Source organism: Ruminococcus sp. D54t1_190329_F1 (genome assembly GCF_015551645.1).
GTDB classification, from domain to species: domain Bacteria; phylum Bacillota; class Clostridia; order Lachnospirales; family Lachnospiraceae; genus Blautia_A; species Blautia_A faecis.
Genome location: NZ_JADNDC010000004.1, coordinates 57,672 through 115,342 on the forward strand (window position 1 = coordinate 57,672; position 57,671 = coordinate 115,342).

At 43.1% G+C, this 57,671-nt stretch carries 50 protein-coding genes (2 of these 50 cut by a window edge); 7 read left to right on the top strand and 43 right to left on the bottom strand.

Annotated elements, in window-relative coordinates; translation table 11 throughout:
* The 17 genes from I2D69_RS02520 to I2D69_RS02600 all read right to left on the bottom strand — a co-directional run.
* Window positions 1-1,321 carry the start of a leucine-rich repeat protein gene (locus I2D69_RS02520; RefSeq protein ID WP_195379340.1) on the bottom strand. 2,393 nt of this gene lie to the left of the window's left edge, so the window shows 1,321 of its 3,714 coding nt (coding positions 1-1,321); its start codon is at window positions 1,319-1,321; the stop codon falls past the left edge of the window.
* Window positions 1,318-1,977 carry a hypothetical protein gene (locus I2D69_RS02525; RefSeq protein WP_173770577.1) on the bottom strand — a complete coding sequence of 220 codons (660 nt, stop codon included), beginning with the start codon at window positions 1,975-1,977 and terminating at the stop codon, window positions 1,318-1,320. The genes I2D69_RS02520 and I2D69_RS02525 overlap by 4 nt, the downstream gene beginning before the upstream one ends.
* A 419-nt stretch (window positions 1,978-2,396) precedes the next feature.
* Window positions 2,397-3,326, bottom strand: coding sequence for a cysteine synthase A (gene cysK, locus I2D69_RS02530; protein ID WP_173770576.1), 930 nt, complete (start codon window positions 3,324-3,326; stop codon window positions 2,397-2,399).
* 445 nt (window positions 3,327-3,771) lie between these two features.
* On the bottom strand, window positions 3,772-3,993 hold the full coding sequence (locus I2D69_RS02535; protein ID WP_173718011.1) for a hypothetical protein: 222 nt from the start codon (window positions 3,991-3,993) through the stop codon (window positions 3,772-3,774).
* A gap of 202 nt (window positions 3,994-4,195) precedes the next feature.
* The gene (locus I2D69_RS02540; RefSeq protein ID WP_173718010.1) at window positions 4,196-4,936 is read right to left on the bottom strand and encodes a LytTR family DNA-binding domain-containing protein; all 741 of its coding nucleotides are present in this window, start codon (window positions 4,934-4,936) and stop codon (window positions 4,196-4,198) included.
* A 104-nt stretch (window positions 4,937-5,040) separates the two neighbouring features.
* Entirely contained in the window at window positions 5,041-5,577 is a 537-nt protein-coding gene (locus I2D69_RS02545) for a hypothetical protein (RefSeq protein ID WP_173718009.1), read from the bottom strand.
* Between the two features lie 12 nt (window positions 5,578-5,589).
* Window positions 5,590-6,813, bottom strand: coding sequence for a M28 family metallopeptidase (locus I2D69_RS02550; RefSeq protein WP_173716770.1), 1,224 nt, complete (start codon window positions 6,811-6,813; stop codon window positions 5,590-5,592).
* Window positions 6,814-7,106: 293 nt separating this feature from the next.
* Window positions 7,107-7,331 carry a hypothetical protein gene (locus I2D69_RS02555; RefSeq protein WP_173716769.1) on the bottom strand — a complete coding sequence of 75 codons (225 nt, stop codon included), beginning with the start codon at window positions 7,329-7,331 and terminating at the stop codon, window positions 7,107-7,109.
* Between the two features lie 325 nt (window positions 7,332-7,656).
* Entirely contained in the window at window positions 7,657-8,487 is an 831-nt protein-coding gene (locus tag I2D69_RS02560; RefSeq protein WP_148461355.1) for an energy-coupling factor transporter transmembrane component T, read from the bottom strand.
* Window positions 8,477-10,201: an ABC transporter ATP-binding protein gene (locus I2D69_RS02565; protein ID WP_195379341.1), complete on the bottom strand. Its 1,725-nt coding sequence runs from the start codon at window positions 10,199-10,201 to the stop codon at window positions 8,477-8,479. Before I2D69_RS02565 ends, I2D69_RS02560 begins: the two co-directional genes overlap by 11 nt.
* 290 nt (window positions 10,202-10,491) lie before the next feature.
* Window positions 10,492-11,043: an ECF-type riboflavin transporter substrate-binding protein gene (locus tag I2D69_RS02570; protein WP_148461353.1), complete on the bottom strand. Its 552-nt coding sequence runs from the start codon at window positions 11,041-11,043 to the stop codon at window positions 10,492-10,494.
* 157 nt (window positions 11,044-11,200) lie between these two features.
* On the bottom strand, window positions 11,201-11,659 hold the full coding sequence (locus I2D69_RS02575) for a YhcH/YjgK/YiaL family protein (RefSeq protein WP_195379342.1): 459 nt from the start codon (window positions 11,657-11,659) through the stop codon (window positions 11,201-11,203).
* 21 nt (window positions 11,660-11,680) lie between these two features.
* Window positions 11,681-15,286 carry a glycosyl hydrolase gene (locus tag I2D69_RS02580; protein WP_243243750.1) on the bottom strand — a complete coding sequence of 1,202 codons (3,606 nt, stop codon included), beginning with the start codon at window positions 15,284-15,286 and terminating at the stop codon, window positions 11,681-11,683.
* Window positions 15,287-15,649: 363 nt separating this feature from the next.
* A complete protein-coding gene (locus I2D69_RS02585; RefSeq protein WP_173717181.1) occupies window positions 15,650-16,936 on the bottom strand; it encodes a TRAP transporter large permease in 1,287 nt (428 codons plus the stop codon).
* Window positions 16,933-17,427 carry a TRAP transporter small permease gene (locus I2D69_RS02590; RefSeq protein WP_173735351.1) on the bottom strand — a complete coding sequence of 165 codons (495 nt, stop codon included), beginning with the start codon at window positions 17,425-17,427 and terminating at the stop codon, window positions 16,933-16,935. The genes I2D69_RS02585 and I2D69_RS02590 overlap by 4 nt, the downstream gene beginning before the upstream one ends.
* Before the next feature lie 234 nt (window positions 17,428-17,661).
* Window positions 17,662-18,711, bottom strand: a complete 1,050-nt coding sequence (locus I2D69_RS02595) for a sialic acid TRAP transporter substrate-binding protein SiaP (protein WP_195379343.1) — start codon at window positions 18,709-18,711, stop codon at window positions 17,662-17,664.
* Between the two features lie 193 nt (window positions 18,712-18,904).
* A complete protein-coding gene (locus tag I2D69_RS02600; RefSeq protein WP_195379344.1) occupies window positions 18,905-19,837 on the bottom strand; it encodes a dihydrodipicolinate synthase family protein in 933 nt (310 codons plus the stop codon).
* A gap of 354 nt (window positions 19,838-20,191) precedes the next feature.
* On the opposite strand from I2D69_RS02600, the gene I2D69_RS02605 reads away from it, so the two are divergent.
* Entirely contained in the window at window positions 20,192-21,097 is a 906-nt protein-coding gene (locus I2D69_RS02605; protein WP_195379345.1) for an AraC family transcriptional regulator, read from the top strand.
* 187 nt (window positions 21,098-21,284) lie between these two features.
* Here I2D69_RS02605 and I2D69_RS02610 read toward each other — a convergent pair whose 3' ends face one another.
* The 7 genes from I2D69_RS02610 to I2D69_RS02640 all read right to left on the bottom strand — a co-directional run bounded on the left by I2D69_RS02610 (window position 21,285) and on the right by I2D69_RS02640 (window position 31,575).
* Entirely contained in the window at window positions 21,285-23,360 is a 2,076-nt protein-coding gene (locus tag I2D69_RS02610) for an aryl-sulfate sulfotransferase (RefSeq protein WP_195379346.1), read from the bottom strand.
* Between the two features lie 105 nt (window positions 23,361-23,465).
* Window positions 23,466-25,586 carry an aryl-sulfate sulfotransferase gene (locus I2D69_RS02615; RefSeq protein WP_195379347.1) on the bottom strand — a complete coding sequence of 707 codons (2,121 nt, stop codon included), beginning with the start codon at window positions 25,584-25,586 and terminating at the stop codon, window positions 23,466-23,468.
* A gap of 110 nt (window positions 25,587-25,696) precedes the next feature.
* Window positions 25,697-26,485: a DUF4352 domain-containing protein gene (locus I2D69_RS02620; protein ID WP_173718001.1), complete on the bottom strand. Its 789-nt coding sequence runs from the start codon at window positions 26,483-26,485 to the stop codon at window positions 25,697-25,699.
* Window positions 26,486-26,743: 258 nt separating this feature from the next.
* On the bottom strand, window positions 26,744-28,657 hold the full coding sequence (locus tag I2D69_RS02625) for an aryl-sulfate sulfotransferase (RefSeq protein WP_195379348.1): 1,914 nt from the start codon (window positions 28,655-28,657) through the stop codon (window positions 26,744-26,746).
* Window positions 28,658-28,815: 158 nt separating this feature from the next.
* Window positions 28,816-30,102, bottom strand: coding sequence for a HAMP domain-containing sensor histidine kinase (locus I2D69_RS02630; protein WP_195379349.1), 1,287 nt, complete (start codon window positions 30,100-30,102; stop codon window positions 28,816-28,818).
* Entirely contained in the window at window positions 30,092-30,778 is a 687-nt protein-coding gene (locus I2D69_RS02635) for a response regulator transcription factor (protein WP_148461343.1), read from the bottom strand. The genes I2D69_RS02630 and I2D69_RS02635 overlap by 11 nt, the downstream gene beginning before the upstream one ends.
* Before the next feature lie 281 nt (window positions 30,779-31,059).
* Complete coding sequence (locus I2D69_RS02640; protein WP_195379350.1) at window positions 31,060-31,575, bottom strand: cysteine hydrolase; 516 nt, start codon at window positions 31,573-31,575, stop codon at window positions 31,060-31,062.
* Window positions 31,576-31,852: 277 nt separating this feature from the next.
* On the opposite strand from I2D69_RS02640, the gene I2D69_RS02645 reads away from it, so the two are divergent.
* Both I2D69_RS02645 and I2D69_RS19945 read left to right on the top strand, forming a co-directional pair.
* A complete protein-coding gene (locus I2D69_RS02645) occupies window positions 31,853-34,309 on the top strand; it encodes an HD domain-containing phosphohydrolase (protein ID WP_227198765.1) in 2,457 nt (818 codons plus the stop codon).
* Window positions 34,258-34,680 carry a hypothetical protein gene (locus tag I2D69_RS19945; protein ID WP_227198766.1) on the top strand — a complete coding sequence of 141 codons (423 nt, stop codon included), beginning with the start codon at window positions 34,258-34,260 and terminating at the stop codon, window positions 34,678-34,680. Before I2D69_RS02645 ends, I2D69_RS19945 begins: the two co-directional genes overlap by 52 nt.
* A 74-nt stretch (window positions 34,681-34,754) precedes the next feature.
* Here I2D69_RS19945 and I2D69_RS02650 read toward each other — a convergent pair whose 3' ends face one another.
* From I2D69_RS02650 to I2D69_RS20670, 5 genes are all read right to left on the bottom strand, one after another.
* The gene (locus I2D69_RS02650) at window positions 34,755-36,386 is read right to left on the bottom strand and encodes an FMN-binding protein (protein ID WP_195379351.1); all 1,632 of its coding nucleotides are present in this window, start codon (window positions 36,384-36,386) and stop codon (window positions 34,755-34,757) included.
* A gap of 35 nt (window positions 36,387-36,421) precedes the next feature.
* Entirely contained in the window at window positions 36,422-37,807 is a 1,386-nt protein-coding gene (locus I2D69_RS02655; RefSeq protein ID WP_148463087.1) for an ATP-binding protein, read from the bottom strand.
* Window positions 37,808-37,989: 182 nt separating this feature from the next.
* Window positions 37,990-38,160 carry a hypothetical protein gene (locus I2D69_RS02660; RefSeq protein ID WP_195379352.1) on the bottom strand — a complete coding sequence of 57 codons (171 nt, stop codon included), beginning with the start codon at window positions 38,158-38,160 and terminating at the stop codon, window positions 37,990-37,992.
* Between the two features lie 153 nt (window positions 38,161-38,313).
* The gene (locus tag I2D69_RS20665) at window positions 38,314-38,475 is read right to left on the bottom strand and encodes an NADAR domain-containing protein (protein WP_347708375.1); all 162 of its coding nucleotides are present in this window, start codon (window positions 38,473-38,475) and stop codon (window positions 38,314-38,316) included.
* 8 nt (window positions 38,476-38,483) lie between these two features.
* Window positions 38,484-38,792: an NADAR family protein gene (locus tag I2D69_RS20670; protein WP_330656203.1), complete on the bottom strand. Its 309-nt coding sequence runs from the start codon at window positions 38,790-38,792 to the stop codon at window positions 38,484-38,486.
* A gap of 274 nt (window positions 38,793-39,066) precedes the next feature.
* Between I2D69_RS20670 and I2D69_RS02670 the strand changes: the two genes are divergently transcribed.
* Together I2D69_RS02670 and I2D69_RS02675 are read left to right on the top strand one after the other, a co-directional pair.
* Entirely contained in the window at window positions 39,067-39,474 is a 408-nt protein-coding gene (locus I2D69_RS02670; RefSeq protein ID WP_330382766.1) for a type II toxin-antitoxin system RelE/ParE family toxin, read from the top strand.
* A 5-nt stretch (window positions 39,475-39,479) separates the two neighbouring features.
* Window positions 39,480-39,791, top strand: coding sequence for a helix-turn-helix domain-containing protein (locus tag I2D69_RS02675; RefSeq protein ID WP_195379353.1), 312 nt, complete (start codon window positions 39,480-39,482; stop codon window positions 39,789-39,791).
* Window positions 39,792-39,999: 208 nt separating this feature from the next.
* Here I2D69_RS02675 and I2D69_RS02680 read toward each other — a convergent pair whose 3' ends face one another.
* The 8 genes from I2D69_RS02680 to I2D69_RS02715 all read right to left on the bottom strand — a co-directional run bounded on the left by I2D69_RS02680 (window position 40,000) and on the right by I2D69_RS02715 (window position 49,649).
* Window positions 40,000-41,100 (bottom strand): glycoside hydrolase family 172 protein, encoded by a 1,101-nt coding sequence (locus tag I2D69_RS02680; RefSeq protein ID WP_330656202.1) that lies wholly within the window; start codon window positions 41,098-41,100, stop codon window positions 40,000-40,002.
* A 328-nt stretch (window positions 41,101-41,428) separates the two neighbouring features.
* Complete coding sequence (locus tag I2D69_RS02685; RefSeq protein ID WP_195379355.1) at window positions 41,429-42,361, bottom strand: BadF/BadG/BcrA/BcrD ATPase family protein; 933 nt, start codon at window positions 42,359-42,361, stop codon at window positions 41,429-41,431.
* Between the two features lie 14 nt (window positions 42,362-42,375).
* Entirely contained in the window at window positions 42,376-43,935 is a 1,560-nt protein-coding gene (locus I2D69_RS02690; protein WP_195379356.1) for an ADP-ribosylglycohydrolase family protein, read from the bottom strand.
* Window positions 43,936-43,955: 20 nt separating this feature from the next.
* Window positions 43,956-44,681, bottom strand: coding sequence for a response regulator (locus tag I2D69_RS02695; RefSeq protein WP_195379357.1), 726 nt, complete (start codon window positions 44,679-44,681; stop codon window positions 43,956-43,958).
* Complete coding sequence (locus tag I2D69_RS02700; protein WP_195379358.1) at window positions 44,678-46,558, bottom strand: histidine kinase; 1,881 nt, start codon at window positions 46,556-46,558, stop codon at window positions 44,678-44,680. Before I2D69_RS02700 ends, I2D69_RS02695 begins: the two co-directional genes overlap by 4 nt.
* A 20-nt stretch (window positions 46,559-46,578) precedes the next feature.
* Window positions 46,579-47,373 carry a carbohydrate ABC transporter permease gene (locus I2D69_RS02705; RefSeq protein ID WP_173717990.1) on the bottom strand — a complete coding sequence of 265 codons (795 nt, stop codon included), beginning with the start codon at window positions 47,371-47,373 and terminating at the stop codon, window positions 46,579-46,581.
* 3 nt (window positions 47,374-47,376) lie between these two features.
* Window positions 47,377-48,273, bottom strand: a complete 897-nt coding sequence (locus tag I2D69_RS02710; protein ID WP_173717989.1) for a sugar ABC transporter permease — start codon at window positions 48,271-48,273, stop codon at window positions 47,377-47,379.
* A gap of 65 nt (window positions 48,274-48,338) precedes the next feature.
* Entirely contained in the window at window positions 48,339-49,649 is a 1,311-nt protein-coding gene (locus I2D69_RS02715; RefSeq protein WP_173717988.1) for an ABC transporter substrate-binding protein, read from the bottom strand.
* A 355-nt stretch (window positions 49,650-50,004) separates the two neighbouring features.
* Between I2D69_RS02715 and I2D69_RS02720 the strand changes: the two genes are divergently transcribed.
* Both I2D69_RS02720 and I2D69_RS02725 read left to right on the top strand, forming a co-directional pair.
* Window positions 50,005-50,322: an addiction module toxin RelE gene (locus tag I2D69_RS02720; RefSeq protein ID WP_173717987.1), complete on the top strand. Its 318-nt coding sequence runs from the start codon at window positions 50,005-50,007 to the stop codon at window positions 50,320-50,322.
* A 35-nt stretch (window positions 50,323-50,357) separates the two neighbouring features.
* The gene (locus tag I2D69_RS02725; protein ID WP_173717986.1) at window positions 50,358-50,669 is read left to right on the top strand and encodes a helix-turn-helix domain-containing protein; all 312 of its coding nucleotides are present in this window, start codon (window positions 50,358-50,360) and stop codon (window positions 50,667-50,669) included.
* A gap of 149 nt (window positions 50,670-50,818) precedes the next feature.
* On the opposite strand, the gene I2D69_RS02730 is transcribed toward I2D69_RS02725, so the two are convergent.
* From I2D69_RS02730 to I2D69_RS02755, 6 genes are all read right to left on the bottom strand, one after another.
* The gene (locus I2D69_RS02730) at window positions 50,819-52,474 is read right to left on the bottom strand and encodes a ribulokinase (protein WP_148463101.1); all 1,656 of its coding nucleotides are present in this window, start codon (window positions 52,472-52,474) and stop codon (window positions 50,819-50,821) included.
* A 25-nt stretch (window positions 52,475-52,499) separates the two neighbouring features.
* Window positions 52,500-53,441, bottom strand: coding sequence for a transketolase family protein (locus I2D69_RS02735; protein ID WP_148463102.1), 942 nt, complete (start codon window positions 53,439-53,441; stop codon window positions 52,500-52,502).
* A 4-nt stretch (window positions 53,442-53,445) separates the two neighbouring features.
* Window positions 53,446-54,285: a transketolase gene (locus I2D69_RS02740; RefSeq protein WP_148463103.1), complete on the bottom strand. Its 840-nt coding sequence runs from the start codon at window positions 54,283-54,285 to the stop codon at window positions 53,446-53,448.
* Between the two features lie 30 nt (window positions 54,286-54,315).
* Window positions 54,316-55,302 carry an ABC transporter permease gene (locus tag I2D69_RS02745; RefSeq protein WP_148463104.1) on the bottom strand — a complete coding sequence of 329 codons (987 nt, stop codon included), beginning with the start codon at window positions 55,300-55,302 and terminating at the stop codon, window positions 54,316-54,318.
* Window positions 55,295-56,794: a sugar ABC transporter ATP-binding protein gene (locus I2D69_RS02750; protein WP_148463105.1), complete on the bottom strand. Its 1,500-nt coding sequence runs from the start codon at window positions 56,792-56,794 to the stop codon at window positions 55,295-55,297. The genes I2D69_RS02745 and I2D69_RS02750 overlap by 8 nt, the downstream gene beginning before the upstream one ends.
* A gap of 97 nt (window positions 56,795-56,891) precedes the next feature.
* Window positions 56,892-57,671 carry the 3' portion of a substrate-binding domain-containing protein gene (locus tag I2D69_RS02755; RefSeq protein WP_148463106.1) on the bottom strand. Its footprint extends 186 nt past the window's final position, so only the last 780 of its 966 coding nucleotides appear in the window; its start codon lies off the right edge, out of view — the gene reads right to left on this strand; the stop codon is at window positions 56,892-56,894.

Genomic DNA, 57,671 nt, shown 5'->3' on the forward strand with positions numbered 1-57,671 from the left:
TATAGTACATTTTGAAGGACTCGATTGAGGGTTCTCCTTCATTATAAGTAACTGCGGCAGTTCTTGTTTCTGTTGTACCATCTGCCTGTGTGCAGAGTGCTTTGATCTTATAGGTCTCATAATTGGAAGGATTTTCCAGTGTAAGGACGGCAGACCATAAGCCGGCCTTTGATACCTGGACTGTCTGCTGTTCTTTCTCATTCACAAGCAGGGTAACAGTTCCACCGGCATTTGCCATACCGGAAACATTTACGGTTGGCTTTGATACAACATCTGGTGCATCTATGGTGAACAGATTAATACTTTCATTCAGTACACCGATGATTTCCTGGCTGGAGTTTCTGTTCTTTTTGTAGTTCAAAATAGCGTAGCTGCGTGCTGCCGACTGACTCTGTGCTTTGATACTGAAACGGATAATTCCAGAGGTACCGCTCACAGGAATGGTCAGTGTCCTGTCCTTTAAATTATAGTTCTGGCATAACTCCCCATCCACCTTTAATGTGGATTCGTCAAGCTCTCCGTTGGAAGGAAGAACCAGCTTCACATTCAGGTCGCTTACTGCGGATTTCCATGTGTCTTTTATGTTATAGCGTACTGTCATGGCCACATATCCATTGGCTGTGGCACTTCCGAAGTCTCCGTAATAGCTGGTGTCTGAACGATCCAGGACGGTTTCGGCGCTGTCCGTATAAGTTCCTATTTGCTCAAATGGAATATTATTTTCAATGGCATATATGGTTGCCATAGAATAATAACTGCAATGTATCGTCAGCTGTGGGCAGTTTTCGAATACAGCTTTCCTGATATCAGTAGTGGAATCTGGAATGTAAATATCCTTTAAACCTGCGCAGTCGGCAAATGCATAATCTCTTATCGTCTTGGTATTGGAAGGAAGCGTTACTTCTGTGAGACCGGTTGCTCCTGCGAATGCGTATGCACCGATTTCGGTCAGGCTTGATGGCAACGTTACACTGGTTAGTGTGGTTAAGCTTGCAAAGCTATGCGGCGCGATTACCTTTACTCCTTCCGGAATCTCTATCTCGGTCAGTTTCGGACAGCCGGAAAATACATTTCCATATTCATAGCTGTTCGATCCGTTTCCACTGGGGCTGTTTACCCAGTTCACCGGATAATTGGCACTGACAAGATTGCTGCAGCCTCCAAAGACTTTATAGCCCAATGTGGTGATGCTGTCTGGCAGATGTATGCTGGTGATACTGGTACAGTTTTCAAATGCATAGGCGTATATGGTGGTAAGACCATCGGGAAGCTCCACACTTTCCAGCACTGTATTTCCCTGGAATGCTCTCGCTCCGATCACCTGACCGCATAACCACCTATGGTAGACGGAACCTGAACGCTGGTGGCACTTCCGGAATATCTGGTAATACGCGCATAACTGTTATTTACAATTACATAGGAAAAATCACCTTCTGTCATCTCTGCCGATTCAGAAAGAGCCTCTTCCAATTCATTTGTCTCTCCAGTTTCCTCTACGTTTTCTTCCACGTCGCCCGAAACAAAAGCTGCAGCATCTCGCTTTACCGCCTCATCTCCCGCTTCTGCTCCATCCATTTCCGCAGATTCCCATCCACCAGAACCATTTGCTGAAGATTCAACTGTTTCTGATTCTCCAGACCAGAATCCATCCTCGTCAGTAACCGTTTCCTCCGATGTGGTCGCTGAATTACTCTCTTCCAACGTATACGCTTCCGATATGCCGGTTGTCGCATCGGCTTTCGTGTTGGTTTCTGTATTAGATTCCGTGTTAGTTTCCGCGTTGGTTTCTGTGTTGGTTTCCGTGTTAGTTTCCGCGTCGCCTTCATTCAAACTCTGGTTTTCAATAGAATCTTCTGCGAAGAAGTCCGCTGCAGCTGAAGTCCCAATTTCTTCTGCCGCATAAATCGGAATGCTTTGTGCACACATTGCAACACTCAGCGAAATTGCAAGTATCCGGCTGATTGCCTTCCTTTTCATAATTCTTTTCTCTCCCTTAAATTCATTTGTAACTGGTCAGAATCAAATGCCGAAATACAAAGCATTTTGAAAATTAGCACTGAACAATTACATTTATTTTTGATAATTGACTAAATCCATTTTAGCATAGCTATTTTCCCCTTACAATCACAAACGGCGCCGGAAAAGTTAGTTGTCGTTTTTATGTATAAGCATGCAATTTTTATGTACATTCTCGAGTTCAATCCGACCGATAATTGTACTATCAATGCTGACGGTACAGTTGCTAACCAAATAAAATAATAGCGTAATATTACGCAAAAAAGCCTCACCGCTCTGATAACAACTCTGTATAAGCGATATCAGATAGTGAGGCTTCTTATTTGGTAAACTATAACTGCGCAATGCCTTCACAGTTACCGTATGTTTACAATGTATCTTTATTCAGTGAACAGTGGTGTAGAATAGTATCTGTCACCAGTATCCGGAAGAAGGGCTACGATCACTTTGCCCTTGTTCTCAGGTTTCTTCGCATACTCGATTGCAGCGCTTAATGCAGCACCGGAAGAGATTCCAACCAGGATTCCTTCTTTGTGTGCAAGAAGCTTCGCTGTGGCAAATGCCTCATCAGCCTCTGCTTTATAAATCTCATCATAAACTTTGGTATTCAGAACATCCGGAACAAATCCGGCACCGATTCCCTGGATCTTATGCGGACCTGCTTTTCCCTCAGATAATACCGGGGAGGTAGAAGGCTCAAGTGCTACAATTTTCACATTCGGGTTCTGCTCTTTCAGATATTCACCTGTTCCGGTAAGGGTTCCGCCTGTACCAACACCTGCGATGAAGATATCAACCTTTCCCTCAGTGTCCTTCCAGATCTCCGGACCTGTAGTCGCCTTGTGCACTGCCGGGTTCGCCGGGTTCACAAACTGTCCTGGGATGAAGCTGTTCGGAATCTCCTCTGCCAGTTCGTTGGCCCTGGCAATGGCACCTTTCATTCCCTTGGTTCCATCGGTAAGAACAAGCTCTGCGCCGTATGCTTTCAGAATGTTTCGACGCTCAACACTCATGGTCTCTGGCATGGTGAGGATGATTCTGTATCCCTTAGCTGCTGCGATAGATGCCAGACCGATTCCGGTATTTCCAGAAGTTGGCTCAATGATTACGGAACCTTCCTTCAGGATTCCCTTCTGCTCTGCATCCTCGATCATAGCCTTGGCAATTCTGTCCTTAACGCTTCCTGCCGGGTTAAAGTATTCCAGCTTCACAAGAACAGTAGCTTCCAGTCCAAGCTCCTTCTCAATATTAGTAACCTCTACAAGTGGGGTGTTTCCGATCAATCCAAGTGTTCCCTTATAGTATGCCATATCCATTCCTTTCCCGGCGCCTGCGGCCGCTTTACATTTATTTGAGGTGATGTCGCCGTATGGCGGCCCGCCTGTTATGTCTGTATCTGCCCCCAGTAACTGCCAGCTTGCTTCTTCGGCAATAATTGTCGATATTCCGTATTGATTTACTGGGTTATTTATTCGTTAAATGGATATTACCACTATTAACCCACTATGTCAATAGGTTTTTGGGATTTTATATAAGAAAATAGATTGGAGCGTTACTGTTCACTGGTAACATTCCGCGAGGTGTTTTTTGTGAACAAAGTTCACAGTAACATTAGAGCCGTCGCGTAGCGACGCTTGTACGATTTCTATACACTACAAAATCTCCACAATATACAAGAAAAGTACACCCAGTACTAATTAACACGTTGTGTTGTTTCGTGTTTTTAGCTGAATGTACCTTATTTTAAATAAATTATCACTCCTCTTCCTCAGCAACTTCACAGACCATCTCATATGCATCTTCCAGCGCGTCCAGAGCCTCAGTCAGTGTATCGACTTTCCTTACATCTGCGCCATCATCCTCATACTCCTGGATCAAATATGAAAACTGGTCTTTCAGTTCCTCCATGTAATCTACAACCTGCTGTAATTTCTCTTCTTTTTCCAGTACTGCTGATAAATTAATAATTTTTCCCATAGTATGATGTCCTCCGCTTTCAAAAAAATGTTTTCTAAAGGTTTTTCATATTTTCCAAATCATAACATGTCCGAAACGTTCTCTCAATATTTCGTTTCAAGTTTCGCCTGCAGATTATAACGTATATTTTACAGAAAACCTTTTTTCAAACACGCTATAAAGTTTTTTCCTTTTATAATTATAACGTAGTCTGTAAATTCTTTTACAGGATTCCGCCCCGCATGCGCCGTCTCGTACTTCGCCAGCTATAATTTGCAAAAGCATCCTGGATTTCCTTTCGCTTAAGACGACTAATGGGGATTTCTGTCTTATCCGACAGCTTCAGAATATCCGTAGGCATAGCCACGATTTCCCTCATGGAAACCAGCGCCCACCGGATCGGACGGCAAAACTCATTGGCTGGCAGAACCTTTTCCAGATCTGCCATAGACATGGAAGCATCTATCACGCCTTTTTTCGTGTGAATTTTCGCTCGTTTTCCATCTGCTTCTGCATACAGAATATCGGAAATGTAAATGCTCTCCTCCAGCCGTCCCACTTTCACGTTCACAGTCCGCAGGGAGTAGACACTGTCAAAAAAGCGATTCAGAATGTGAAACAGCTTCTCTTTTCTCACTGGCTTCACCATGTAATGAAGCGCCTCAATATCAAAGGCCTCTGCTGCAAACTCCGTACTGGTGCTCCCGAACACGATCTGCACCCGGCTGTTTCTTGAAATCAGCTTCTTCGCCGTCTCCATACCGTTCATCCCACTCATAAAAATATCCATAAAAACCAGTGAATAAACGGATGTATCTGAGGATAAAAATGCCTCCCCGGAAGAAAATTCTTCTATTTTCACATATAGGTTATTTTTGTCTGTGTATTCCGAAAGCAGCTGGGTGATATTCTCCCTGTCTTCCGCAAGGTCATCACAAACCGCTATTTTTATCTCCTGGTTCATGTGTAATTCCTCCCATAGAATCTGTCTGAGGTCTGTTTCTGAATCTGCCATCCCTCATATTTCTGCATAATAAATGCCGCATTCTCCGGGTAAAAATCTGTCTTTTATGATTCGCTCAGTTTTTGAAACATTTCCAGATATTCCTGCTCTACTTCAACAAACGGCCGCACTGTATAATCCAGCTCAAAGTGCAGCTTCGGTGCATCCCCCGGTTGTTTCTCTTCCAGAAGAACCTCTAAATCATACCAGAGAAGATCATCATCGATTTCTTTCAGACGCTGCGCTTCTTCATCAGTCAGACTGCTTCCCAGAAATTCCTTATAAATCACCTGAAGCAGCTGCTCTTCCACCTCACGGTATCTGGGCATCTCCTGCTTCAGCGGACGGGGCACATCTGACATATAGCACTCGCTGGCATCATGCAAAAGACAAGCCAGCGCCTGACGATTGGAATACCCTCGCCCAAGAGCCTCCTTCGCACAGCAAATACAATGCTCCCCAACAGACCAGAAAGAACTTACATGTCCATTTCCCCTACAGGTCAGCGACAACGCATGTGCAATATCCTGAATATCGATCTTCTCCGCCTCCGGATGAACCGGATTGAAATGGTTTCTTGTGTATGTGGTTATGTAACTCATAGGATGCCTCCCCTACTGCTCTTTTCTTTTTCTTGCAAGATACTCATCCAGTTCTTTCTTGATTTTCTCCGGAATCTCCCTTGCAACCGGACACACTGCTGCATTTGCAAAACGTTCTGTAAACTTCACCAGAAAATCAATATCCCCCTGTAGCTGCTCCATGGACATAACCTCCTTCACATCATAGCGGCAATGAATTGGTGCCACATTGGAGCTGGCAATTCTGGCAAAAGAGAGTGCTGGAATTCCGCTGTCTGCAAAAGGTGTAGAATCACTGGAATACACTCCGGTCTTTGCCTCAATTGGAAAACCGATTTCTGCTGCCATATAAGATATATAATGTGCCAGCTTGTCCTCTGCGGAAACACAGGAGATAAATTTACCCATATAAGTTCCAATCATATCCAGATTAATGTTCAGCACTATTTTGTCCAGTTCCTCTTTATGCTCCTTCACATATGCTTTAGAGCCCAGAAGCCCTCTCTCCTCACTTCCGCAGAATACGAAACGAAGACTATAGTTCAGTTCTTTTCCCTTCAGCTGTTCCATAATTCCAAGCAAACCTGCGCAGCCACTCATGTTGTCATAAGCGCCGTGGGATAAAGAAGTGGAATCGTAATGGGCACTAAGCACAATAAACTCGTCCCGTCTGCCAGGAAGCTCTGCAATTACATTGTGGGACTCTCCGTCGTACTCTTTCTGGGAAACCTCCAGACGAATGTTCTTCACCTTATTTTTCACCAGTTCTACTGCCTGGCTGGAATGGATCATGGCGCAAAGAACTTTCCGTTCTTCCCCTACAACGGCTTCGCGCAGATCGCGCTGGTCAATATCTGTATTTGGATAATACATATTTCCGTACTGGAAAATAATTCCCTTTGCTCCTGCTTTTATCAGATCCTGGTAAACAAAAAATCCAACTCCCTGAGTGTCCATCAGTACAATTTTATCTTTTGCACCTGCTATGGAAACAGGATCCGTTCCCGGCATATAATAAAGCTCTCCCTCTACGCTGCCGCTGCCACAGCAGTTAAACGCCTTACAGGTGATTTCCTTCCCATCTGCAAACAAATGCGCAGATTCAATCTCTCCCATAGCAACCCGAAAAGCCTCCAGCCTCGCTGGCACTCCTAGCGCCTCGCACTGCGCTTTCAGAAATTCAGCAACCTGCAGTTCCTCCTTCGTGCCACTGGCGTGGACGAAATCGGTGGATTCGAAAATATTGGATAAATTCATGATGGTTTTCTCCTTTGTGAATTGAAGATAAAATCTCCGGCTCTCAGAGTGTCCCTGAGAACCGGAGGTTTGTTTTTATAAATTTCACTTAAGTTTATAACATTTTACGTATTAATACCTTTCATCGTGATTTGTTTCCCTTACTTAAATTTAGTTTTCGGTTACATTTGCTCTTTTTTCAAACAGATAACCCATTCCACGACCTCCAATCTCGCCCATCATCTCTCTTGCCTCGTCCACGGGCACATTCATCTTTATTAGTAAAGTCCATAAAATCTTCTTGTAAATTTCTTTTATCGCTTCCGGCGCATTGCTGTAAATAGAGTTGATTTGCTGGATACATCCTTGATATCTTCAGGCTGAACATTCGCAAACAATGGAATATTCGTATAATTTCTCAAAAACTGGCTGACAAGTGTATCGTTTTTGAAAATCTCACAACTGTTCACATCTCTTGTATGCAGCTCCGGATGGTAAGCAGTGTCCCTTTTTCTTTTGTTCTGTGGCTTTCTGCTCATTTTTCCTCCTTACGCAGGAAACGCTTCACAGATCAAAAGATATCTACAGGTTCATAGTAACACGCACAAATTCAGAATACAAGAAGGGACCATAAAATTTTCACTTCATATGATTGACCATAGAATGCCTTTTCCAATGTTTTACTAATAGTGCGTTTAAAGATTGCATCCAATCTCCTTCTTGACAGTCATGCTTCTTTTTATATCTGTCTCCCCCCACAAATAACCAAATATAATATGTACACTCCTTAATTTACTTTAAAAGAAATAGCCATGCGAGCCCCCTCGCACAGCCATCTCATATCTTTCATATTATTCAATTCCCTCACACAAACGGATTATAAAATCTCCCCCACCGTATCGTCACCGTCAGGCTTACTGCCAGCAGCAGCACGCCAACTCCAATTGCCACGAAGTCCCTTTTCTCAAAAGGTCTCTTCATATACCACGTTCTCTTCTTATCCTTTCCGAACCCACGCAACTCCATTGCATTAGAAATAGTATCAATCCGATTCAGGCTGGTCAGGATCAGCGGCAGAAGAATATTCACCGAATTCTTCAGCCGGGCAAAAAAGTGCTCGTTTTTTCCAAGTTCTACGCCCCTTGCCTGCTGAGCCTGGCTGATGCTATGGTAGTCACGCTGAATGTCTGGAATGTATCGAAGCGCAATCGCCACAGAATAACCCACTTTATAGGAAATTCCAATACTGTTCAGGCTAGCAGCAAACTCACTTGGGTTCGTTGCAGAAATAAACAAGATTGCAACCGGCAGCGCAACAAAATATTTCAGAGAAATATTCACCATATAAAACAGCTGCTCTGCAGTCAGATCATACCGCCAGAACAGGTGGCAAAGCACATGTCTGGTGCCATACAGCGTCGTTCCCTGGTTAGGATCAAACAGGAAAATAAACAGATTATTCAACACCAGAAATACCAGCATAAAAATCATCATAAACCGCACTTCGCGGAACTTAATCTTACTCAGTTTAAACGCCGCCAGGCTCACCGCAAACAGCCCAAGCAGTACCCACGTATTATAAGTGATCATACTTGCAAAAGTAAAAAGCAGGAAAAACGCCAGTTTGGTGGTACCTGTCAGCTTGTGTATCACACTTTCCCTTGGCAGATAATTCAACACTGTCTTAGCGGCCATGGCTTCGCACCTCCCTGTCCTCCTCAATAAAACGCTGCACAAACTCTTCCGCCGGACTGATTCCCAGCTGGTTCGCCAAGGTAAAAAGACTGGTCTCCTTCAGTGCCGCCTGACGGATCAGCTGTGGATCACAAAGAACTGCTGCCGCGCTTCTATCCGCGATCAGCCTGCCATCTGCAAAAACCAGTGCCCGAGGCGTATATTCCAGCATCAAATGCATATCATGGGTAATCATCACAACTGTTACCCCTTTTTCATTCAGCCCACGAAGGAACTCCATAATCTCTGTATAATGGCGAAAATCCTGTCCCGCAGTCGGCTCATCCAGAATGATCAGTTCCGGATCCTGCACCAGCACACTGGCAATGGTCACACGCTTCTTCTGCCCGAAGCTAAGCGCCGATACCGGCCAGTTCCGAAATGGGAAAAGTCCGCAGACTTTCAAAGTTTCCTCCACTTTTTCCCGAATCTCTTCCTCGCTTTTTCCCATATTGCGAAGGCTCAGTGCCACCTCATCAAAAATCATGGTCTTGGAAATCATCTGATTGGGATTCTGCATCACATAGCCGATATGTTTGGCTCTGTGGCGGATATTTTCCTGCAGAAGATCCCTTCCCTGGAAAAGGATTTCACCGGAATCTGGTGTCTCAAAGCCGCAGACCAGTTTGGAAAAAGTAGATTTTCCGGCACCGTTTTTTCCCACAATGCTGACCATTTCACCCTTGTGGATTGTAAGAGAAACATCACGTAAGGTCTGCCTGCCTCTCTCATAACCAAAGGTAAGATTTCTTACTTCAAGCAGCGGCTCATGTTCCTTCTCAGCCTCTGCTGCCGGACGAGACCAGAACCAGTCTGTCATTTTCTTCCGGTCCGCCTCATCTATCACAACAGAATCGGCATGTGCCGGCTTCTTCGCCGGAACCAGTTCCACGCCTGCATAACGCAGCGCAGTAAGATAAAGGGGCTCCCGGATTCCATTTTCTTCCAGAAGTCTGGTGGATAAAAGCTCATCCGGATGAAGATCTGCCAGAATTTTTCCATCGCCCATAAGAACGATACGGTCCACATCTCGCCACAAAACATCCTCCAGACGATGCTCAATGATCACCACCGTAGTATCTGTTTTTTCCTGAATCTCGTCGATCAGCTCAATAGTCTGCTTACCTGTAGCCGGGTCCAGATTGGCCAATGGCTCGTCGAACAATAGGATTTTCACCTGATCCACCATTACCCCCGCCAGGCTGACGCGCTGCTTCTGCCCTCCGGAAAGCTCGTGGGGCGCGTAATCCAGATGATCCTGAATTCCGACCAGCTCTGCCGCGTGACGGGTAATCTCATGCATTTCATCCTGCGGCATGCAGCTGTTCTCCAATGCAAAGGCAATATCCTCACCAACTGTCAGCCCGATAAACTGACCATCCGGATCCTGCAGCACTGTGCCTACATATGCAGAGAGCTGGAAAATACTGCTCTTCGGCGCATCCACACCATCCACAATAAGTTCCCCGCTGCATTCTCCTGGATTGGAAAAAGGATTCAGGCCATTGATGCAGCCTGCCAGAGTACTTTTTCCACAGCCGGAAGGACCTGCGATCAACACCCGCTCGCCGGGATAAATATCCAGATTAATTTCCTTCAGCGTAGGCTTTTTCTGTGCCCGGTACTGGAAAGAAAAGTTTTTGAAAGAAATAATAGGAGATTTTTTCTCTGTCATATAGTACCTCAAAATCAAATATCCTGAAGCGAATCCATCGTCAATTTGTAAATAATGTGACCGCTTCAGAACCACTTAACAATTTGCATCTCTATAAGTGTACACCTTACACCATCTCAAAAGGATAACACGAATTTCTTAAATCCACAATAAAATTTCTTACCAAAGTTTATCTTATTTTGCATAAATCTTGCGAAATTTACTTTTTGGATCCAATAAAATTATGCATCAAAAAAGACCCTGCCACAAGTTTCCCCATAGCAAGGTCTTTTACAAATTTCCCTTTCAACTTATTCCTGATCCAGGGAGCCTTTCTTTGCAATTGTTTTTGTATAAGCCAGGATCAGAAGACCGCCGACTACAACACCTGTGATGGTGTTTGAAACAGCGGCGAATGCACCCTGTGCAAATACTTTGTTTGCCGGTTCAGCATAGATTACAATGTCAAGTACAGGTGCAACAACTACCCATCCTACAACATGTGCGATCACGTTTGCAACTGTGAAAACGGCAACTTTGCCTTTTCCGAAATCGCCTTCCTGAACCTGAAGCTTCTTGGCGAACAGACCGATCACAACACCTACAAATGCAGATGTGATAACCCAGCTCCACCATGGGCTTCCACCCCAGGACAGGTCGATCAGTGTATGTCCGATGAAACCAATGAGTCCGCCTGCAACCGGGCCATACATTGCTGCAAGAAGTCCAAGTACTGCGTACTGAAGACTGATGTTTGTGTTCGGAACCGGACTAGGGATCGCCACAAAGCGTCCCAGCACAAAGAACAGTGCTGCACCGATACCGATAGCAACTACGGTTTTGATACTATTGTTGTTTTTCATAGCTCTTTCCTCCTACTATGTGTCTTACTAGAGCGTGTTTGATAAAGGCTTTCTGCAAGATGTGCGTCACAATTTGCGGGAATGTTTTTTCAAGCAGGCTCTAACACGCTATAGTATACGCTTTATTAAGAGCTTGTCAATCTGAATCCACAGTATTTCAGCCTTTCACCGGAATCTTAAACACAATTTTCGTTGCGGGCTGGGCTTCTGTTACGGCAATGCAGGGCATATGACCGTCTTCAGGAGCGTAGAAACCAAACATGCCAGCCTCCAGAAGAGTGTACCCCTGCTCTGGACCGCTTTTATAGAAAAGAATGTCAGCTTCCGGGGTGCGGTCATCCTCCACAGTAAGCTTGCGAAGAGAAGCCCAATAGATTTTTTCAGTGCCTTCTACAATATACTGAAGGTCGCAGTATTTCTTATGGGATTCCATCTGTGCACCTTCCAGTGGCTTGGTGGTATATTTCTGCACCAAAGCAAAAATACCATTTTCCAGATCGTATCTGCCTTCTGGAAGATTCTCCTCTTTCTGTCGTTTAATGAACTGCTGCACCATGTCAGCATAGTCTTTGAACTCCTCGTAGGAATTCAGTTTGTCTGCGTAATCTGCAATCATGATAAATCCTCCTGTTATTTTTTACTGCTCTTCATACTCACAAATATAACTCTGCCCCATCATACCATAAGGCTTCAGCACCTTCCCATCCGTATGGAACATTCCCTCGGTGCGGAAATCAGCCCAGCTGATTCGGCTGCAGCCGGTGTAGGACTGGTGGAATGGGCCGAACATGTTTCTTGGACTTCCTGAAACTTCAATTTCCAGAGTATTCTCTTCTTTTTCGAAAAGACCAGTTACATCTGTGACACAGTTCTTCTTTTCGAAATGAAAACCAGCTTCCTTACCATTTACTCTGACTTTCAGAAGGGTACCTCTCCACTCACCCAAATGAAGAAGAACCTGCTTATCGGAAATCAACTGTGGCACCTTGTACTGGTAAATCATACCGCCAGGATAGTTTACATAACCTTGCATGCTCCAATCACCAGTATGCAGAATTTCTTTTTCCCTGGAAATATTGCCAGACATATCTACGGCGAAATTTCCAATTACGAATACATCTTCCAGTTCCCGCTTTTGGTCGTAACTGCCTTTTATGGTAATCCGATGCACCCCCTTACTCAAAGCAGGAAGTCCGAAACAACGCATGTCTTTGTCAATAAACCATTTGCCGGTCTGCGCACATTTCACGCCATCGAAGTAAACTTCCAGACCATAAGGCTTCTCAATTACAAAACTGCATTCACTGGAAATGTCTTCTGCAACATTAAACCGGAAATGCATGGTAAATGGTGTTCCATCTGCCGGATGTGGCTGATCCACCCAGGTATATCGCTGAGGTGCACCGTTATAGTAAACCTGCTGCATGCGCAATTTCTCACGAATTTCCTTCTGCGCCTGCCAGATTTCCATCTCTGCGGACTCACAGACGCTTCCTGCTTCTGACAGTTCGCTGCCATGTCTGAATTCTGATACCTGCTCTACAATTGCGTCAAGATCTTTATCTTCCACCATAGCATTTCCGTCACAAATTTTATTTGCTGAAGCAACCCCCAGCTCATAAGTACATTTATCTATCGTCAGCACATTCTCCATAGTTCTTCTTAATTTCGCGTCCGGACCGAATGTAGCTAATACGGGATCTGTGTAATGCGGATGTCTGTATGGGAATGTGGCAGCTTTGCTCACTGTCATTTCATGCACCGCATTTACGCCATCAGAAACAGCCGCCAAGTCCACAACGGTAGTATCTTCCTCAATTCCACATTTGTCTTCAACACTATTTATCTCTTTAATAATCTGTCCAGCCCCTATTATTTTCTTCACAAAATAAATTCGGCTCATCCCCGTCTCGAATGTCCTGGTAAAGCAAACGCCCTCTCCATCCGCAACAGTTTCCACCTCACGAACTTCCCCTGTCAGCGGGTCAAGCTCTTCCACAGCGTCTCCACAGTCTAGTTTTATGTAAACCTGATGTGCATTGTTCCGATCGTGATTTGTCAGGAAAAGAATATGTCCATCTTCTGTCTTTCTCAGCATGGAAAGAATCTCGCCATCCTCTGCGCCGCTGGCATTTCGCACAGTAAAATCTTTTCCGGTGCATTTCGCCACAGCTTCCGTCAGCTCCCATTCATGCTCAACCGTATGGACAAATGCTTCCTCATCTAAAACATCCCGGATATCACCATATTTTCCACACACTTTCCTGCAGTCAGATTTCTCTTCATTTACATCTTCACTGTCTATTTTTTTATCCCATCTCTTAGCAACGCAGATCTGCTTACTACCGATCCGTTCTCCTTCAATCATCACCGGATACGGCTTCAGCCAGATCACCGTTCCACCAGCTGCAAGAAATTCCTTCAGCAGCTTCACCGTGTTTGCAAACAGATTGCTCACTCCCGGAACTACAACCACCTGATAGCTGCACTTTCCTGCCACAAACAGCCCATTTTCCACTTTTCCATCCTGCTCCAACAAGATCTCATCTCCAAAATCAAAATCCACATGCCCTGCAGTCAGCGCTTTTGCGATCCGGTTATAATACTCACCTTTTCGATTTAAAGAAGTAATATGCTCATCCAGCCATCCCATATTCATTTCCAGATGATTGAAATCCTCCGCCCGGTCACTGCGGCACTCGGTCCAGATGCTGGAAATCGGATGGATCATCAACACCTTTCGCACCGGCTCCCCCTGGGAAAGACACAGCGCCAGACGACCAAAATAATTCTCCATCTTATCATTGTCATCCCACCAGGTATTCTGATAGTTGAAAACCGGTGGATAGTCCCGCTTTCTGCATCCAGTAATGGAATACAGTGCAAGATGCTGACAACGTCTCGTAATTCCAAGCGCGAACTGCCAGTCTCCCAACCATTTCTGAGTGGAAAAATCCAGCTCCCAGCCAGTGCAGCCATAAGCCTCACTGATCGTCATGGAGCGGTCATACTGATGCGCCACACTTGCACACTGCTTCACAGTCAGATACTCATCTGTCTGCGCCCCCAGAAGATCAATGCCCGGATTATGCAGATAACGAAGCTGAGGCATAGCCGCGCCGCACACACGTGTCTGATAGCCCAGGTCGTTCTCATATAAAATATGTCCCGTAGTACGAAGCCCTCGTTTATCACACCACTCATAAACCTGCTTCATATAGCTTTCTTCGAAACGCTGCGCCACTGTCTTCCAATAATCATGACGGATCTTCTCCGCCCCTTCCCCATCGAAAAACAGATAAGGCAGCTTCTCCTGCGGATCATACCCTCTCTTTTCAATAAAATACTCTGTAAATCCAATACTCCACGGAATCCACGGTCTGCCTTCATGGAAAACACTGAAGAAATCACAGCAGTTAGGCTCATCTGTGAAAAATCCTTTCACCTCTTTTGGAAAACTTCCGCCAAACACTTCCTCATAATGCTCATGTGTCAACTTCAAAAATGTCTTCACGCTCTCCGGATTCAGATTATCCGGCGGCATCAAGCCATTGTACCACTCGCTCTTACCAGAAATCTCCTGACGCAGAAGCAGAATCTCTTCATCAACACCGCAAGCTCCAGCAGCTTCCTCATAAGTCGGATATTCTTTCATCCTCTTAATAAATCTGCCGTCCGCTTCTGTCTGAATCACATAAATACCTTGAAGAAACTCTGTCTCCATAGTTTCTTCCACTGCCAAACCTTCACCGCCGTTCCTACCGGACATGGAATTTTCGTCCACGCTTCGATTCCCGCCGCACATTAACGAATCCGAGTCCTCAGTAACTATCCTTTCTTCCTCGGTACTTAGCTTCGCCGGCACCGCCAGCTCTCCTGCTTTCCCGCACTCCATCGTCAGCGCCCTGGCCGTAAACTCCGCTGGATTTACCTTGCTGACCATACCTCCCGCAGCCCCCGACGGCCATTTATCCTCATCATATATCCACAGCTCCAGGTCATTTTCCCGGGCTTTATCCACACAGAACTTCACATCCTCCATCCACTCTGTGGAAAGATACTCCGTCTCCAGCCCTTCACGGGAATGAATAAAAAATCCCCCCATTCCCGCCTTCTTAAATCCCTCTATCTGCTCTCCCAGATTCTCCCTCTGAAGCCTGTCATTCCACCCCCAGAAAGGAGCACTCCGATACTCCTTCGGCGGATTCTTAATCAATCCCTTTACCTCATCCAATGTGCCCATCCTCATGTCCTCCTCTTATAGTCCCACATTACATTATTGTTCTAAATTCCCTATTCCATCATCACCAGCACCGTCGCTTTTATTGTATCCATTCGTTACCAATACACAGCGTTTTCGCAACTGATATTCCTAAGCGGGGCATTTCCAGGTGCGCCCTTAACGGAGGCGAGATCCACTGCTTACGAAGACTTAATCGTGAAGGCTCTCCTGAACGATTTAGTCGTAGTTAACAGTTAGCTCGCCGCAGTGTTGCACCGCCCCGCGTGGAATATCAGCTGCGAAAGTGCGTCCGGGTAACCGCGCCTCCCGATACAACAAAAGGGACTGCAAAACAGTCCCTTTCATACTACCCAAGTTCATATTTTACATGAAGTTGTTAGGTATAAACATAATAATATCCGGTACATAAGTAACCAGGAACAACAGCCCGATCATAATAAGTACCATCGGCAAAATCTCCCGTATGACACCCTTGATCTTCGTTTTTCCAAGTCCCGAAACAATAAACAACAGCATACCAAATGGCGGTGTGGAAAGACCGATCATCATGTTCAGGCAGATTACAACGCCGAAATGAACAAGGTCAATACCCATAGCCTGTACCAACGGAAGAACCATTGGTACGAATACCAGTTGGATAGTACTTACATCAAGTACACAGCCAAGAAGCAGGAATACGATGTTTACGATAAACAGGAAAATGTACTTGTTATCTGTGATTCCCATAACCAGACTTGCAACAACTCTCGGAACCTGCTCCAAAGAGATGATGTAAGAGAACAGCATGGAAGTTCCGCAAAGGAGAGCCAGTGTAGCTGTGTTTGCAGCGGATTTCTTGATGATACCCCAAAGCTTTTTCCATCCCAGTGTTTTGTAAATCAGTGCTGAGATGATCAGTGCGTATGCAGAAGCAACAGCACCAGCCTCTGTAGGAGTACAGATACCGGAATAAATTCCGCCAAGAAGGATTACAACTGTAAACAGCGCCGGAAGAGCCTGCACGGTAGCCTTCAGGAACTCTCTCTTACTCATGACCACACCAGCCGGATAATTTCTCTTATGAGAAATAAACGCAACATAGATCATAAGAAGAATGGCAAGTAAAACGCCAGGAACCATACCGCCCATGAACAGCTTACCAATGGAAGCGCCAGATAACATAGCGTAAATAACCATCGGAATACTTGGCGGGAAAATCGGTCCTACCGTTGCAGAAGCGGCTGTGATGGCACAGCTGAACTCTGCGTCGTAGCCCTCTTTTTTCATCTGGTCGATCTCCATCAGACCAATACCGGAAGCATCTGCGATAGCAGAACCGGTCATGCCGGAGAAAATAAGGGAAATAAATACGTTAACCTGTGCTGTACCACCTTTTAATCTTCCAAGAAGACCATTACAGAAGGAGAACAGCTTGTCTGTTACCTCACCTTCATTCAGCACATTTGCCATGAAAATAAACAGCGGCGCTGCAAGCATGGTATAGTTCGCAAACATGTTACCAGTGATAACGGTAAATACCTGGCCCAGTTTGTCCGGAGCTGCAAGCAGAAAATATGTAATAGAAGCTGCAAGCATGGAGAAAGAAACAGGCATACGGATTATGAAGCAGATAGCCATAACCACAAACAACATAATAATCGGCATACTCATGATTCTTTTCCTCCTTCCTTGTATTCTTTAAATGCATTTCTGATATTGATACAGGTTCTGACAATGATCTCAGCCAGCATATACATAAATGGTGCAAAAACAACTGTATATGGAAGCTTCAGAACTCCTGTCACCATTTTCTTTCCAACCATGGACTGGAAACACGGTACAAAACAGATTACCAGCAGGATTAAAAGAAATGTATTGTAAACTACTTTAAAAATAAACTGGGTACGAGGTTTTACAGCATCGTAAACCAGACCAAATACTACGTGTTCATCAGCCTCCATTGCCTTACCAACGCCGAAGAACATGGTCCACATGTAACCCAGAACAGATACCTCATAACTCCATGTTACAGGGGTTTTGAAAAAATATCTGGATACGATCGTTACCATAAAGGTAAGGAAAATTACCAAAAACGTAATGTTTGGGATAAAAACGCCAAGAAAATCGACGATCTTTTTCCCGATCTTTTTGAAATTATCCACAGTTTCCTCTCCTCTCAGATTCACTTTTCTGCCATCGGTTTGTTCCCTTTTGCAGACACTACTGCAAAAGGTTTCACCTGTGCAGACAGGCAAAAAATCTGTTCTTTGTTAAAAAGCCCAGGCCGTACACACAGCCTGGGACTTTTCTTTGTTATAAGTCAGACAGATGTCTCAAGTTTTGCTGTCAATTCATAGTTAATCACTATGTCTTGCCTGTTGTCACGACAATTCAGTTTACTCTTCTGCGGTTGTTGTATCAGCCATAGCCTGGATTTCGTTGTAAAGATCCATATTCCAGTCTTTGATCATATCTTCGTTTTCCATGTACTTAGCCTGAACTTTTTCTTTAAACTCGTTGATGTCAGGATATGTAACAGTAAGTCCCTGCTCCTCAAAGAATTTGATCAGCTCAGCTTCTCTGTCAAGTCTTGCTGTATCGTTTACGTCTCTTGCATATTCCATAGCCTCAGTAACAGCTTCCTGCTGAGCCTCTGTCATGCTGTTCCATGTGTCACCGTTGATACATGGCATGATGGAGTCAACAACGTGGTTTGTGATTGCGATGTATTTTGTTACTTCATAGAATTTTGCACTCTCGATACTTGGAAGCGGGTTATCCTGTGCATCTACAGCGCCAGTCTGAAGTGCAGTATACAGCTCACTGAAGGAAAGTGGTGTCGGGTTTGCACCAAGTGCCTCACCAAGGAACAGCCATGCTTCGGAGTTCGGCATACGGAGAAGTAATCCGTTCATGTCATCGTAGCTGTTGATCTCTTTCTCTCTTGTGTTGATTACACGGCTTCCAAGATAGAAGCTGGAAAGAGGTTTGATGTTCAGTGTCTCTTCAATCTGTGGACGGATCTTGTTAAGTCCGATGTCACCGTTGAGAACGCTTGTCATATGCTCATAAGAGCTGAACAGATATCCGGAAGCAAACATGCTGTAGGACGGAATCTGTGTTGCAATTGTCGGGAAGGAAATATATGCCAGATCTGCATCTCCGTTAAGAAGAGCATCGAACTCGTTCTCAGAAGAGAACAGAGAACCGTTGTCGTAGCATTTACATGTTACGGAACCACCGGATAATTCCTCTACTTTATCTGCAAACTCATACATAGCCTCTGTATGGGAGTCACCGCTTACAGATACTGATGTAAAGATCAGCTCTACTGCCGGGTCATTTGCTGCTGCAGCATCTGCTGCCTGTACACTGATGCTTCCTGTTAACAGCATTGTTGCTGCCATAGCTGTTGATAATACTGCTGCCATTAATCTTTTTTTCATTCTCTCATCCTCCTGATTTTTACACACTATGTGTTTTTGTTTCCCTTTTTTCACGTATATTTGTAACCCCAATTACAAATCTTAAGAAATACCTTTCAGCCGGCCTTCCTGCCCTTCTGACAAGAAGTAACCTTTATCCCCGGCCCTTTCAATACCTTTCGCATCTGCCTCACGGTCCCCACCGTTCTGGCAGTTATCTCTGATTACTTTCCAAAAAGCTCTTGCGGAAGGTCTCTGTGATCGCACAGAACTCTTCAATTTCTAATTTCTTGCTTCCTGTAAGAAGCTTATAATCCTGTCTTCTTGACTGAAGTGTCATCGGCACACCTACCAGATTCATATGGTATTTGCTGTTTACCGGATATACCTGGCACTCAACCATGGAAGCAGCACCAAGGAAGTTCATAAGCTCCTGTGCTTTCTCCGGCTGCTCTTTATAGTTCTTGCAAAGCCATACATAAAGATCCGGATGGAAGTTTGCCATAACTCCTGAGTATCCTGCACATCCCATTTCCATGCTGCGAAGAAGTGTTGCTGCATTTGCATTAAAAATCTTTAATCCGGTGCCCTCAACTGCTTTGCATTTTGCTTCCAGCTGATCAAGATCACAGCAGGTGTCTTTCAGGAATGCAAATTTCTCAGTCTCTGCACACCATTTCAGAAGCTCTGGTGAAAGAAGTCTCTTGTATGGTGCCGGGCACTCATAAACACCGAACATATCTCCATCAATGTGATCCAGAAGATATTCAATATTTTTCTTAGCTACATCTTCGCTCTCGTTCTCTTTTGCAAACTGATTGGAAATGAAAACATATGCATCTACACCGGCATCAATTACAGTCTGAGCTTCGCGGATCTGATCCTCTACCTTCTCAGCGCAATGTCCGGAAGCGATAACTCCCATATGCTTTGGTGTATTGTTGATAATAAATTTTGCAAGCTCCACTCTCTCCTGTGGGCTCAGCTCAAACATTTCGCTTGACTGGCATACTGCGAAAATTCCGTCAACACCGTTCTTGTCATACCACTCAATGATTCGAAGGACTGCATCATAGTCGATCTTGTTGTCCTCTGTAAAAGGTGTAATCATAACCGGCCATACGCCGCCTGCAATTGTTTTTTTCATGCTCTTCTCCCTCTTGATGTTTACTTGTTACTGTTCACCGGTAACGTTCCGCGATGTGTTTTTATGAACGGAATGAACAACAACATTTACTATCCACTGCAACCGCGCAATTGCTTTTCAACTGTGACTATAGTATAATATAAATAATTTAAAATTGCTTTCAGCAAAATATTTAGTACTATTTTATAACTTTGTACAAAAAAGAATACAAAATAGCACAGCATAGTGCTGTAAACAGAGCAGAGTTACGGTTCACTTCGTTCACAGTAACACACTTCGCGGAACGTTACCAGTGAACAGTAGTAAAACAGACTGCAACACAATAATTCACGGACATAAGAAGAGGCGACTTGAATGGAACAGGAAATATTTGACGATTACATATGGAACGAACATAAAAAAATATTAACAGCAGATAAACATAAGATCCCGGGGCTTAGAAATCTTTCTCATTTTACACCTATGGCACCTGGCGTTCCGGTTCCTCTGCATTATCACTCTGATATCATTGAGCTTCATTTTATGGTGAAAGGCCAGCGCAAGACTTACGTTATGAAAGGCGGTGTCCGCACCAGTTACTGTGCTACCGGAAATAACCTTTTTATCACCAGACCTTATGAGCTTCACACTACAGGACGTATTGCCCAGAACCGCTGCGAATTTTTTGCAATGCAGCTGGATCTGAAGGAGCACGATAATTTCCTTGGGCTGAACCAGCATTACAGCAATATTTTGTGCCATCGGCTTTTGAATATGGATCAGCACCTGTATCATGTAGGCAGTTCCCAGATTTCCATGCTGCGCACTGCCTTTAACCTGATTTCTTACGGAACAGAAGCCGACTCCATTGCCGGTGTCCAGTATCTGACCTGTGTACTTGCCAGCCTGAACTACCTGACTGCAGTTCCAGCCCAGGAAGAGATCACTGAACAGCTGAACAGTGACATCGGACATGCGCTGAAATACATTGAGCAGAATATTGAAAGTCCCATTACTCTTCAGGAGCTTGCCCAGGCATCCAACTATTCTCTTTCCCGTTTTAAAGCCAAATTTAAAGAGGAACTGGGAATTACCCCTGCTGAATACATTACCCTCCAGAAAATGGACCGGGCACAGATGCTTCTGAAGACCACAGATGATTCCATTACAGACATTGCTTACCAGCTGGGCTTTTCTTCCAGCAATTACTTCTGCTCTGTTTTCAAAAAAACTCTGAGCTACAGCCCGGCGGCATACCGCAAAAGTTTTTCCCAGTCATAGAAAATGCTGCAAAATCATTGCAAAAATGATTTTGCAGCATTTTTTATTCCGCGTCCAGAGCGTGTTTGAAAAATCATTCCCACAATCTGCGCTCCCTGCTTTGCGGTATATTTTCCCTGATTCAGCTGCGGCAGCTGAATCAGGGCTTAATACTCTTACTATTCACTGGCTTTTCAATATCACCTTTTTAATTGATTGCAAAGGTCTGCTGTGTATCATAAAATCCGTCCTGATACATAACATAGATTTCATAATTATCTGCATTCATTCCCTGAAGCGGCACCGGAATGTTTTCATAGAAATCCAGATAGGTGTCCATATGCAAACGAACCTCTGTTGTATCATAAACATAAGTGTTCTTCTCCCCTTTGAAAATGATCTGGGAGATCTGATGATCATAAGTGCCTATATAGAGCACTTTTCCTGTGATGTTATATGTCAGGGTATCTGCCGGAAGCACCTGGTCCGGCTTCTTGTTCCACAGCCATTTCCAGGTCTTCACCGGCTGCCATAATTCTCCTTTGATATAATTTTCATCCAGCTCCATAGGACTTGCAAGATCGTTGTAATCAATCCGCATTTCCTCTGCACGGTAAAAGGTTTTCTTAAGACAGTACTGATTCAGAACCTTCTCTGTATCATAGTCAAACTCGTAGGTCATTCCCTTCCAGCCGTTTTCTGCATTTGCCGCATGTCCGCACATTCCAAAGAAATGATTGCTGTCAGCATCATAAATGGCTGCGGATGTGATCTTGGACCATACTGTAGGAATCTTCTTAATCTGCTTCACAGTACCTTCTGCCTCATTTACAGAATATACCAGCAGGTAGGATTCCTCAGTCTTGTCATAATAGTCGATATCTTTCTTCCTTCTCCACAGGAAATGATTGTCAAACATGGTGATTTCCACAGTCTGGTCATCACTGTCCAGATCGGTATCGATCTGATATGCTGTATGCTGCTGGAACTGATAAATGAAATCACCATCTGCTTTCAGCACATATTTTTCATAATCTGTACCTTCCCAGAATCTTGGATCACAAAGAATCCACTGGATTTCCTTGGTTGTCCAGTTTACCTTGATCACAGATTCCAGGTTGCGGACGCTGAGCAGAATGGTATCTGTCTCCGGCTGATAGGAAACTGTATTAATATGTGCCCAGTCAACCAGATTTTCGTATTTACATTTAATAATATCCTGAAGTTTCAGTTCATTTACCACCGCACCTGTCTGTCGGTCGATCTCCTCAATTTTATCTTCACAGTGGCTCTGCATGGAGCTTGTAAGCACCAGAAGATTTCCTCCTGGCTCCTTCTCAATTACCTCATGGTGGCTTCCGCCGGAAAGATAATACATGTTGTAAGCTCTTCCCAGATAATCCAGCTCATAAAGATTAGTAGACTGGGGCTTCTCCAGGTTCGGAACATATCCGGCAGTATCCTGCCAGATCATTCTGCAGTTGGAAAGCATGTAAAGACCATAATTTCCAGTCTCTTTGTTCATATACCAGCGAATATCTCCCATGCAGTCATATGCAAAAGGAAGATGAGTGCTCTGTCCGTAAACCATGGTCAGATCATATGCAGATTCTCCACTGGTCTCCACAGGTTCGATCACATCCGTAAGAGACTCCGGCAAAGCTTCTGTCGTAATGGTGATCTCCTGGGAATCCTTCACTCTGCCGGAATCATCCAGAAGTTCCAGTACTACTGTATTATCCTCTCCCGGATAAAGACCGATGATGGGCACTCTGTGTGAACTGGCCGCATCTACCTCTCCGCTGATGTCCGCTGCTGCAGTTTTTCCTTTCACCGTAAAGCGCACTCCGTACTCTTCTTCTGTGTCAAAAAGTACTACTGCAGTTAATGGGGAAATCTGATATGGGTTGAGAATAACCATAGGATCATCCCATGTATATCCATTTTCCTGCTCTGCCTGCAGCTGCTGGTCAATCTCATAGGAGGTCGCCACCAGTGTTTTCGTCTGAGGGATTTCTGTCTGGATATCATTCGCGGAATCATCGTTTTCCTGAATGGAAATCGTGTCGTCCACATCCATGGTAACATTCAGCTTCTGACCGTAATAGCCATATTTTTTCTTCCGTTTTTCTTTTACAGAATAGGGAATTTCCTGATTAGTAAGTTTCATGTAAGTATTATAAATTCCCCGTCGCTTTTTCCAGCAAAGACCTGCAAACAATGCAAGCAGCACCAGAAACAGTAGCAGAATGGTAATTTTTTTCTTGTTGCTCCATTTTTTCATACTGTAAGCTCCTCAAATTTTTGTCGTTACGTCCGTACAGACTGCAAAGCCTGTAACGTCAAAATGGGTTCAAAACTCTTGAACCCAAATTGACAAATCTTATACTTATGCCTGGCTGTACATATATCCCGTATTATAAAGAACACCGTCCAGTTCCAGGTAAATATTCCATTCCTGACCTTCCAGCCCGTCAACTGCCGTCCAGCCCTTAACTGTAACATTTGTTCCGTCATCTCCTTCAGAAGGAGTCTGTGTCAGCTGATAAGCTCTCTGGGACTCACCGCTTATCAGGATCATCTTTCCAGCCTGCAGATCTGCTGCTGCGGTCTGGGTCAGGAAGCTGCCGTTCACACTAATCTTGCTTCCATCCAGCAGGAAATTCCAGCCATCTGGCAAAGCCTCTGCGGTGCTCACATCAATGCTGCTTTCCTCATAACTTGTCTCTCCAAGAGAACCAAGCACCTCCGGAACTGCGGATGGATCATATTTTCCTTCTGTATAAAGGGGCATGCGGAAAGAACGATATGTCAGCGCATTATAAGTGTCACCGGAGATCGTCAGCTCAAAGCTCAGCTCTCCATTATCTACCTGATCAATATGTGTGGTCTTGGTCAGTCCCTGTACAAACATATCTTTCGGGTAATAATCACTGCGGTTTTCTTCATCGCTATGCAGGTGGGAGCCAGCTGTGATCCACAGATGATCCTGTGTTCCATCCAGGGAAGCCACACCTGAAATCCAGTCCGAATACCAGTCGGCGCCTCGCTCTTTACCATACTCAGTTACCTGGGAAACGGTCATGTTCTCTGTATCAATCTGATAAACAACCGCACGGGAATATACGTTATCACCACTTACACGGTTATCGCCATCCACACGTTTTACCTTGGCAGTACCATTGTCAAAAAGAGCTATATCTCCATTATCCAGAATGGAAACATTATGCTGTGCATAGAACCATTCGAAATCTTCTCCTTCCGGAGTAAAGAAGTAAGACGGATCCACACCATCCCAGCCTGTAGGATCTCCAAGGATCCATGCCAGGGATTTGTCCTCTTTATTTACTGCTACAATGGCATCTTTGTGTCTTGCAGAAAGAAGAACCAGATCATTCTCTGCATCATAGGCAAGACCATTATTATGGAACCAGTCAGCTTCCTCACTTCCGTCTGAATCCATAGAAGCAGACTGTCCATCTTCCTGGCTGATGAGATCTTTCATGTCAAGCTCCCATACAACAGCACCGGTCTCGCGGTCAATTTCTACCACGTAGTCCTCAACTGTGCTTAAGTCCGGGCTGTCAGAAGCCACCAGGAGATTGCCATCCGGAAGCTCCACGAAATCGTGATGCTGGCCACCAGGAATCATGTATTCGCGGTAAATTTTTCCCAGAAGGTCGACTTCGATCATTCCTTCTTTATAGTAGCTGCTCTTCAGCACATAGGATGCAGGCATGAGAAGATGCCCGTTCTCCAGCTGGTGAACTCCGAGAGTTCCGCCAATATTGGTAAAGAATCTGATATCTCCGTCCGCATCTACTCCATACAGGGTTCCCATAGTGGAGCAGACAAAAGTCAGGTTCGAATAATCGTAACTTGCCTCGCTTTTCATCTCTGTCTGGATTGTACCGTAATCAACACCTATATCTTCTGTGGTTACTTCAAAGGTAGCAGAAGTCCCATCATCCAGAGTGATTTCAACCTCTGTGGTATCATTGTTGTAAAGACCATAAATCGGGACGATATGCTCCGTTGCCTCCTCAAAAGTCCCCGTCACATCGTTCTCTGCGGATTTCCCTTTCACAGTAACAGTTCCGCCGCAGGCTTCCTCTGTGGAAAAAACGGCAACTGCACTTAAAGGGGACATTCCATATGGATTGACTACAATTAGTGCCTCATCAAGACTGTAGCCGTTTGATGCCTCCTGAAGAAGTGCTTCATCAACAGCAGTCTGCTGTGCAAACCGGTCAGTTACTTCCAGGGCTGCCGCCTGAGACTTGGTATCTGCTGTTTCTGCTGCCTCGGAATCTGCATCCCCTGCAGTTTCTGTTTCCGTCTCATCTGCAGTTTCAGTCTCTGCTGTGGCTTCTGCCGCAGGTTCTGTCTCTGCTGCAGTTTCTTCCTCTGCTGCAGTTTCTGTTTCTGCTGCAACTGTAGTAATAGAACCCGCTGTCATTGTCATCATTACAAGTATTGCAGCCAGTTCCCGATATCTTTTATTCTTCATGCCAGCCTCCTGTGCAATTTTATGATTTCTCAAACACGATCTAATACAAAATCCGCATTTTCATACCACCGTCATGGTAGCTGACGGATTGTCTGCATTTTCTATCATCCTTATAATGCGCAGTGATATTCCTCTGCCTCAAATGGATAGCTAAGCTCCAGACCTTCTGCATTCTCGTCAATCTCAAATGCGATCCAGCCCTCGTTGGAACCGAAATTCAAAGTGGTTCCTGCCATACGTGTCATACCAAGCTCTGTAATGAACTCATCATCCATTCTGCTGTATTCATTTCCTTCACTGTCAGTCAGCTTTAGATTCGCCCAGTCCAAAGTCTCCTTGCTGCCGTCTTTCTCGATCTTCAGCTTAATCATACAGAAGGTCTTACCTGCGTCAGCTTCCTTCTTGTAGTCGCTTGTCTCCACACCTGTATAGCCAAGTTCTACACTTACATTCTCAAGAGAGGAATTGATCTCCACATCTTCTACTGTAATATTCCATCCTGCTGCGGAAACAACCTCGCCGTATGCATCGCTATTTGCAGTCTTGGCTGCTGTACCAGCAGAACTGCCTGCTGCTTCTGTCTCCTTGCTGTCGGCCACCTCTGCACTGTCTGCTTCTGTTGAATCACTACTTGCAGAATCCTCACCTGTACTCTCTGCTTCTGCAGCCGTATCATCTGCCTCTGCGCTGTCTTCTTCAGCGGAATCAGTACTTGCAGAATCTTCACTTGTATCTTCTGCTTCTGTGCTGTCAGTCTCTTCCTTAGCATCAGCCTTGTCTGCGGCAGCTTCTGTCTTGGTATTCTCTTCTTTCTTTGTATCATTTGTGCCACCACAACCAGCCATTAAACCAGCCACCAGAACGGCCCCCATTACCTGTAATAAAACTTTTTTCTTCATTTTTTTACTCCCTTTATTTTTCTGGTATAACTTTATTTCCCTGGAGCATGTTTGAAATAAATATTCTGCAAAATGTGCTGGAATCATTTTTCAAACACGCTCTGGTCGTGTTATCAACTATTATAACATAGTTCCGCAATAAAGTAGAAACACTTTCTTAATATTGCCTGTAAAAATTTAAAAATTTAAAGCTTTACTGTTTCAACCATTTACAGCAACACGCTTCGCAAAATGTTACCAGTGAACAGCAGCATTACATCACTTAATTTTTATATTTTGTTCCAAATCATAAAATTCGTTCTGATATACAACATAAATCTCATAATCATCCGCTTCCATTCCCTGCAGCGGTACCGGAATGTTCTCATAGAACTTCAGGTAAGATTTCGTATGAAGACGGATGTCTGTAGTGTCATACACATAAGTATTTTTCTTTCCATGAAAAATAATCTGGGAAATCTGGTGATCATAAGCTCCTGCATAAAGCACCTGTCCGGTAAGATGTAATGTAATCTCGCCGTCTTCCAGTACCTGTTCCGGCTTCTTCTGCCAGAAGAACCAGGTCGCTTTTACAGGCTGATATAATTCTCCCATAATATAGTTGTCTTTTATTTCCATGGCTGCTGCCAGATCATTCCAGTCAATTTTCATCTCTGATGCGCGGTAATAATAGCTTTTGATGCTGAACTGATTGATCAGCTCTTCTGTATCATAGTCAAACTCATAGGTCATTCCTCTTCTTTTATCTTCAGAATCCTTCACATGACCGCACATACCAAAAATATGATTACTGTCAGCATCGTAAATAGCAGAAGAAGTGATGGTAGACCATACAGTAGGAATCTTTTTAATCTGTTTTACTGTCTTTTCTGCTTCATTTACAGCATAAACCAACAGATAAGATTCTTTTTCACCATCAAAGTATTTCAACACGTCAGACTTTCGTACTTTTACATAATGATTATCAAACATACTGACTTCTACCGTCTGGTCATCTCCATCCAGATCTGTTTCCAGCTGGTAGGCAGTATGCTGCTGGAACTGATAAACAAAATCCCCTTCCGGCTGAAGCACATATTTCTCATATTCTGTGCCTTCCCAGAATCTCGGATCGCAGAGTATCCACTGGATTTCCTTTGTCGTCCAGTTCAATTTGACTACAGATTCCAGATTTCGCGGACTGATCACAATGGTATCTGTCTCCGGCTGATAAGACACAGTGTTTAAATGGGTCCAGTCAACTCGGTCCTCATATTTCCCTCCAAAAATATCTTCCATTATCAGTTCATTTACAACTTCTCCGGTCTGTCTGTCAATTTCCTGGATTTTGTCCTCAATGTGACCTTCCAGAGAACTGGTCAGGACAAGAAGATTTCCGTCCGGCTCTTTTTCGATCACTTCATGGTGGTTTCCACCCGCCACATAGTACATGGTGTAGGCGCGTCCCAGATAATCCATCTCATAGAGATTGGTTGTCTGCGGTTTGTCCTGGGATGGCATGAAGGCTTCATTGGAAGCAACTATCATCCTGTTATTTGACAGCATGTAAATTCCAGAAGTAAATTCTCCGCTCATGTACCAACGGATATCTCCCATACAGTCATAAGCAAATGGGAAGGTTGTCCGCTGTCCATATACCATAGTCAGTTCAAATGCAGATTCACCGCTTGTTTTCACCGGTTTCACAGCATCATCCAGTTTATCCGGAAGTTCATCCGTTGTAATAGTGATTTCCTGGGAATCTGTAACCTTGCCTGATTTATCCAGAAGCTCCAGAACAACCGTGTTTTCCATTGCCGGGTAAAGACCGATCACCGGGATTCTGTGTGAAACAGCAGCTTCCACTTCTCCACTGATATCTGCGGCTTCCGTTTTTCCCTTGACCGTAAAACGCACCGCACACTCTTCTTTTGTGTCGAAAATAATCACCGCTGTCAATGGAGAAACCTGATAAGGATTCTGAATCACCATAGGCTCCTCCCAGCTGTATCCATTCTCCAGCTCGGCCTGCAGCTGCTGGTCGATTTCATAAGAGGATGCTATACGTGTGGTTTCTTTTGGAATATCTGTTTCGATCTCATTTGCAGAATCGTCCTTCTCAGTTATGTAAACCGGATTTTCCAGATTCATGGAAGCATTCAATTCCTGATCATAATATCCATATTTTTTCATTCTTTTTTCCTGGACAGAATACGGAATCTCCTGACCAGTAAGCTTCATATATGTATTATAGATTCCACGGCGCTTTTTCCAGCATAGAGCGGCAAATAACGCCAGTAAAATTAAAAATATAACTAATACTGTAATTTTTGTTTTCTTATTCCACTTTCTCATTTTCCCAAATCCCTGATTTCTGGAAGCTGAAGCCAGAACAGTACTCCGTTCTCCATATTTTGGACTCCGCAGCTTCCTTTATGTTTATTCACGATCTTTCGGACCACAAAAAGTCCAAGACCGATGTTACGTACTTCATTCTCAGATGTGACCGGTTTCTTCTTCTGGGAGGTTGTGTAAAAGCTGTCCCAGATATGCTCCATCTGCTCTTCTTTAATCCGCTCTCCATCATTGTAGACTTCCATGCGTATCTGCTTTTTCTCTTTCTTCAGAGTGATCCGGATCCGCTTTCCCTGCTCTGTGTGCTGAAACGCATTCATCAGATAATTGTTTACTGCTCTTTCCAGATACATGCGGTTTCCGTATGCGAAACAGTTCTTTTCGATTTCCTGTTCCACTTTGATCTCGTTTTTGCGGAACATGGCATCATATCGAAGAAGCAGATATTCTATCATTTCTGATACGTTTACACGACTCATTTCCATGGAACTCATCTGATTGTCCAACATGGAAAAATCAAGAAGCTCTCCTACCATTCTGGACATTTTGTCCAGTTCCTCGTGAATGGAGGAATAATAGTAGGAACGATCGATCTTATCTCCTGCGATTTCCAGCATTTCCACCTGGCTGGACACTACTGCAAGAGGTGTTTTTAATTCGTGGGAAATATTCGCCAAAAATTCTCTCTGGCTTTCCAGAAGCTGATAGTCAGACTGCTTTGCTTTTTTCTCGGTACTTGCTTTACTCTTTTTTTCCAGAAAGTAACTTAATCCCACCATCAGAAGCAAAACAATTGCCAGATACAATCTGGTTCCTTCAATCACTTCCAGCACTGACTGCACATCTTTCCGCAGGTAGACATAGAATGTATGTCCATCCTGTATAATCTTCCCACGGAACATCAGAATATGCCTAGATTCCATGCGACGCTGTTCCAGAGTTCCTTCTTCTGTGTACTGGGCAATTTTGTTTTCTATGTACTTACGGGCATGCGTGGTCTTCAGAGATGATCTGGACGTATAAATCTGCTCATAATTTTCATTCGCAATTACAGTCTCAAATTTTTCTTTCTGATAATCACCAAGTGTTTCTTCGTCGTCCTCGCTAAGTTCCTCAAGATCCATGTCATGGATATCTTCATACAGCTGACGCATGATTCTGGCCTTTGATGAAGTATATATGGGATAGCAGCACACGCTATACAGCATGACTGCCACCGCAAAGGCAATAATCTGAATCCACAGAGCTTTCCCATCTCTCCAGAAATCTTTTTTAATTTTCATGGATGTCCTCCCCGAAGATGTAGCCAACGCCGTAAACAGTCCGGATATAATTGCAGCCTTCTCCCATTTTTTTCCGCAGCTGCTTCACCAGAGTGTCAATGGTCCGCACATCACCTGTGTAATCGTATTCCCACACCGCATTCAGTATGGTATCTCTGGGCAGAACAATTCCCGGATGCTCCATGAAATAAACCATCAGATCAAATTCCTTCCTGGTGGTGGGGATATGCTGCTCTTTGTAAAATAAAAGCTGTGCATTTACATCTGCCTGCAGATCGTTGTATTCCACCATAGTCCGCAGCTTCCCGGCACGCTTCAGCACCGCCTCAATGTGCATTTTCACAAGTGCCAGAGTAAAGGGCTTGGTGATATAATCGTCTGCACCTTTCTCAAATCCGCTCATCTGATCTGCCACGGCCGACCTTGCAGACAAAATAATAACCGGAACCTCCGATATTTTCCTGATCTCTTTCAATACGGTATATCCGGAAATATCCGGCAGCATAAGATCCAGAAGGATCAGATCCACCTTCTGCTTATTCTGGCAAAAATATTCCAGGGCTTTGTTCCCGGTCAGTGCTGTCTCTACTTCATAGTTCTGAATCCTCAGAAAGTCAGAAATCGTCTGTGCTAATTTCGGTTCATCCTCTACAACAAGAATCTCTATTTTTTTCACGGCTCTTTCCTCTCTCTTAAAGCCTGTCGCTAGAACGTGTCTGAAAAAGGCTTTCTGTATTTCAAACAGGCTTCAATGCTCTGTAAATCGTTGCGGTTTCCTATCAGACAGAAGCCACAATTTACTTTAATATAGTATCATGTGATTTTGATGGAAATATGAGAAAATAAGTTTTCTTTCGGCGCAGAAAAAACGAAAATGCCACAAAATCACCATTTCCTGTGACTTTGCGGCATTTTTTCTTAAGCAACCACTTCCAGATTCTGTTTTCTCATTACTCCCTAAAGGACTTCTATCTGGCAGGCTTTCATCGCTTCCAGCGCCCGCTCATGGCTCTCCGGCGTCACTCCGGCGCAGCAAAGAGAATCTACCATGATCGGTACCTCCGGCAAAAATGCTTTCAGCAGCATAGCGTTGGAAATCACGCAGATATCTGTGCAAAGCCCGACCAGTGTAATGCTGTCAATGGTCTCTGATTTATTAAATTCTTTCAGGACTTTTCCCAGAGTTTCGCTGCCAAAGGTTGGCTTATCAATGGGTCCGGACTCCAGAAGCTCTGCAATCTCCTCCCGGATCTCCCAGCCGTAGGTGCCGCGGATGCAGTGCTCTACAGGAAGCATTCTGCCCTCCTGGGTCTGCAGATAATCCCCGCCGTGAGTATCCCTGGTCGCCAGCACAAGACCATTGAAATTCTTCACTCTGTCCACCACATTAGGCACAATCGCTTCCGCCTCCGATGTTCCAAGCGCTCCGTCAATAAAATCATTCTGCATATCAATCACAACTAAAATATCCATATTTTCCCCCGTACTTCATATGTTTTCTGACACAATTTTTCTCAACTCAGCCCAAACGCCACATATTTTTGTAAAGCTTATTTAGATTAACTATACCACTTTATTAGAATTTCGTATACCGAAACGGTCAGATTTGTGAAAGATTTTAAAAAATACCTTCCATATAAATTTTCCAACCATTATGAATAATAATGTTTTGATGAATCTCTTCGCATATAGTATAATACAATTAACAACCACAAAAATTTAACACCACTCACATACAAGGAGAATTACCATGACCAAGGAGAAATCCCCTGCCCGCCAGGGACCAAGATACATTTTCTATTTTCTGATGCTCGCCATTCTTGGATGGTTCATTTTCATGCAGTTTTTCGGTGCTGATGAAAGAACTGTCAGTGGAAACTCTCCGTCCCTCCTCTATCCCGGAACCTTTACCTGGGAAAAGTCTGACGGCACCACTGAAGAAATCACAGTTCCCGGTTCCTATGATGTTCCCGCAGGCGAAACCATGGTCATCACATCTACCCTTCCGGCAGATTTTGATGCCTCATCTATAGCGATTCGTTCCTCCTTGCAGGACATAAACATCTACATAGACGGCACCTTAAGAGAGCAGTACAGCACCAGTAAAACCCGTCTGATTGGGAAAAATTCCGCCAGCCGTTTCATTTTCTGCTCCACCTCCCATGAAGATGCCGGAAAGGAGCTCCGCATTGAACTGACCACCTACACCTCCAACTATTCCGGTGTTGTGAACCAGATTTTCTGCGGAGATAAAGCTGACATCTGGCAGCTGATCTTTAACCATTACGGACAGGCCACTTACATCGCATTTTTCACCCTGTTTGCAGGACTGACCACCATTCTTTTCAGCCTTACCCTTGGTTTTGTGTACCACACAAGCTTTGACATGGAATATCTTGGCTGGTGCATGATAATGGGAGCAACCTGGATGCTGGGTGAGTCCAAGATCCGCCAGCTGCTGATTCCAAACTCATCTGCCCTGGCTTCCTTATGCTTCGTTATGATCCTTCTTGGACCGATTCCCCTTCTGCTTTATGCAGACAATGTACAGAATGGGCTTCACCGCAGACTTTATCATATTGTAATCGGAATCTCCCTACTGGATTTTACAGTCTGCTCTATTCTGGCCATAGCAAATATTGCAGACTACATTGAAACCCTCCCCCTGGGACAGATCATACTGATAGGTACATTCCTGATGGTGTTTATCCATCTCTGCCTCTACATCCGCCACAGAAAAAAAGCCTCAGACCATCTTCTGCTCCTGGCTCATTTGCTCGTTTTGCTTTGCGTTGCAGCTGAATGCGTCTCTGTATATTTTGTCACATCCCTGTCCGGTCTTTTTATCGGCATTGGAATGCTCATTCTGCTGTTTGTCAACATTGTCCGGACTCTTCGAAGCATCCAGCGTATAGAGAATGAGCGCCAGCAACAGGAACTGGAACGCAAACAGAAGCAGACAGAGATCCTTTCTCTGCAAATGATGCAGACTTTGTCCACCACTATCGAGGCCAAGGACGAGTACTCCCGCGGACATTCCTACCGGGTTGCAGAATATGCCGCACTTATTGCAGCCGAGCTTGGATGGTCTTCAGAGGAAATCCAGCAGTTAAAGCATGCCGCTTACCTTCACGATATTGGAAAAATTGGTATTCCGGATCTTATCTTAAACAAGCCCTCCAGACTTACAGATGACGAGTATAATCTGATAAAAAAACATACCGTCATCGGTGCAGAAATACTGAAGGATATTACCTTTGTCCCTCATATTGTTGAAGTGGCCAGAAATCATCACGAACGGTATGATGGAAATGGATATCCAGACGGGCTTTCCGGTGTCGAAATTCCCATTCATGCACGCATCACCGCAATGGCAGACAGCTATGATGCCATGAATTCCCGCAGAATTTACCGAAATGCACTTCCTCCGGAAATGATCCGGGAGGAAATCAGTAAGAACCGCGGGAAACAGTTTGATCCGGAAATTACAGATGTATTTTTAAAGCTATTAGATGAAAAGCGTGTTGTTCTCCACAATATCCGCACACAGGAAATAACAGCTCCACCAGAGGCTGACCACACCATTAACAAATTCATTTCAGAAGTAGTCAGCACCATAAAGAACCAGGAGGATTCAAAGAATTATGATTTCCTGACCGGTCTTCCTATGAGAAGCCTTGGAGAGCGGCTTATTGCAGAATTCATGCAGGAACATAACGGCTGTCTTATTTTCCTTGATATGGATAATCTGAAAAAAATCAATGACGTTTATGGACACATGGCCGGTGACCGCGCCTTAAGGAATCTGGGAACCCTGCTTTCACGCTATACAGCCAACGGTATTGCCTGTCGTCTTGGTGGAGATGAATTTCTTCTGTTTCTGCCAGACATAAGTGCTGAAAATGTGTCGAAACTAACGACACGGCTTTTCCACCACTTCCATTCCATCGCAGAAGCTGATCCTGAAATCAAAGATGCTGCTCTGTCTGCCGGTTTGTATATGTGCACTACCAGCGATACCTTTGCAGACTGTTATTCCAAAGCAGATAAGGCATTATACAATGTAAAGCAAAATGGTAAAATCACTTTTCCTTTTATCATCAGATCAGTCATTCCTCTTCCGATTCACCAGGTACTGCCAGGGATCTTCAGCAGGTGGCAGACGCGCTTCGCAAAAGTGGCAGCTATGCAGGTGCTCTTGAACTGAATTACCGGGATTTTTCCAGACAGTATGAATATATGCAACAGCTCATTATCCGAAGCGGAAGCCGCTGCTACCTGGTAATGCTCACACTGGAAGCCACTTCGGACACTCCCGCTCATATTGAAGAAATTGAGCAGACACTTTCCCATATGGAACAGGCTATCCAAAACACCATCCGGCGTGTGGATATCTGTACCAGATACAGTTCCATGCAGTATCTGATCATCCTGTTTCAGCCGGTTGAATCTCAGATTCCCAATATTATGGAACGTATTTTTATGCAATACTATAGAAAGGCAAAAAGCACTAACTTTCTGCCCACATATAAATATCTGTCTATGGCAGAAAATAATATGGATACAAATCAAAAATAAAAGCTTCTGACAGATACAGGATTTTTCAGTCCTGTGTCTGATTCAGAAGCTTTTATTTTTGGGGGATGACCATATCACTTTGAATATTTCTCTACTTTTTCCTCATACTCTTCCTGACTTGTTATCTCATGCTTCACAATATGCCCATGGTTCTTTTTCTTTGCAGTCAGATTTCTGCCAGGTCTTGGTGCATACTGATCCTCCGGAATCTCCAGTGCATTTGCAACTGCATGAATAATCCCATTACTGCTGTAGGTTGCTCCACTTACCGCGTCTACATTCAGACTCTGCTCAGCCTTCATCTGCTCGATTACAGCTGGTGCTGCCCTGAAAAAGTATTCCTCTGTATCACAATAGGAAAGAATGGAAATATCCGTTACCTTCTGTTTTTCAACTGTAACCTGAACCTCCACATCACCTCGAAATGCATCGGCCGAGCCGGTATAAATGCCATCTGTCAGATTCTGAAAACGTCCAGCCTCTATAAAGGATTGCTTATCTTCAGATTCTTCCTGTTCGGGTTTCTTCCCTTCACCTTCCTCATTTCCCAGTGCTTTATTCACAGCTTCAATCAAGCCGTTACTGCTGTAAGTCGCTCCGGAAACTGCATCTACATCTGTATTCTGCCTGCTGATCATCTCCTGGAAAATCCTGTTTTTCGCTCTCTCCATATAAGACTTATCATCTGCATAATCATCCAGTACAAGCTCCGTTATCTTCCCATCGGCAACCTTTACCGTAACCGTCACCTTGCCTCTGTAGCCCTCACCGGTTCCTGTGTAAATACCATTCTGAAAGTTACCTTCAGCATTATTTTCTGCCGTTTTTTTCACTGAATCTGCCATTTTCTCTCTAGCCAGATTTCCTGCTATAAAGAGCTGTGACACCATGATTGTAATACAGGTAACGCCCACTCCGATCAGCACTCCATATCTGCTTCTAAAGCGCGCATTTCCTTTCGGACACCAGCTTACACACTTCTGACAGCTGATACATTCTCCTCCGGCAATCCGGTCTTTCTTCGTAAGATCCATCCCCATGGGGCATTTCGAGGTACATAAATGACATTTTCCGCACCCGTCCCGCGGCTTATCAATTTTCAGGAAAGACGCCTGTGAAATCAGTGAATAAATTGCTCCCATAGGGCAAAAATATCTGCAAAAAAATCTCTGCACAAACAGTGAGCCGATAAAGATCACAAGAAGCAGAATTCCTCCAACAGAAAGCAAAGGCTTCAGTCCCGGCCAGTGACCAAATGAAACATACTGCCCAAACACCTGCCACAGGCCGGCTGTTTTCACAGCTGTTACGCCACTCCATACGAATATTATAAAGTAAAAAAGCACTGCATACTTGGCAAATCTGAATATCCGATCAGCCTTTTTCAGATTTCTTTTTCCCGGAAATAATGCCCGCAATCTATGTGAGCCAAACCATAACAAATCCTGCACTGCCCCAAAGCTGCAGAAAAATCCGCAGAAAAACCTTCCCACAAGTACTGTTGCCGGCACAGTTGCCACCAGCATCCATACAGAATACTTCACACTTTCCCAGGAAATATTTCCCTTGTATATGCAGGAAACAATATTTCCCACAGCTGCAAATTCCCCTTCAAATAAGCCCGGAATTAAAGCGAAGGACAATATCTGGATAATCACTTTGATCCAGTTGATTTTCTTATTTTTCAGAAAGTTTTTTCTGTTCATTCTTTATACTCCTTAGAGCGGGTCTGAAAAAGACTCTAATACAAGTCTTCGATTGTAAGCAGCACCGCGTTTTCTCGCACCGCCCTTTCCTTTACTGACTCTGTGAAACCAGATTTGCTAAAAAACATAAGATACTTTTCCTCTGCATTTTTAAACATTTCTGCAGCCATAACCAGGTCATCATACTCTTCCATAGGCATTGGTTTATTTCGAAACTTACATTCACAGAGCAACACTTTCTTTCCCGTTTTATCAAACGCAAGTATATCAACATCATCCTGCGCTTTTATCAATGGATTATTCCCCCACCATTTTCCCATTTTATATGGAATAAACGGAAGTTTCTTCGCACGCGCAGCCCGAATCAGATATTGTTCACATATTTTTTCAAAAACAGGTCCCATATAATCATTCACATTTTCCAGAATCTCTTCGCAGGAAAGCTCCAGACCCAGCATGGAATAATAATTCTGATTTGTAAAAAGGAATCGATACCAGAACTTATAATAATTATCTGTTATTTCATAAATCCCTTTTTTACTTGTTTCTGGCTCAGTACAGGGAACACACTTCTCAATCAGTCGCAAGGTCTGCAATGTAAGCATGTATTTGCTGCACTTGCTTTTCTCTTCATGGATTCGGTCTGCAATCTCACAAACCTTATTACATCCATTAGAAATCGCCTCTAAAATGGAATTGTATACTGAAGGCTCTCTTAATTCAATCCTCAAAAGTGTCTGGGGTTCATCATTCAAAAAGGCCCCTTCCATAAGCAGATTATTTTTTATATTTTCCTCCAGTGAAATCTCAGAGGAAAACGCCTCCAGATATCTTGGAACACCGCCCAGAATTCCATAAGCAATCGCTTTCTCTGTTTTACTATAATTTGGGAAAAATTCCGCACTTTCCAAATAATCGAAAGGCTTTACTTCCATATTTCCAGTAATTCTGCCATATAACGGACTTTTATATCCCATAACGTCATTTAGCATAAAACTAACACTGGATCCACATAATATAAGAAAAATGTTTTTTCCTTTCCAGACATGGTCGATAGTATGCTGCAAAATACTCTTAATTGAAGGATTCGGTTCTGCCAGAAAAGGAAACTCATCAATAATCAATACTAATTTTTTGTCTGAAATTTTTCCTGTAATATATTCAAATGCAGCTTCCCAATTTTGAAAAGAAGATATAAAAGAGCCTTCGAAAAATGTTTGCACCATCTTGGAAAAGTCCAGAAGATTCAAAGAATCATTCTTCTCCTGTGCAGAAAAAAACAGGGCTTTATGCCTGCCTGCAAATTCTCTTAATATAGTTGTTTTACCAATTCTACGTCTTCCATACATTGTCAGAAATTCAAATTTGGAACTATTATAAAATCGCTCTAATTGATTTAGCTCGTCTAATCTCCCTATCATAAGCAGCCTCCTCGTTGTTAAATCATAAGCAACTCAAGCAAAATATACTACTCACGAGTAGCATACTCATAAGTAGTATATTTTATTCTGTGATATTTTTCAATCAATTTTTCATATTATTTTCAGAAAATATGTTCCCCGGTTTCCATGTCTTCTACATCCAGGTAAATTGCCCTAACTCATCACTGAAGTAACGAGAATGCGACGCACAGGTTTTCAATATAATACTTTTTCTCATCTGATGATCTAAGCCCCATGTCAATAAAATCATCAATTGTCATAAAAGAGTATCTGGCATTATGATTATAACGAATCGCATCCGTGATCAGAATATCTGGTTCCATAGGACACATAGGGCATTCTCCATTTAAAAGAATAAACAATCTCTCTTTGATCTGCCCACTAATGCAACATAAAGCCGCAAACATGGATTCCTGCTGCTCCATCGGTGTTAAGGAGCTGACTTTAATGAATATAAAAAACAATAGACATTACAGGTCGTATATCTATAGGCTTTCCCGTACCATCATTAATGCATATCCCAGTAAATTTTGTCCATTCCAGTTCTCAGGTTCAAATCGATCAGGATTTTTCATGGATAATCCAATTCCCCATATTTGATCTCTTACCGCACATTCTGCCAGTACATTATTCCCCGTCCCCAGCAGCTTTCTTTTTAAATTAAATCCTCATTCTGCTTAAATTTTGCCAATAATCCTTCATAAACAACGATCTGTCTTATTCCGCTCCAATAACTATCATTATAATTTCTAACTAGCCGTCCAAGTGCCTTTATCCTTGCCACATCTGTGGAACCCAATATTTTTTTCGCAATATCATCATCTTTAAAGCAAACCGCCTTTTTATACATCATATATTGTTCCATAGAAGAAAATTGAATTCCATTTATACTAAATTGAGATAGATACCAATTACTTAAATAGCCATTCTCCTCATCTGGATTATGAAAACATATAATATTCATTTGATCAGCTCCATTCTTCCTCGCATTAACATTGGCTTTGTATACAATAAGTATACTATAATATTCTCATATATGCTATATATAAAATGCAATTTCTGCCATTCCCTCTTTGCTCTAAAGCAAAAAACATCTTCCATCACAATCATATTTCTGTACCTTTTGATATTGATGATAGCTCTGATATTTACAAAGATAAAAAGCCTCATATCGGAATAAATAACATTCGCCTAAATCACCCGTACCATCATCAGCGTATTACTCAGTAGATTTTAAGTTGACACCCTATAAAATAGGGCGTAATATAATAGTAGAAATGATAGAAAGGTGGATACTAATGACGAGAACTTTTATTGAAGTTCCACTTTTTACCAAACGCTGGAAGGAAATTGGGCTTGATGATAATGATTTGCATTCTTTGCAAATCATGTTATTAAAAGACCCTGAATCCGGTCCTGTTATGGAAGGGACTGGTGGAATCCGTAAAGTTCGTTTTCCTCTTGAAAATAAAGGAAAAAGCGGAAGTGTACGTGTCTGTTATACAGATTTTGCAGAATATGAAATGCTTTATCTTATTACAGCGTTTGAAAAAAAGGAGCAGGAAAATCTTTCTACAGAAGAAAAAAATGTGCTTAGAAAATTGGTAAAATCTTTAAAAAATGAGGCTGCCAAAAATAGGAGTTGATTTTTATGAGTACATTATTTGATGATTTAAAGCAAGGCTTGCAAGAAGCAATTGCATATGAAAAAGGTCAGGGCACTGCACGTATTAAGACTTATACGATTGCACCTGTAAAGGAATATTCCAGTGCAGAAATCCGGGACATCAGAATGAAAGCAGGAATGACGCAAAGTGTTTTTGCTGCATATATGGGCGTATCCAAGAAAACAGTCGAGGCCTGGGAGGGAGGACGAACGCATCCTTCCGGTCCGGCATTCCGTTTATTGGAAGTATTAGCTTCTGATAATCCGGAGAGAACCAATTATGTAGTGGTAAAATAATTTTTAGTCGCCCTACGAGCCTTGAATGCTAAGCCAGCGCCTTAAGGCGCTGGCTTTAGACCGTAGATAATAATATACACCCTTTCAGCAACTGCACTGCCCCCTCCATAGGTCTTTTCGTGCACATATGCACCTCTGAATTTAAAACTTATACTCTTTAATTTCTGATCTTTTGAGGGCTCTGTCAAGAGCTTGTTCCATAATTATTCTACCTCGGCCATCTTTCTTCCTTCGGCGGCAATGGACAATATTTTGACATCTCCCTGTCTTCCTGATACCAGTAAGCTACACTTGAAACATCATCCTGACGTTCAAATAACCCATTATGAGACATTCCAATCTGCTGAACCGTTACTTTAATATTCTGCTGGAAATAAATCGGATCCGGAATATGAAATCTATACATTCCACGCATTGGTGGACAGTCATCATTATGATACGGATGAACTGTTAAATCATCATGATTAGAATAATAAGGATATCCCAGAAATGGAGTCGAATACGTCTGCTCTGTCATTTTTTCCTGGTTCTCTTTTGCAAAGCTCCAGGATCCTCCTACATAGTCTTCCATTCCAGTTCCACAGATGGTAGGATATTCCTCATCACCATCCAAATAAAATTTTACTTCTCCTTCTCCCCACCAATATCTTTCCAATGTCTGTAGTGCCAGATAGGTTCCTACATAAATTCCCTTTCCATATACATTATCCAAAATCGTATAATCTTTCTTTTTAACAGTTACAGATTCTCTGTTCCATTTTGCGAAAAAATATAACATGGTATCTGGCAATGTATCATAAAGACAGTAATCAATCTGATAGAAAAACGCAGGGATTACATTTTTATGTTGACTAACCAGCTCAATTCTGGCTTTTTTCCTAAATGGCATTGAAAAATAAGAATTCAAGCCTCTTGATGGTGCAACTACTATTGGGTAGGAATTAATATAACATTCTTTTCCGAACCCACAGCAAAAAAAATCACCCAGTGGTACTTCTACTGCCGGACTTTTGGCATCGTCCCAAAACATGCGCAAAATAAGATCCCTCAGTACAAAGCAGTCTCCATCAGTTGTTTTATTATCCACAGTAATCCAAATGTGATTAATTACTCCACATCCTGAAATATCCGCAAGTACAGTAGTACTTCCAGGTTCTATGTTTTTAAGACATGGACTTCCCTTTCTTCCCTTTCCAAGATTACTGGAAGCCATTCCTCCTTTTCCTTTCTCTCCTGTTGGATTTTCTGCATTAATTGCTCTCGATTTTCCAAATACGCCATATGGTAAAATATTTTGAAATATATTCATCATTTGCTCCTGTCTGTAATATTCTCACTCTGTGCTATGGTTTTTCTATTTTATTTTGTTCTTTTCCCTCAAAGACTTCAAATTCATCAATCTGAACTTCCCCCATATTCCACAAAAACGCCAGTATGTCCTGCTGTATAATCATAGCACCCTCATCAACCAGTTTTTTCAGCTAATACTATTCTTGTCAGTTTTGATCAGCATTTTGCAAAACTTCATAATATATTTCCAACTCCATTCTCCCAAACTTCTTTACTTTCTCCCAATAATAGCATCTTTTTGGGAGATAATCAAATGTGTTGGGATAATAATATTATTGTCCTTTTTCTTATCCCTTCAGCAGCTGCACCGCCCCTTCCACAGGTCTTTTCGTGCACATATGCACCTCCAGTTTCCCCTGACAGATGCAGGAAAGAGCTTCCTTCAGCATCGACAGATACCCCAAGGAAGCAGCCTTGGTCAAAATGGAGCCGGAAAGATATACCGGAATTTTCTCACCGAAAAAATGAAGTTCCCGAACTGCGGCATCGATGGAGTATGCCGCGCACTTTATCATCTGATTTGAAAGAGCCTGCGCCTCTGGATTAGAGCGCTCGAGAAGTTCAAAAAAGAGCCGGATGATCTTACGATGCAAAGCTTTACATTCTGCATTCTCCCCGTCTTTCAAATCTGACCATGAATTTATAAAATCGACCTTACTGCCAAGATTCATTGCTTTCATATATTCCATTACCAACGACGTACTAACATCCTTTAAAATCAGGTTTTCGTAAACCTTGCGATACATCTGCATCACAATCCAGTTTCCGCCTCCTGCGTCCCCTGACCATTCATCCATTCCTGCCAGTTTGATCCGGTTACCTGAAGGATCAATTGCCGCACAGCACATTCCGGTTCCGCAATTAAGAGAAACTCCCCACGCAGCCGGGCTCTCGGCTGCAATGGGGAGATATCCATCGTTAATCGCAAGAAAACGGGAAATGCCAGCTGAAGAGAAACACGCATCAGCCTGCTGCTGATCCCTGGCAGTATCCAGCCCGGAAATACCAGCCGCTGCTGCCTCAATATCCGAAACAGTCAGACCATTACGCTCCAGCAAAACATCTATGGAAGCTTTTAAAGCCAACGAAACATCTGCCCATCCATTTCCCAGAAGATCATGGTTCAGACAGCCGCCCAGATAGTGATCCACTACCTGGAAATACTTATCCAGAAGCAGATATTCTGTCTTCGTTCCACCTCCGTCAATTGCAATATACATACTCTATATTCTCCTTATTTTCCTGCAAAAAGAACAACCTTCACAGGTCCGTTTGAATGTCTTCCTGTAAGGGAAACATCCACGATCAGCTCCAGCCGGCTGTCACTAAAGCCCTCTGTACTGATTTCAAATTCTTTTTCCGCACAGGAAAGATACAGGTTATTCAATGGCAGCTCCGCTGTAGATGCACCCACAGCAGTAACTCCTTCCGGAAGATACAGCCTGATTTTTACCCACTGCTGCTCTCTCATGGTATTGGAATTTACAACCTTAATCTTAAACTTTCTGTTCTCGCCAGGTGTAAAGAAAACAGAGTCCTCATAATCCACCATAACACTAAATGCGGGGAACTGATATCTTGCCACATAGGAAGAAAGAGCACACAGATCACGGATCGGCAATTCCTCTGATTTTCCGTTTCCATTGATCAATGGCAGATAATCTGTTGTCTTATTGCAGAACAGAGCATCTTTTTCCAGGCACTCAATGGTCATTCCGCCCTCTGCAAAAGCATCGCAGAGATCCTGTCCCAGAAATCCCGGAACTACACGAAGAATACGCTCAGCCAGCTCTGTCGCCGTATCCGGAACCCAGATTCCATGACTTGTTTTATCAATACACATGGTTACAATTTTGTCATCAAGTGGTTTTGTCCATTTCTCCGGAAGTCCAGAAGCACCATAAATAATACCCAGAAGTGCGCCAAGAGTTGCACAGGTACAGTCCGTATCTTCACCGCAGTTATTGGCAATAATAAGACTCTTTCCAAAATCACCTTCTCCGTAGAGAAGACCAAGTACTACAAAGGCAACGTTTTCCGGTGCATCAAAGCCAGGCTCTCCAATCTCCATTCCCTCATTGTTTTCCTTTGGAATCTCACTCAGCTTGTACTCCTGAATACCAAAGGTTCCCGGAGCAGTATTATGCACGATTTTTCTTGCTTCCAGATAATCAATTCCATTATGGTAGCATTCTACAGTTTTACGGATTGCTCTTGCAACAGCGCAGTCCTCCGGAATATAAGAAAGTCCGATATCGATCAGTTTTTCACGGTCACTTTCTGCAAACGCCGCACTCTGAAGCGCAGATGTGAAAATTTCACCATACATTCCCTCGTTTGCATGATCGACAATTGCATCCTCAAATGCATATCTGGTTGCAATTTCCGGATGTCCAGGTGCCAGGCACGCCCAAAGCTCAGAACGGATCCAGCAGCCATTGCTGTTCTTATAAGTATTGTCAACATCACCACACATAGGCGGAACAATTCCTGCCTTAAGGTTCGCCTTGCCAGTTCCATACTCAACCCAGTTCGGGATTACATAGGACAACCAGTACTCACCAAGGATAGACGCATTTACATTTCTGCCGTAGCGCTCAACTGCTGCCAGCCATACAATCTGAAGATCCAGATCATCATTTGCAGGTGGTCCCATGGAAAGATCCTGGATATAGAAATCCACATCAGGAACCATTCTCTTACACTCAAAAGGTGCACCAAGAACACCGCCTACATTTTTTCCTGCCCAGCATCCAGCCAGTTTGTCACGGAACTCGTTTAATTTTAAAACCATAATCTTACCTCCCATATATTTTATTTTCGGAACTGCGAGGGAGTAACTCCCACAATCCCCTTAAATATTTTCGTAAAAATACGATAATCACTGAACCCCACTAATTCTGCTACAACAGTAATCGGTTCGTTGGTCTGTCTCAGATATTTTTTCGCCTTTTCCACACGAACCTGGTTCAGGTAGGCATGATATCCACATCCCAGCTCTTTTTTAAACAACTGGCTGATGTAATTCGGATTCATATTCATATTTTCTGCAAGCAATGTAAGCCGCATATCTTCATCAGAAAGATTTTCATTTACATAGTCCACAATCTTTTTCAGGGTATCTGACAGAACCACCTGACGGTTAGGATTCTCCATTACCTTTTTCACAACACCCTCTATCACTTCACCAAAAGCATCAAAATCAATTGGCTTCAAAAGGAAATCCGAAACTCGAAGCCTTAGTGCCTCCTGGCAATAAGAGAATTCATCATACCCGGTAACTACGATCATGTAAATGGGATGATCTGCCGGAGCAGTCTCCTGAATGGCACGTATGGCTTCCAGCCCGTTAAGCTTCGGAAGATTGATATCCATAATTACAATATCTGGCTTTAACTCACGGGCTTTCTCCACTGCCTCACGTCCATCCATGGCAGTCCCCACAACCTCACACTGATATTTCTCCCAGTCGAAAAGTAATTTATACCCTTCCAGGATCGCGGCCTCATCATCTGCTAAAAGTACTCTGCAATTATTCATGTCTCCTCACTCGCTGTCTTAATCTTAATTTTTACAGTAGTTCCTCCAGTCTCGTTCCGCATATAGATCACTTCCGCATTCTCCTGATAATAAAGCTTCAGACGGCTGATCACATTGATAACACCCAGGTGGGTACGGTCACCCTCAGTTCTGGTCTGCACACGATAAAGAGCTTCACTGTCCTTTGCATTATACGCATTCAACTCTGCCATTTTGTCATCTGGAATTCCTATTCCATCATCGATCAGCCAGATGTTCAGTTCATTTTTGTCCTGCTCATTTCTATATATTTTAAGAATGATCGTTCCCTGATACCGCCTGTCCTTCAACCCATGCATCAGACCGTTTTCCAGCAGCGGCTGAAGAATAAAGTTGGGAATCTCTATATCCAATGCCCCAGGTTCAATTTCTGAACGATATATAATATCTGAATACCGATAGCACATCAGACTCATATAAGCATCCAGCATTTCTACCTCTTTGCGCACTGCCACCATAGAATCATACACCTTGGTACTTAAACGGTAAAAGCTCACCAGCTTCATCAGCATCTGAGACACTTCCGTATCCTTATTAATAGCAGCTTTCAAACGGATCATATCCAGTGTATTATAAAGAAAATGAGGATTGATCTGCTGCTTCAGATACAGCATTGCCATTTTCTGCTCAGAAATTTCCGCTTTCTGAAGCTCATCCTTTGCCTGATACTCCGAAATGACCAGATCGTTCAGGCGGCGAATCATTTTATTAAAGGAATCCTTCAGTACGCCAACCTCATCCATATATCCCACATCATACTGTCTTGTAAGATCTCCAGGCTGGAAATTCTGAATATCCAACGAAAAATCCGTAAGCCTTTTCAGATTTTTTCTGGTAAAACCATATGCACAGAACAATACAAAAAGCGCACTCATCACCGTGATCACAATACAGGTTATCACCAGAATGCTCAGTTCATCATAAATAGAATCATAATTTTTCAGCGTGATCAGAAGCATATTGCTGTAATCAGAACGCTGGTAGGCACAGAGATACTTTTCCTGATTCAGAATCAGGCTAAAAGATCCTTTTGCACCATTCACCTGTTCCAGAAGCTCTGGATAAATGTCCTCGAGATTATTGCTAATAATTTTCTCGTTAGAACTGCATGCAACATTATTATTTTCATCAGCAACAATATAGGAAATATTATCTTCCAGATAATTGCTGCATATTTTCTGTAAAGTAAGGATAGGCGTACGCAGTGCAATGTAACCGATAACTTCGAACGGTGAAAAGCTGCGAATGGGACGGACCAGATAAATATTATTCTCCTGGAAAATGTTCTTTGTATAAGTCTGTGTGTAGTTAAATCCCTCAGGCAGCGTACCCACATACATATGGCATCCCGAAATATTTGTAGAAAGGTCAGAATTTATCTTTACATCTTGAAAAAAAGATTCTACATTCCAGTCAAATCCCAAAAATGGATTCCAGGTATCACTGTAAAACACCATATCCTCATTATTAAAAATATAAATTCCCCGCACATCATCCCTGATTGAAATCATAGAAGAATAGAGTTTTTTAAGATACTCTTCGTTCTCCATTTTCTCATCAAAAGAATAATCAGTACCTTTCAGAATATCCTGCACCGTCTGATCGGAAAACGCGATCAGCGAAACCCTTCCCATATCTTTCAGAGTATTATCAATCGAACTTAGAGTATTGGAAATATAGACCTTCATCATCTGTGCATCCCGGTCAATATGGTACTCCACATTCAGCTTTAAAGTTGCCACAATACTTAAGATACAGGCAATGATAAAGATTCCAATATTCGTAATGCTGATACGTTTCACAATACTAAGCGTTTTGTGCGAAGAATTTTTTTTCATAAAACAGGCCGTCCTTTAGCTTAACCCTTCACAGCTCCTGCAGTAAGTCCTGCCATCAGCTGCCGGGATGCAAAGATATAGAAAACCGCAATCGGCAAAAGACAGATAATACACGCTGCAAACAGGTTATTAATAGTAAAGCCGGAACTGGAAGTTGTCTGTGCAAACCGAAGCGGCACAACAGAAAGCGGCTGTTTCGAAGTATCATTAACGAAAATGATCGCCATCTGAAGTTCATTCCATGCAGATAAAAAGGTCTGGATCAGTACAAAAACAAGACCTGGTTTTGCAATTGGAAGCATGATCTGTATAAATGTAGTCCATTTATTTGCACCATCGATTTTCGCTGCATCGATCAGTTCATCCGGCAATGCATTGTAGTAGTTGGTCAGAACCATAAGATTAAAGCAGGCACTTGCCGTAGCATATGGAAATACCAATGACCATCCGGTATTGTTCAGATGAAGTCCCCTTACGATCTGATAAAGCGGAAAGATTAATGCAGATGTAGGGATCATCATACCTGTAAGAATCAGATAATAAACAGCCTGCTTATGTGGAAATTCCAGTTTGGAAAATGCGTATGCTGCCATGGAAACTACAATTGAGACAACAATAAGCGTTCCTCCTACCACAATAATACTTGTAATAATATTAGGAAGCAAGTTGAAATACTCAAATACTTTTGTATAGTTTCCAAGTCCATTAACTGCCAGGGACTTTTCTACCATCAAATACAGTGGAAAGACTAAGATAACCAGCAGAATCACACAGATAACCTGAGTAACTATTTTATAAGATAGTGAATTTTTCATCGGCTAGTTCATCTCCTTCCTGTCTTTTTTATAATAGATTTTCAACTGAATAACGGTCAGCACCATAGCAATCAAAAACATAAATACAACAATGGTGGAAGCCTGTCCCTGTTGAAACGTACTAAATGATTTCGTATATATATATGTAGAAAAAGTCTCAGTAGCATGTGCCGGTCCACCATCAGTCAATACATAAGAAAGATCGAAAAACTTCAGCGCACCCAGAATGTCCAAAATAATCAGGGTAATGTGAGTACCGCGAAGAAGTGGGAAAGTTATGTAAATAAACTGTTTAAAGCTGCCTGCACCATCAATAGTCGCTGACTCATAAAGATCCTGTGGAATGTTCAGCATGTTGGTGTAATACATCAACATACTATAACCGGTCCACTGCCAGATATTTACGAACAAAAGACATGCAAGTGCGGTCTTCGGTGTTGCAAGCCATTGCTGACAGAGAAAATCCAGATGAAGTGCCCGCAGGATCACATTCAGGTAACCACGGTTTGTTTCGAAAATTTTCGAAAATACAGTACCAACAATTGTGGAGGTACAGATTGCCGGAAGATAAAAAAGGATTTTATAGAACCCGGAAAACTTTATCTTTCTGATGAAAAAGGATGCCAGCATAAGTCCAAGTGCTGACTGAACAACCGTAGTGGTTATTGCAATAATGACAAAATTTCGAAATGTTTTCTGCATTACAGGATCAGCCCAGAGCTTTTTGTAGTTTGCGAAACCTACGAAAACTTTTTCTACGCTGATTCCATTCCAGTCATAGAAGCTGATGACAATGTTATAAATAATAGGATAAGCAAAAAAAACAAGAAACAATGCCAAAAGGGGAAGTACAAACAGAAAGCTGGTAAAGCAATCTTTCCTTTTTCGAGCTGAGGCCATGATTTTCCTCCTTTTTTATAAAAGGCTGCCCAAAGTGAGGGCAGCCTTTTTATACTTAATAAAATTTATCTTTCCTGTGCCTGGGAAGCTGCTTCAATCGTCTCTGCTGCCTCTTCTGGTGTAACATCTCCCAGAGCAAGTTCTGTAAGCTCATTGCTGATTGTCTCTTTCAGCTCTGCATAAGCCATTTCTCTGTATCCGCCTACATTATTTTTACCCTGCTCTACACAGTATTCAAGATTTTCAGTACCATTCTCGTTCAGACCTTCTACATTAAGCTCCATGTCGTTACGTGCCGGCATGTACTGTAACTGTCCGTTTACAAGAGTATCTGCGCCTTCATGAATCATCCAGTCAACAAATGTCCATGCAGCATCTTTAACCTTGGACTGATTGTTGATTGCCAGAGATACATCAACAGCTTCTTCCACTGGTGCAATCTTTCCATCGTTATTCCAATCCATTAAGAATATCTTATGGTTTGCACCTTCACTGTTATAAACTTCCTGGCTCTGCTCATCACTATCCATGTAAGCGCCAAGTGCCCAGGAACCATTGAGAATCATAGGAATGGAACCTTCCTTCTGGTACATATCAGTGGAATCTGTATACATTCCTACGCCAAGTGCTCCATCCTGGAAAACACTGTCTGTAAAGCAGTTCTGCCAGATCTGGAAGGACTGAACCAGGTCCTCATCTGTAAATGGAGTCTCGCCTTCAATTGCGGAATACAGCTTCTCAGTATTAATATCAGCTGCAATATTCATCCAGGTATCAATGTTGATCCAGGAATCTTTTGCTCCAATTACCAGAGGATATTCACCATTGTCACGGAATGTCTGGCATACTTCTTTCAGTTCATCATAGTTGGTCGGAAGCTCCAGATTATATTTATCAAAGTAAGACATGTTTGCCCATACATATCCGGCATAGCTGAGTCCCAGAGGAACTGCGTAATATTCGCCGTCATCACCCTGAAGAAGGGACATTGCATATTCATTGAAATTAGAGGTCCAGTCATCACCGTATTTCTCAGCCATATATGGGGTCAGATCTTCTTCGAAGTCACGGAATTCTTTATACATTGCTCCGGTCTGAACTCCATAAACATCTGCAGCATCTCCTGCTGAAAGATCAACTTTCAGCTTCTCTACATGATCTGTATACGGCATAAAAGTATAATCAATCTGAATGTCCGGATGCTCCTCTTCGAATTTCTCCAGCATTGCATGTGTATATTCCTCATCCCCTGGGTTCCAGGTCTGGAATTTTACAACTGTTTTCTCTCCGCCGTCGCCCTCTGCGAAGACCATCTGTGCCGGTACAAGTGAGGCCATAACGCCTGCCATTAAGATGCATACCATTTTCTTTTTCATGTTTTAATTCTCCTTTCATTTAAGAATCACGTTTGTTTTATTTGACTATAATTTACCATTTGCACGAGTAATCTGATAGTCATTTTTGTTATAAAAATGTGTCAAAAAATTAGTTTTTTGTAAAAAATAGTTTCACAAGCTCCATTCTCTTTTTCTTGATTTTGTGATATTATAAAACAGCCGCATAAAACAAGTCCCTAACTCTATCTTCAAAAAAATAGTGCGCATAACTCATCACTGAAGTAACGAGAATGCGACGCACAGTTATTCAAAGTTTTAATTCATGAATTTTCAGTTGACGCCCTATAAAATAGGGTGTAGTATGGTAATATAACTGATAGAAAGGTGGATACTAATGACAAGAACTTTTATTGAAGTTCCCCTTTTTACCAAACGCTGGAAAGAAATTGGTCTTAATGATAATGATTTGCGTTCTTTGCAAATCATGTTATTAAAGGATCCAGAATCCGGTCCTGTTATGGAAGGAACTGGTGGAATCCGTAAAGTTTGTTTTCCTCTTGAAAATAAAGGGAAAAGCGGAAGTGTACGTGTCTGTTATACAGATTTTGCAGAATATGAAATGCTTTATCTGATTACAGCGTTTGAAAAAAAGGAGCAGGAAAATCTTTCTACAGAAGAGAAAAATGTGCTTAGAAAATTGGTAAAATCTTAAAAAAATGAGGCTGCCAAGAACAGGAGTTGATCTTTATGAGTACATTATTTGATGATTTAAAGCAAGGCTTGCAAGAAGCAATTGCATATGAAAAAGGTCAAGGCACTGCACGTATTAAGACTTATACGATTGCACCTGTAAAGGAATATTCCAGTGCAGAAATCCGAGACATCAGGATGAAAGCAGGAATGACGCAAAGTGTTTTTGCTGCATATATGGGCGTATCCAAAAAAACAGTTGAGGCCTGGGAAGGAGGACGGACTCATCCTTCCGGTCCAGCGTTCCGCTTATTGGAAATGTTAGCTTCCGATGAGCTGGAGGAAACCAATTATGTAGTGGCAAAATAACAGCTTCCATTAAAGGGTCTGGTTCTCACCAGACCCTCAAGAGCTTTGATTATCCACTGGACAGAAAAATGTAGGCGGTGCCACCTTTCGGTGAACACCAGCCTACATTTTTCTGAGGTTTTTTCAAAATTTTATAGCAATTTCTATCTTCAGCTTAATTTATTAACCGCTTCTGCCAGTTTCAGATACTCCTGGTAATGTTTCTTATACCAGTCTTTCTTCTCAGAATCCGGTTTGCAAATCTTAATACATTTCGCTGCCATATGCTCTGCTGCCACTTCCAATGTCTCGTAAATTCCAGCTCCCACAGCGGCATACATAGCGGCTCCCTGTGCACATGTCTGGTCACTGTCCAGAATGTGTATCTCACGTCCGCTTAAGTCAGACAACATCTGCATAACATAAGGTGATTTCTTGGAAATTCCACCTACCGCGATCACCTTTTCAATATCAATTTCCTGTTTCTCGAAACCTTCAATCAGACGGTACAGACCACATACGGCTCCAAACACAAGACTGCGGTAGAGATACGGCGCATCCATTCCCAGCGATAATCCGGAAATGGCAGATCTCTGGAAATCGTCTGTATTTGGATAACGGCGCCCATTAAACCAGTCCAGTGCAATTGGGAATGGCTCTTCCGGAAGTTCTTCCGCCTTCTTCTGCAGCATAATCAAAATCCGATCTTCGACTTTTTTGTATAGTTCATCTGAAATACCAGAATTCTCATCAGCTGCAAGTTCTGCCAGCGGCCACTCCAACAGCCTCTTAAACCATGCAAATATATCTCCAAAAGCCGCCTGTCCGGTCTCCACGCCTACGTATCCAGGCAAAATGGAATTCTCAGCCTGTCCACAGTACGCCTGAATATCTTTTCCCTTCAGGTTCTCCGGCTTCTCCACGAACATATCCACACAAGAAGTTCCCATCGTACATACAAAAGTCTTCTTCTGAATACCAGCACCCACAGCGCCTGCATGAGCATCAAAAGAGCTTCCTGAAATCACAGTACTCTCTTTTAATCCCAGTTTCTTAGCCCATTCCGGACAAAGAGTTCCAACCTTCACAGTAGACGGCTGCGGTGCATTTCCATACCGCTCGCGAACCTGTACCAGATACGGATCTAGCTGTTCCAGAACAGAAGCTGCCGGCAGACCGTTCCACTCGCTGTGCCACAAAGCCTTATGACCAGCTGCACACGCACTGTGGTAAATTTTCTCCGGTCTTGTTTCCCCGCAAAGAATACCAGTCATCCAGTCACAATGCTCCTCCCAGGTATAAGCTGCCTGGCGGATTGCTTCATCATGTCTCACTGCATAAAGGATTTTTGCCCAGTACCATTCCGCACTGTAATCTCCCTGGTATTTGGTATAGTCATTCTCACTGTTGTTTCTGAATAACTTGTTTATCTCGTCCGCCTCAGCAGCTGCAGCGTGATCCTTCCAGAGGAAAAACATGGCGTTTTCATTCTCTGCAAACTCATCAAGCAGCGCCAGCGGAGTTCCATTTTTATCTACCGGAACCGGAGTGGAACCAGTAGTGTCCACTCCAATTCCAATCACATGATCTTTCTGCTCTTCGGTAAGCTCTGCCAGTGCTGTCGTAATGCATTTTTCCAAAGATTCCAGATAATCTAATGGATGCTGGCGGAAAATGCTGTGCTCCGGATGCTGATAGAGTCCAGCTTTCCAACGTGGATAACAGGCAACACCCTGTCCAACATTTTCCCCAGTCTCTGTATTTACAATAAGCACACGAACAGAATCACTTCCGAAGTCAACTCCAATTACATAACTTTCTGCCATTTGCTTAACCGTTTCTTTCCTGTAATTATTTTCTGGAAATTGCTTTCTTTGCTTTCTCAGCAATATTCTCAGGGGTTAATCCGTAATGTTTCAGCAGTTCTGCCGGAGAAGCGGAATGTCCAAATGTATCCTGAACTCCAACAAACTCAGTCGGAATACTCTTGTTCTGAACCAGAACTTCTGCAACAGCTGCTCCAAGTCCGCCGATCACATTGTGCTCTTCTGCTGTAACAATTGCACCGGTCTCTTCTGCTGCTTTGAGAATGATATCACGGTCAATCGGTTTAATTGTATGCATATCAATAACTCTTGCACTGATTCCCTCAGCCTCCAGAAGTTTCTGTGCTTTCAGAGCTTCCTGAACCATAAGGCCACATGCAATGATTGTAACGTCTTTACCATCTTTCAGCTGTACGCCTTTGCCAATCTCGAATGAGTAATTCTCAATTGTATCAGTTACACACTCAACTGCCGGACGCCCTGTACGGAAATAGCATGGTCCCTGGAAATCAAGCATAGCCTTTGTTGCAAGACGAGTCTCATTTGCGTCACATGGAACAATTACAGTCATTCCCGGAATTGTACGCATAAGGCTGATGTCCTCAAGAGCCTGATGGGTTGCACCATCCTCACCAACTGTAAGGCCAGCGTGGCTTCCTACTACCTTTACATTTAATCCTGGATAGCAGACATTGTTTCTTACCTGGTCATAAACACGGCCTGCTGCAAAAATAGCGAATGTATGTACCAGAGCAGTTGCTCCACATGTTGCAAAACCAGCTGCAACATCTACCATGTTTGCCTCAGCAATACCGATGTTGTAAAAACGTTCCGGATATTTCTCTGAAAAATAAAGTGTCATGGTGCATTTCTTTAAGTCTGCGTCAAATACATAGATGTTCTCATCTGCACCAAATTCAGCTAATGCACGTCCATATGCTACTCTTGTTGAAATATTCTCTCCCATTTTATCAGTCCTCCAGTTCCGCAAGTCTAGCATCCAATTCAGCAAAACATGCCGGCCACTGTTCCGGTTTTGGCTGTCCGCCGTGGAAGTCAACATTATTTTCAAATAAGGAAACGCCTTTGCCTTTAATAGTATGTGCTACGATTGCAGTAGGTTTTCCGGTTACTACAGAAGCAAGCTCTACAGCGTCTGCGATCTGCTCTACATCATGTCCGTCGATTTCGATCACATTCCAGCCAAATGCTTTGAATTTGTCACCGATCGGGTATGGAGACATAACTTCTTCCAGAGAGCCATCCAGCTGAAGATTGTTATTATCTACAAATGCGATCAGATTATCAGCTTTATAGAAGCCTGCACACATAGCAGCTTCCCAAACCTGGCCTTCCTGAATTTCACCATCTCCCATGATACAGAATACACGGTTTCCAGTCTTATTTGCTTTTGCATACATAGCCATTCCAAGAGCCGTGGAAAGTCCCTGTCCAAGAGAACCCGCAGACATATCAACACCTGGCACATGAATCTCTACATGTCCGGAAAGATCACTGTCCAGTTTACGGAATGTAGAAAGATGTTCTACCGGGAAAAATCCCTTGAGAGCTAATGTTGCATACATTGCCGGTGAGCAGTGTCCTTTGGAAAGAACAAGTCTGTCACGGTCTGGCTTGTCCGGGTTTGCCGGATCTACATTCATTTTGTCGAAATACAGTACTGACATAATATCACAGATGGAGAAAGATCCTCCAATATGTCCGGAACCTGCAGTCTGGATTGTCTGCAAAGCTGTTTTACGAATTTTTGCAGCCCATAACTCCAACTCTTTTTTCTTCTTGCTGTCCATTTGTTTAGTCTCCTTTTTGAATTTATATGATTATTTTGCTGCGTTCTGTTTTTTCTGTTTCACCATATCAACATAAACTGCTGCGATGATGATAATTCCCTTTAATACAAACTGCCAATAAGAGTTGACATGCATTAAGTTTAATCCATTTGAAATAAGTCCGATGATCAGAACACCGATCAGAAGTCCACCTACAGAACCTGTACCACCGAAGAAAGAGGTTCCACCAAGTACCGCTGCTGCAATCGCATCTGTCTCATAACCTTCGCCTGTGGATGGCTGTCCGGAAGCAAGACGGGAAGCAAGAACTACACCGCAGAAGCCAGCAAGCGCACCACTGATTGTCCATACAAGAATTTTAATCTTCTTTACATTAATACCGGAGAAACGAGCGGATACTTCGTTTCCACCAACTGCATAGATATGACGTCCTGTCTGGGTTTTATTAAGGAAGAAATAGTCCAGGATCAGGAAAATGATCATATATACAACTGGAAGCGGAACTGGTCCAAGAGAACCCTGTCCGATTTTTGCGAAACCATCGTTACCATAAGCTGTTACAGGAGATCCGTTTGCTACCAGATAAGCAGTACCACGACAGAGGGACTGCATTGCCAGTGTTACAACGAATGGATGGATTCCTGTGTAAGCAACAATTACACCATTCAGTAAACCGATTACAACACCAATCAGAATACCCATAAGAACAGCAAGCTGTACCGGGAATCCCCACCACTGGAAAGCTGCAACGGTCATAACACCACTCAACGCTGCAAGTGCACCACCGGTCAGGTCAATACCAGCAAGGATGATTGCCATCTGAACACCGATTGCAAGGAAGCAGTTTGTTGCACATGTTCTTAACAGGTTAAGAATGTTTTTCTGTGTCAAAAAGTTATTTCCAAAGATGGAAAAGATTACGCAAAGAATTGCTAAGCCTAATAAGATTCCCCAGTTCTGGGAAAAATAGTTTTTTACAGCCCGGCCTACGTAGCTCTGTGATTTTTTATTATTCATTGTTGGATACCCCCATAGCGTACTTCAAAATCCGTTCCTGATCATACTCATCGTGACTTAACTCACCCATGATGTGACCTTCTCTCATGATCATCATTCGGTCACTCATGTTCATTACTTCAGGCATCTCTGAAGAAATCAGAATGATTGCCAGTCCCTGTTTCGCCAGGTTGTTGATGATGGTATAAATCTCTGCTTTTGCACCGACATCAATTCCTCGAGTCGGCTCATCCAGGATCAGAATCTTCGGATCAGTAGCCAGCCATTTCGCCAGCAGTACTTTCTGCTGATTTCCACCAGAAAGAGTAGAACAGTTTACAAGAGATGAAGGAGTCTTAATGTGAAGTTTCTCGATTCCGTCCTCTGTGATCTCATCTTCTTTTCGGGTATTTACTACCAGATTCTTAATGAAACGATCCAGTACAGCAAGTGTAGTATTGAACTTGATGGTATTGTTTAACAAAAGACCTTCTGTCTTTCTACTCTCTGGAACAAGGGCAATACCATGTTTCTGCATGTACGCCGGATCATGTTTCTTTGTTTTTTCTCCGTTCAGATAAATCTCTCCGGAATCCATAGGATCAAGTCCCATGATTGCTTTCATAAGCTCAGATCTTCCGGCCCCTACCAGTCCGTAGAAACCAAGTATCTCTCCGCTTCTTACCTGGAAGCTGCAGTCGATTGCTCTTTTTCCTGCATTAATGTTCTTAACTTCCATCATGATGTCGCCTGGTTTATTATAAGTACGAACATAGTAGTTACCCAGGTCCCGACCTACCATCAGGGAAATCAGCTCACTCTCTGAACATTCAGCTGACTGACGTTCTCCCATAAATTCTCCATCTCGCATAATGGTAACTGCATCACAAAGCTGGAATACCTCTGCCATCTTATGTGTGATGAAGATAATGCCCATTCCCTGTTTCTTAAGGTCTCGTACTGTATCAAACAACACATCTACCTCTTTTTCAGAAAGAGAAGATGTCGGTTCATCCAAAATTAAAATCTTCGCATTCAGTGAAAATGATTTTGCAATTTCCACCATCTGCTGCTGTCCAATAGAAAGTCTTCCTACAAATTCATTTGGGTCTACATCAAGACCAACTCTCTCAAGAAATGGTCTTGCGGCTTCTGCCATTTTATCTTTACTTACCATACCAAAAGAGTTCTTCATCTCTCTTCCAAGAAAGATGTTCTCTGCAATTGTAAGATATGGCTCCAGCGCAAGTTCCTGATGGATAAATGCAACTCCCAGAGCCTGAGATTCATGAATTGAATGGATTGCTACTTTTTTTCCTTCAATATAAATGTCTCCTGAATCAGCCGGAAAAACACCGCCCAGAACATTCATCAGTGTGGATTTACCGGCTCCGTTCTCACCCATAAATCCCATAACCTCTCCGGCGTGAACTGTGATTGCTGCATTATTCAACGCTTTAACACCGGGGAAAGTTTTTACTATGTTTTCCATACGTAAAAGTTCTTTTTGCATATTTGTGCTCCTCTGAAAAACTGCCAGAGATTTCACTCTCTGGCAGCCAGTTTTCATTCCTGTCTTCCGATATTTCGAGACAATAACGGATTATGGATTACTGCCAATCTGTTACATCGAAATCAGCAATATTGTCTTTGTTGATCAGAACTACGTCTACAGTCTGGTCATGCTCTACTTCTTTACCTTCCAGAGTATCGATTGCTGCGTCAAGAGCTTTCTGTCCGATTACAGATGGCTGCTGAGCTGCAGAAGCTGTAGCAGAACCGTCAGCAACATATCCCATGAAGTCCGGGTTACCATCAACACCATAGATCAGGATGTCATCTTTGCCTGCTGCCTGAGCGGCCTGTACACATCCAAGAGCGCCCATATCATTGATGCAGAAGAATGCTGCAAGGTCATCATCAGCTGTTAAAACATCTTCTGCTGCTGTCATTGTCTTAGCTGTGTCACCTTCTGTATCTGTTGTAGATACGATTTCGAAGTAATCACCAACTGTATCAAGGAAGCCCTGCTCACGCTGTACACAAGCTGTTCCGGATGGCTGATCCATAACTGCGATCTTGGAACCCTCGTCCAGTTTGCTCATCATATCTTTTGCACACTCAACACCTGCTTTGTAGTTATCGGAAGCGATAATACTAACAACTTTGTCGGATGCATCAACTGCTGTGTCTACGTTGATAACCGGGATTCCAGCATCTTCGCAAGCCTGAAGAGCCTCTGTTACTGCTGTACAATCCATAGGAGCAAGGATGATCGCATCAACTTCCTGAGCGATTAAGTCGTTTACGTAGTTGTTCATGGTTGCCTGATCGCTGTTTGCATCAACTGTTACAAGCTGGGAATCAACGTCCATTCCTTTTGCTTCCAT

Bases quoted from the DNA above. Each gene is read 5' to 3' on its own strand.
- I2D69_RS02655 (WP_148463087.1), bottom strand. From the start codon at position 37,807: ATGATAGGGAGATTAGACGAGCTAAATCAATTAGAGCGATTTTATAAT.
- cysK (WP_173770576.1), bottom strand. From the start codon at position 3,326: ATGGCATACTATAAGGGAACACTTGGATTGATCGGAAACACCCCACTT.
- I2D69_RS02650 (WP_195379351.1), bottom strand. From the start codon at position 36,386: ATGAACAGAAAAAACTTTCTGAAAAATAAGAAAATCAACTGGATCAAA.
- I2D69_RS02625 (WP_195379348.1), bottom strand. From the start codon at position 28,657: ATGAAAAAATATGGATATTATGATCAGGAATTGAATGCTTCCATGAAT.
- I2D69_RS02540 (WP_173718010.1), bottom strand. From the start codon at position 4,936: ATGAACCAGGAGATAAAAATAGCGGTTTGTGATGACCTTGCGGAAGAC.
- I2D69_RS02595 (WP_195379343.1), bottom strand. From the start codon at position 18,711: ATGAAAAAAAGATTAATGGCAGCAGTATTATCAACAGCTATGGCAGCA.
- I2D69_RS02695 (WP_195379357.1), bottom strand. From the start codon at position 44,681: ATGAATAATTGCAGAGTACTTTTAGCAGATGATGAGGCCGCGATCCTG.
- I2D69_RS02610 (WP_195379346.1), bottom strand. From the start codon at position 23,360: ATGAAAAAATGGAGCAACAAGAAAAAAATTACCATTCTGCTACTGTTT.
- I2D69_RS02575 (WP_195379342.1), bottom strand. From the start codon at position 11,659: ATGATTGCAGATTACGCAGACAAACTGAATTCCTACGAGGAGTTCAAA.
- I2D69_RS02585 (WP_173717181.1), bottom strand. From the start codon at position 16,936: ATGAGTATGCCGATTATTATGTTGTTTGTGGTTATGGCTATCTGCTTC.
- I2D69_RS02745 (WP_148463104.1), bottom strand. From the start codon at position 55,302: ATGAATAATAAAAAATCACAGAGCTACGTAGGCCGGGCTGTAAAAAAC.
- I2D69_RS02565 (WP_195379341.1), bottom strand. From the start codon at position 10,201: ATGACAGAGAAAAAATCTCCTATTATTTCTTTCAAAAACTTTTCTTTC.
- I2D69_RS02680 (WP_330656202.1), bottom strand. From the start codon at position 41,100: ATGAATATATTTCAAAATATTTTACCATATGGCGTATTTGGAAAATCG.
- I2D69_RS02640 (WP_195379350.1), bottom strand. From the start codon at position 31,575: ATGGATATTTTAGTTGTGATTGATATGCAGAATGATTTTATTGACGGA.
- I2D69_RS02615 (WP_195379347.1), bottom strand. From the start codon at position 25,586: ATGAAGAATAAAAGATATCGGGAACTGGCTGCAATACTTGTAATGATG.
- I2D69_RS02660 (WP_195379352.1), bottom strand. From the start codon at position 38,160: ATGTGTCCTATGGAACCAGATATTCTGATCACGGATGCGATTCGTTAT.
- I2D69_RS02700 (WP_195379358.1), bottom strand. From the start codon at position 46,558: ATGAAAAAAAATTCTTCGCACAAAACGCTTAGTATTGTGAAACGTATC.
- I2D69_RS02750 (WP_148463105.1), bottom strand. From the start codon at position 56,794: ATGCAAAAAGAACTTTTACGTATGGAAAACATAGTAAAAACTTTCCCC.
- I2D69_RS02740 (WP_148463103.1), bottom strand. From the start codon at position 54,285: ATGGACAGCAAGAAGAAAAAAGAGTTGGAGTTATGGGCTGCAAAAATT.
- I2D69_RS02545 (WP_173718009.1), bottom strand. From the start codon at position 5,577: ATGAGTTACATAACCACATACACAAGAAACCATTTCAATCCGGTTCAT.
- I2D69_RS02645 (WP_227198765.1), top strand. From the start codon at position 31,853: ATGACCAAGGAGAAATCCCCTGCCCGCCAGGGACCAAGATACATTTTC.
- I2D69_RS02730 (WP_148463101.1), bottom strand. From the start codon at position 52,474: ATGGCAGAAAGTTATGTAATTGGAGTTGACTTCGGAAGTGATTCTGTT.
- I2D69_RS02715 (WP_173717988.1), bottom strand. From the start codon at position 49,649: ATGAAAAAGAAAATGGTATGCATCTTAATGGCAGGCGTTATGGCCTCA.
- I2D69_RS20670 (WP_330656203.1), bottom strand. From the start codon at position 38,792: ATGAATATTATATGTTTTCATAATCCAGATGAGGAGAATGGCTATTTA.
- I2D69_RS02685 (WP_195379355.1), bottom strand. From the start codon at position 42,361: ATGTATATTGCAATTGACGGAGGTGGAACGAAGACAGAATATCTGCTT.
- I2D69_RS02710 (WP_173717989.1), bottom strand. From the start codon at position 48,273: ATGGCCTCAGCTCGAAAAAGGAAAGATTGCTTTACCAGCTTTCTGTTT.
- I2D69_RS02550 (WP_173716770.1), bottom strand. From the start codon at position 6,813: ATGAATTTATCCAATATTTTCGAATCCACCGATTTCGTCCACGCCAGT.
- I2D69_RS02705 (WP_173717990.1), bottom strand. From the start codon at position 47,373: ATGAAAAATTCACTATCTTATAAAATAGTTACTCAGGTTATCTGTGTG.
- I2D69_RS02675 (WP_195379353.1), top strand. From the start codon at position 39,480: ATGAGTACATTATTTGATGATTTAAAGCAAGGCTTGCAAGAAGCAATT.
- I2D69_RS02725 (WP_173717986.1), top strand. From the start codon at position 50,358: ATGAGTACATTATTTGATGATTTAAAGCAAGGCTTGCAAGAAGCAATT.
- I2D69_RS02580 (WP_243243750.1), bottom strand. From the start codon at position 15,286: ATGGGCACATTGGATGAGGTAAAGGGATTGATTAAGAATCCGCCGAAG.
- I2D69_RS02735 (WP_148463102.1), bottom strand. From the start codon at position 53,441: ATGGGAGAGAATATTTCAACAAGAGTAGCATATGGACGTGCATTAGCT.
- I2D69_RS02720 (WP_173717987.1), top strand. From the start codon at position 50,005: ATGACAAGAACTTTTATTGAAGTTCCCCTTTTTACCAAACGCTGGAAA.
- I2D69_RS02690 (WP_195379356.1), bottom strand. From the start codon at position 43,935: ATGGTTTTAAAATTAAACGAGTTCCGTGACAAACTGGCTGGATGCTGG.
- I2D69_RS02600 (WP_195379344.1), bottom strand. From the start codon at position 19,837: ATGAAAAAAACAATTGCAGGCGGCGTATGGCCGGTTATGATTACACCT.
- I2D69_RS02630 (WP_195379349.1), bottom strand. From the start codon at position 30,102: ATGAAAATTAAAAAAGATTTCTGGAGAGATGGGAAAGCTCTGTGGATT.
- I2D69_RS02555 (WP_173716769.1), bottom strand. From the start codon at position 7,331: ATGAGCAGAAAGCCACAGAACAAAAGAAAAAGGGACACTGCTTACCAT.
- I2D69_RS02560 (WP_148461355.1), bottom strand. From the start codon at position 8,487: ATGGCCGCTAAGACAGTGTTGAATTATCTGCCAAGGGAAAGTGTGATA.
- I2D69_RS02620 (WP_173718001.1), bottom strand. From the start codon at position 26,485: ATGAAGAAAAAAGTTTTATTACAGGTAATGGGGGCCGTTCTGGTGGCT.
- I2D69_RS02525 (WP_173770577.1), bottom strand. From the start codon at position 1,977: ATGAAAAGGAAGGCAATCAGCCGGATACTTGCAATTTCGCTGAGTGTT.
- I2D69_RS02570 (WP_148461353.1), bottom strand. From the start codon at position 11,043: ATGAAAAACAACAATAGTATCAAAACCGTAGTTGCTATCGGTATCGGT.
- I2D69_RS02535 (WP_173718011.1), bottom strand. From the start codon at position 3,993: ATGGGAAAAATTATTAATTTATCAGCAGTACTGGAAAAAGAAGAGAAA.
- I2D69_RS02605 (WP_195379345.1), top strand. From the start codon at position 20,192: ATGGAACAGGAAATATTTGACGATTACATATGGAACGAACATAAAAAA.